The organism is Nocardia sp. NPDC004582, assembly GCF_053602115.1.
This window is the reverse complement of the sequence record NZ_JBSGCY010000031.1, coordinates 1-56,306: the sequence shown is the minus strand read 5'-3', so window position 1 is coordinate 56,306 and position 56,306 is coordinate 1. Positions and strand designations below refer to the sequence as shown.

The 56,306-nt window shown below is 69.4% G+C and carries 48 protein-coding genes and 1 pseudogene; 16 read left to right on the top strand and 33 right to left on the bottom strand.

The genetic code is table 11. The features are described from left to right. The first annotated feature begins 14 nt into the window (after positions 1-14). The 6 genes from ACWELJ_RS12140 (at position 15) to ACWELJ_RS12115 (ending at position 15,658) form a co-directional block, all read left to right on the top strand. Positions 15-11,831, top strand: a complete 11,817-nt coding sequence (locus ACWELJ_RS12140; RefSeq protein ID WP_452366200.1) for an amino acid adenylation domain-containing protein — start codon at positions 15-17, stop codon at positions 11,829-11,831. A 146-nt stretch (positions 11,832-11,977) separates the two neighbouring features. Beyond that, on the top strand, positions 11,978-13,003 hold the full coding sequence (locus tag ACWELJ_RS12135) for an ATP-binding cassette domain-containing protein (protein ID WP_452366199.1): 1,026 nt from the start codon (positions 11,978-11,980) through the stop codon (positions 13,001-13,003). Further along, positions 13,000-13,845, top strand: a complete 846-nt coding sequence (locus ACWELJ_RS12130) for an antibiotic transporter (RefSeq protein ID WP_452366190.1) — start codon at positions 13,000-13,002, stop codon at positions 13,843-13,845. Before ACWELJ_RS12135 ends, ACWELJ_RS12130 begins: the two co-directional genes overlap by 4 nt. Continuing rightward, a complete protein-coding gene (locus ACWELJ_RS12125) occupies positions 13,842-14,663 on the top strand; it encodes an ABC transporter permease (protein WP_452366189.1) in 822 nt (273 codons plus the stop codon). The genes ACWELJ_RS12130 and ACWELJ_RS12125 overlap by 4 nt, the downstream gene beginning before the upstream one ends. Before the next feature lie 73 nt (positions 14,664-14,736). Next, complete coding sequence (locus ACWELJ_RS12120) at positions 14,737-15,246, top strand: peroxynitrite isomerase (RefSeq protein ID WP_452366198.1); 510 nt, start codon at positions 14,737-14,739, stop codon at positions 15,244-15,246. A 211-nt stretch (positions 15,247-15,457) separates the two neighbouring features. Then, on the top strand, positions 15,458-15,658 hold the full coding sequence (locus ACWELJ_RS12115; RefSeq protein WP_357092784.1) for a hypothetical protein: 201 nt from the start codon (positions 15,458-15,460) through the stop codon (positions 15,656-15,658). A 59-nt stretch (positions 15,659-15,717) separates the two neighbouring features. Here the strand turns inward: ACWELJ_RS12115 and ACWELJ_RS12110 are convergent, their stop codons facing one another. From ACWELJ_RS12110 to ispG, 3 genes are all read right to left on the bottom strand, one after another. Further along, on the bottom strand, positions 15,718-17,505 hold the full coding sequence (locus tag ACWELJ_RS12110) for a penicillin-binding transpeptidase domain-containing protein (protein WP_452366188.1): 1,788 nt from the start codon (positions 17,503-17,505) through the stop codon (positions 15,718-15,720). Between the two features lie 89 nt (positions 17,506-17,594). Continuing rightward, positions 17,595-18,458, bottom strand: a complete 864-nt coding sequence (locus ACWELJ_RS12105; protein ID WP_452366187.1) for a GNAT family N-acetyltransferase — start codon at positions 18,456-18,458, stop codon at positions 17,595-17,597. 157 nt (positions 18,459-18,615) lie between these two features. Then, positions 18,616-19,749 (bottom strand): flavodoxin-dependent (E)-4-hydroxy-3-methylbut-2-enyl-diphosphate synthase, encoded by a 1,134-nt coding sequence (gene ispG / locus ACWELJ_RS12100; protein WP_452366197.1) that lies wholly within the window; start codon positions 19,747-19,749, stop codon positions 18,616-18,618. A 255-nt stretch (positions 19,750-20,004) separates the two neighbouring features. Between ispG and ACWELJ_RS12095 the strand changes: the two genes are divergently transcribed. Next, a complete protein-coding gene (locus tag ACWELJ_RS12095) occupies positions 20,005-20,640 on the top strand; it encodes an endonuclease V (RefSeq protein ID WP_452366186.1) in 636 nt (211 codons plus the stop codon). A gap of 168 nt (positions 20,641-20,808) precedes the next feature. Further along, positions 20,809-22,047: a S8 family peptidase gene (locus tag ACWELJ_RS12090; protein WP_452366185.1), complete on the top strand. Its 1,239-nt coding sequence runs from the start codon at positions 20,809-20,811 to the stop codon at positions 22,045-22,047. A gap of 189 nt (positions 22,048-22,236) precedes the next feature. Here the strand turns inward: ACWELJ_RS12090 and ACWELJ_RS12085 are convergent, their stop codons facing one another. Beyond that, positions 22,237-22,296 carry a hypothetical protein gene (locus ACWELJ_RS12085; RefSeq protein ID WP_452366196.1) on the bottom strand — a complete coding sequence of 20 codons (60 nt, stop codon included), beginning with the start codon at positions 22,294-22,296 and terminating at the stop codon, positions 22,237-22,239. On the opposite strand from ACWELJ_RS12085, the gene ACWELJ_RS12080 reads away from it, so the two are divergent. Next, the gene (locus ACWELJ_RS12080) at positions 22,295-22,837 is read left to right on the top strand and encodes an HNH endonuclease signature motif containing protein (protein WP_452366195.1); all 543 of its coding nucleotides are present in this window, start codon (positions 22,295-22,297) and stop codon (positions 22,835-22,837) included. The genes ACWELJ_RS12085 and ACWELJ_RS12080 overlap by 2 nt on opposite strands. 16 nt (positions 22,838-22,853) lie before the next feature. After that, positions 22,854-23,285: a YbhB/YbcL family Raf kinase inhibitor-like protein gene (locus ACWELJ_RS12075; protein ID WP_452366184.1), complete on the top strand. Its 432-nt coding sequence runs from the start codon at positions 22,854-22,856 to the stop codon at positions 23,283-23,285. A gap of 158 nt (positions 23,286-23,443) precedes the next feature. Here the strand turns inward: ACWELJ_RS12075 and ACWELJ_RS12070 are convergent, their stop codons facing one another. The 3 genes from ACWELJ_RS12070 to dxr form a co-directional block, all read right to left on the bottom strand. Continuing rightward, on the bottom strand, positions 23,444-23,854 hold the full coding sequence (locus ACWELJ_RS12070) for a hypothetical protein (RefSeq protein WP_452366183.1): 411 nt from the start codon (positions 23,852-23,854) through the stop codon (positions 23,444-23,446). Between the two features lie 118 nt (positions 23,855-23,972). Further along, positions 23,973-25,175: a M50 family metallopeptidase gene (locus tag ACWELJ_RS12065; protein WP_452366182.1), complete on the bottom strand. Its 1,203-nt coding sequence runs from the start codon at positions 25,173-25,175 to the stop codon at positions 23,973-23,975. Between the two features lie 24 nt (positions 25,176-25,199). Beyond that, entirely contained in the window at positions 25,200-26,339 is a 1,140-nt protein-coding gene (dxr, locus tag ACWELJ_RS12060; protein ID WP_452366181.1) for a 1-deoxy-D-xylulose-5-phosphate reductoisomerase, read from the bottom strand. 93 nt (positions 26,340-26,432) lie between these two features. Between dxr and ACWELJ_RS12055 the strand changes: the two genes are divergently transcribed. Next, a complete protein-coding gene (locus ACWELJ_RS12055) occupies positions 26,433-26,717 on the top strand; it encodes a DUF2631 domain-containing protein (protein WP_357092747.1) in 285 nt (94 codons plus the stop codon). A 105-nt stretch (positions 26,718-26,822) separates the two neighbouring features. Here the strand turns inward: ACWELJ_RS12055 and ACWELJ_RS12050 are convergent, their stop codons facing one another. The 7 genes from ACWELJ_RS12050 to ACWELJ_RS12020 all read right to left on the bottom strand — a co-directional run bounded on the left by ACWELJ_RS12050 (position 26,823) and on the right by ACWELJ_RS12020 (position 35,928). Then, positions 26,823-27,506: a hypothetical protein gene (locus ACWELJ_RS12050; protein WP_452366180.1), complete on the bottom strand. Its 684-nt coding sequence runs from the start codon at positions 27,504-27,506 to the stop codon at positions 26,823-26,825. A 262-nt stretch (positions 27,507-27,768) separates the two neighbouring features. Next, positions 27,769-28,470, bottom strand: a complete 702-nt coding sequence (locus tag ACWELJ_RS12045) for a hypothetical protein (protein WP_452366179.1) — start codon at positions 28,468-28,470, stop codon at positions 27,769-27,771. Between the two features lie 186 nt (positions 28,471-28,656). Continuing rightward, positions 28,657-29,586: a cytochrome c oxidase assembly protein gene (locus ACWELJ_RS12040; protein WP_452366178.1), complete on the bottom strand. Its 930-nt coding sequence runs from the start codon at positions 29,584-29,586 to the stop codon at positions 28,657-28,659. Positions 29,587-29,638: 52 nt separating this feature from the next. Beyond that, positions 29,639-30,301 carry a DedA family protein gene (locus ACWELJ_RS12035; protein WP_452366177.1) on the bottom strand — a complete coding sequence of 221 codons (663 nt, stop codon included), beginning with the start codon at positions 30,299-30,301 and terminating at the stop codon, positions 29,639-29,641. A 114-nt stretch (positions 30,302-30,415) separates the two neighbouring features. Then, entirely contained in the window at positions 30,416-31,579 is a 1,164-nt protein-coding gene (locus tag ACWELJ_RS12030; protein WP_452366176.1) for a low temperature requirement protein A, read from the bottom strand. A 567-nt stretch (positions 31,580-32,146) separates the two neighbouring features. Beyond that, a complete protein-coding gene (locus ACWELJ_RS12025) occupies positions 32,147-35,629 on the bottom strand; it encodes a protein kinase domain-containing protein (protein WP_452366175.1) in 3,483 nt (1,160 codons plus the stop codon). Positions 35,630-35,676: 47 nt separating this feature from the next. Beyond that, positions 35,677-35,928: a hypothetical protein gene (locus tag ACWELJ_RS12020; RefSeq protein ID WP_452366174.1), complete on the bottom strand. Its 252-nt coding sequence runs from the start codon at positions 35,926-35,928 to the stop codon at positions 35,677-35,679. Positions 35,929-36,235: 307 nt separating this feature from the next. Here ACWELJ_RS12020 and ACWELJ_RS12015 point away from each other — a divergent pair, with 307 nt between their 5' ends. Then, entirely contained in the window at positions 36,236-37,102 is an 867-nt protein-coding gene (locus ACWELJ_RS12015; protein ID WP_452366173.1) for an SGNH/GDSL hydrolase family protein, read from the top strand. Positions 37,103-37,145: 43 nt separating this feature from the next. Here the strand turns inward: ACWELJ_RS12015 and ACWELJ_RS12010 are convergent. The 6 genes and pseudogenes from ACWELJ_RS12010 to pyrH form a co-directional block, all read right to left on the bottom strand. Further along, positions 37,146-38,126, bottom strand: a pseudogene (locus tag ACWELJ_RS12010) (RNA polymerase sigma factor); the annotation flags it as partial. Positions 38,127-38,375: 249 nt separating this feature from the next. Further along, positions 38,376-38,804 carry a phage tail protein gene (locus ACWELJ_RS12005; protein WP_452366172.1) on the bottom strand — a complete coding sequence of 143 codons (429 nt, stop codon included), beginning with the start codon at positions 38,802-38,804 and terminating at the stop codon, positions 38,376-38,378. 174 nt (positions 38,805-38,978) lie between these two features. Continuing rightward, the gene (rlmN, locus tag ACWELJ_RS12000; protein WP_452366171.1) at positions 38,979-40,088 is read right to left on the bottom strand and encodes a 23S rRNA (adenine(2503)-C(2))-methyltransferase RlmN; all 1,110 of its coding nucleotides are present in this window, start codon (positions 40,086-40,088) and stop codon (positions 38,979-38,981) included. Between the two features lie 130 nt (positions 40,089-40,218). After that, positions 40,219-41,157, bottom strand: coding sequence for a phosphatidate cytidylyltransferase (locus ACWELJ_RS11995; RefSeq protein ID WP_452366194.1), 939 nt, complete (start codon positions 41,155-41,157; stop codon positions 40,219-40,221). An 87-nt stretch (positions 41,158-41,244) separates the two neighbouring features. Next, positions 41,245-41,802, bottom strand: coding sequence for a ribosome recycling factor (gene frr / locus ACWELJ_RS11990; protein ID WP_213556998.1), 558 nt, complete (start codon positions 41,800-41,802; stop codon positions 41,245-41,247). A gap of 37 nt (positions 41,803-41,839) precedes the next feature. Beyond that, a complete protein-coding gene (pyrH, locus tag ACWELJ_RS11985; RefSeq protein ID WP_357092686.1) occupies positions 41,840-42,574 on the bottom strand; it encodes a UMP kinase in 735 nt (244 codons plus the stop codon). A gap of 352 nt (positions 42,575-42,926) precedes the next feature. Here pyrH and ACWELJ_RS11980 point away from each other — a divergent pair, with 352 nt between their 5' ends. Continuing rightward, entirely contained in the window at positions 42,927-43,166 is a 240-nt protein-coding gene (locus ACWELJ_RS11980; protein WP_452366170.1) for a hypothetical protein, read from the top strand. Between the two features lie 79 nt (positions 43,167-43,245). On the opposite strand, the gene tsf is transcribed toward ACWELJ_RS11980, so the two are convergent. Both tsf and rpsB read right to left on the bottom strand, forming a co-directional pair. Continuing rightward, positions 43,246-44,061, bottom strand: coding sequence for a translation elongation factor Ts (gene tsf / locus ACWELJ_RS11975; RefSeq protein WP_452366169.1), 816 nt, complete (start codon positions 44,059-44,061; stop codon positions 43,246-43,248). A gap of 108 nt (positions 44,062-44,169) precedes the next feature. Continuing rightward, positions 44,170-45,036: a 30S ribosomal protein S2 gene (gene rpsB, locus ACWELJ_RS11970; protein WP_452366168.1), complete on the bottom strand. Its 867-nt coding sequence runs from the start codon at positions 45,034-45,036 to the stop codon at positions 44,170-44,172. A gap of 388 nt (positions 45,037-45,424) precedes the next feature. Here rpsB and ACWELJ_RS11965 point away from each other — a divergent pair, with 388 nt between their 5' ends. Further along, the gene (locus ACWELJ_RS11965) at positions 45,425-45,919 is read left to right on the top strand and encodes a M23 family metallopeptidase (protein ID WP_452366193.1); all 495 of its coding nucleotides are present in this window, start codon (positions 45,425-45,427) and stop codon (positions 45,917-45,919) included. Positions 45,920-45,926: 7 nt separating this feature from the next. Continuing rightward, positions 45,927-46,430: a DUF1990 family protein gene (locus ACWELJ_RS11960; RefSeq protein WP_452366167.1), complete on the top strand. Its 504-nt coding sequence runs from the start codon at positions 45,927-45,929 to the stop codon at positions 46,428-46,430. Between the two features lie 72 nt (positions 46,431-46,502). Here the strand turns inward: ACWELJ_RS11960 and ACWELJ_RS11955 are convergent, their stop codons facing one another. The 11 genes from ACWELJ_RS11955 to ACWELJ_RS11905 all read right to left on the bottom strand — a co-directional run bounded on the left by ACWELJ_RS11955 (position 46,503) and on the right by ACWELJ_RS11905 (position 55,596). Next, complete coding sequence (locus tag ACWELJ_RS11955) at positions 46,503-46,874, bottom strand: hypothetical protein (RefSeq protein WP_452366166.1); 372 nt, start codon at positions 46,872-46,874, stop codon at positions 46,503-46,505. 71 nt (positions 46,875-46,945) lie between these two features. Continuing rightward, entirely contained in the window at positions 46,946-47,710 is a 765-nt protein-coding gene (locus ACWELJ_RS11950; RefSeq protein ID WP_452366165.1) for a siderophore-interacting protein, read from the bottom strand. Between the two features lie 131 nt (positions 47,711-47,841). Continuing rightward, complete coding sequence (locus ACWELJ_RS11945) at positions 47,842-48,765, bottom strand: tyrosine recombinase XerC (protein WP_452366164.1); 924 nt, start codon at positions 48,763-48,765, stop codon at positions 47,842-47,844. A 78-nt stretch (positions 48,766-48,843) separates the two neighbouring features. Then, entirely contained in the window at positions 48,844-50,001 is a 1,158-nt protein-coding gene (dprA, locus tag ACWELJ_RS11940; protein WP_452366192.1) for a DNA-processing protein DprA, read from the bottom strand. A 158-nt stretch (positions 50,002-50,159) separates the two neighbouring features. Beyond that, complete coding sequence (locus ACWELJ_RS11935; protein ID WP_452366163.1) at positions 50,160-51,668, bottom strand: YifB family Mg chelatase-like AAA ATPase; 1,509 nt, start codon at positions 51,666-51,668, stop codon at positions 50,160-50,162. Then, the gene (locus ACWELJ_RS11930) at positions 51,668-52,024 is read right to left on the bottom strand and encodes a YraN family protein (RefSeq protein WP_452366162.1); all 357 of its coding nucleotides are present in this window, start codon (positions 52,022-52,024) and stop codon (positions 51,668-51,670) included. The genes ACWELJ_RS11935 and ACWELJ_RS11930 overlap by 1 nt, the downstream gene beginning before the upstream one ends. Positions 52,025-52,110: 86 nt before the next feature. Next, positions 52,111-52,416: a DUF2469 domain-containing protein gene (locus ACWELJ_RS11925; RefSeq protein WP_040859817.1), complete on the bottom strand. Its 306-nt coding sequence runs from the start codon at positions 52,414-52,416 to the stop codon at positions 52,111-52,113. A 43-nt stretch (positions 52,417-52,459) separates the two neighbouring features. Next, complete coding sequence (locus ACWELJ_RS11920; protein ID WP_452366191.1) at positions 52,460-53,203, bottom strand: ribonuclease HII; 744 nt, start codon at positions 53,201-53,203, stop codon at positions 52,460-52,462. 30 nt (positions 53,204-53,233) lie between these two features. After that, positions 53,234-54,052 (bottom strand): signal peptidase I, encoded by an 819-nt coding sequence (gene lepB / locus ACWELJ_RS11915; protein WP_452366161.1) that lies wholly within the window; start codon positions 54,050-54,052, stop codon positions 53,234-53,236. Positions 54,053-54,171: 119 nt separating this feature from the next. Continuing rightward, a complete protein-coding gene (gene rplS, locus ACWELJ_RS11910; protein ID WP_040859818.1) occupies positions 54,172-54,513 on the bottom strand; it encodes a 50S ribosomal protein L19 in 342 nt (113 codons plus the stop codon). A gap of 174 nt (positions 54,514-54,687) precedes the next feature. Continuing rightward, entirely contained in the window at positions 54,688-55,596 is a 909-nt protein-coding gene (locus ACWELJ_RS11905; protein WP_452366160.1) for a hypothetical protein, read from the bottom strand. 134 nt (positions 55,597-55,730) lie between these two features. Here ACWELJ_RS11905 and ACWELJ_RS11900 point away from each other — a divergent pair, with 134 nt between their 5' ends. Then, a complete protein-coding gene (locus ACWELJ_RS11900; RefSeq protein WP_357281576.1) occupies positions 55,731-55,940 on the top strand; it encodes a TOBE domain-containing protein in 210 nt (69 codons plus the stop codon). Positions 55,941-56,306 lie beyond the last annotated feature (366 nt).

Sequence of the window (56,306 nt, the reverse complement as noted above, 5' to 3'; positions counted from 1 at the left end):
CCCGGCCGCACACCCTGCCGGAGATCCTGGCGGCGGGCGCGGCGAAGTCCCCGTCGTCCATCGCGCTGCGGGTGGACGGCACCGCGTTCACCTATCGCGAACTCACCGAGTACGCCCACCGGCTGGCCCGGGTGCTGATCGCCGCGGGCGCGGGACCCGAACGCGCCGTGGCGATCTCGATTCCCCGCTCCGCCGAGTCGGTGCTGGCCATGTGGGCGGTGGCGGCGACCGGCGCGGCGTTCGTGCCCGTCGATCCCGGCTACCCGATCGACCGGATCGAGCACATGCTCACCGACAGCGGCGTGGTCGCGGGCGTCACGGTGGCGGGCTCGCGGGCCGCGCTGCCGGACCGGGTGCGATGGCTGGTCCTCGACGATCCCGAGACCGAGAAGACCGTCGCCGCAACCGATTCCGCGCCCATCACCGACGCCGACCGGTCCGCGCCCGTGCGCCTGGACCAGGTCGCGTACCTCATCTACACCTCCGGCTCGACCGGCCTGCCCAAGGGGGTCGCGGTCACCCATCGCGGCTTGACGAATCTGGTCACCGGGTCCGGGGCGGCGTTCGGGGTCGGCGCCGATGCCGTGGTGGCGCACGCGGTCTCCCCCAGCTTCGACATCTCGGTGGAGGAACTGCTGGTCGCGTTCGCGGTCGGCGCGACGGTGGGCGTGGTGCCCCCGGCCGCGTACGCGGGCGACGACCTGGCGCGGGTGCTGCGCCAGCTCGAGGTCACCCACCTGAATGTGACGCCGGCGGTGGCCAATTCGCTGGAGCCGCAGACCCTGCCGCGGCTGCGGACCGTGGTGGTCGGCGGCGACTCCTGCCCGCCCGAGCTGCCGGTGCGGTGGGCCGGGCGGTGTGTCATCAACGGGTACGGGCCGACCGAGGCGACCGTCACCGCCACCCTCAGCGCGCCGCTGACGCCGGGCGAGGCCATCACCATCGGCGCGCCGTCGCGCGGGGTGGGGGCGCTGGTCCTCGACCCGTGGCTGCGCCCGGTGCCGCCGGGTGTGATCGGCGAACTGTATTTGAGCGGTGCGGGTCTGGCGCGCGGCTACCACCAGCGCATCGGGCTGAGCGCCGGGCGGTTCGTGGCGAGCCCCGTCGATCCGGGCGCCCGGATCTACCGCACCGGCGACCTGGTGCGCTGGCGGCGGCGTTCCGGCCGCTGGGAGCTGGAGTATCTGGGCCGCGGCGACACCCAGGTGAAGGTGCGCGGCTTCCGCATCGAACTCGGCGAGGTCGACGCGGCCGTGGCCCGGCATCCGGGCGTCGAGATGGCGGTCACGATCGGCGCGACCACACCCGGCGGGGCGACCGCGCTGGTGTCCTACGTCCTGGCGGCCGATTCGGTGGTCGCGCCCGAAGCCGTGAAAGCCACGGTCGCCCAGCAGCTTCCGGCGCACATGGTGCCGTCGGTGGTGATGGTGCTGCACACGCTGCCGCTGACCCCCGCGGGCAAGGTGGACCGGCGCGCGCTGCCCGCACCCGACTTCGGCTCCGGCCCGCGGGCCGGTCGCGCACCCTCGACCGACGCCGAACGGGCGTTGGCCACGGTGTTCGAATCCGTGCTGGGCGTGGAATCGGTGTCGGCCGACGACAACTTCTTCGCCCTCGGCGGCGACAGCATCGTGGCCATCCAGCTGGTGGCCCGGGCCAAGGCCGCCGGGCTCGGGCTGCGCGCCCGAGATGTGTTCGAGCACAAGACCGTCGCCGCGCTGGCGGCCGTCGCGACCGCGGTCACCGCGCCGGTGATCGAGGAACTGCCCGGCGGGGCGGTGGGCCCGGTGACCCTCACCCCGATCGTGCACGACATGCTCGAGCACGGTGACACCTGGCCGAGATTCGCTCAGGCCGTATTGATTCCGCTGCCCCGCGACGTCGACCGGTCCCAGCTCACCGCGGCCGTACAGGCCCTGCTCGACCGTCACGACCTGCTGCGCAGCACCCTCACCCACGAACCCGGCGCCGGCGAGCACCCCTGGGTGTGGCGGGTCGGCGAACCCGGCGCGGTGGAGGCCGGGGCACTCATCGACACCGTCACCGCCGAACCCGGCAGCGACGGCGAGGACGAATTGCAGCGCGCCGCCGACCTGCTCGACCCCTCGGCCGGGGTGGTGGCCCGGTTCGTGTTCATCGACCGCGGCGAGGCGCTGCCGCTGCTGTGGGTGGTGCTGCACCACCTGGTCACCGACGGCGTCTCGTGGCGCATCCTGCTGCCGGACCTGGCCACCGCCTGGGCGGGCGGCGCCCTCGCGCCCGTCGGCACCTCCTTCCGGCGCTGGGCGCACGGGCAGTCGGAACAGGCCCCGGCCCGCGCCGCCGAACTCCCCTTCTGGCATGAGGTCCTCACCGCGCCGGACCCGCGCCTGGGCACCCGCGCCCTGGACCCCGAGCTCGACACCGTGGCCACCATGGGTCAGCTGCGCACCGTCATCGACCCCGATACCGCCACGGCCGCACAGGAACTCATTCCGGCGCGGTTCCACTGCGGACTCGAGGACGCGTTGCTGACCGCGCTCGCCCTGGCCTCGAGTCAGCTGCGGCGGACGCATCGGACGCTGCTCACCGTCGAAGGCCACGGCCGCGAGGAAGCGGTGCTGCCGGGCGCGGACATCTCCCGCACCATCGGCTGGTTCACCAGCGTGTTCCCCGTCGCGCTCGACCTCGGCGACCTCGATCTCGACGACGCCTTCCACGGCGGGCCCGCGGCGGGCGCGGCCCTCAAGGCGGTCAAGGAGCAGTTGCGGGCCATCCCCGACAAGGGCGTCGGCTACGGCATGCTGCGCCGGCTCGACCCCGCGACGGCCGCCGAACTCGAAGGCGCGCCCACCCCGCAGATCAGCTTCAACTACCTCGGGCGCACGGGCGCGGGCGTGGAACACCCCGGCGGCGCGGAAACCCCGTGGATCCCGGTCAGATTCGCCGCCACCCAGGACGACGCCGCGCCGCTGGCCGCCGTCATCGACATCAATGCCTTCCACACCGCCGCCGGCCTCGAAGTGACCTGGGCCTACGCGTCACGGGTGCTGTCCGCGGCACAGGTGGAGGAGCTGGCGCGACTGTGGGGGCTGGCGGTGACCGCGCTGGTCACCCACGCCCGCCACACCGGGGCGGGCGGGCACACGCCCTCGGACTTCCCGCTGGTGGCGGTCGAGCAGGCGCAGATCGACGCCTGGGAACGCGAATATCCGGACCTCACCGAGGTCTGGCCGCTGTCGCCGCTGCAGTACGGCCTGCTCTTCCACGCCCGCTACGACACCGACACCGCCGACGGCTACACCGTGCAGACCCAGCTGAATCTGGCCGGGCGCGTCGACTCCGGGCGGCTGCGCACCGCGGCGGCGGCCCTGCTGGAGCGGCACGAGGTGCTGCGCGTCGCCTATGTCGAGACCCCCGACGGGCCCCGGCAGCTGGTGCTCGGCCGAGCCGAGATCCCCTGGCAGGAAATCGATCTCACCACCATCGCCGAACCGGCCGAACGGCAGCGGGAACTGGCCCGCCTGATCGCCGTGGACGCGGGCACCCGCTTCGACCTGGCCCGGCCGCCGCTGCTGCGCTTCAGCCTCATCCGCACCGACGCCGAGGCGTACACGCTGCTGATGACCAATCACCATCTGGCCCTGGACGGCTGGTCCACGCCGCTGGTGGTGCGGGAACTGCTCGCCGGGTATCTGGCCGCGGTCACCGGGCACGAGATCCCGCAGCCGCCCGCGCACTCCTACCGCGAATTCCTGACCTGGCTCGGCGAGCAGGACGACGCCGCCTCCCTGGCCGCCTGGACCGAGGCGCTGGCCGGGGTCGACTCCCCCACCCGGGCGATCCCGACGCTGGCGGGCATCACCTCCACCGAATCCGGCATGGTCTCCGCCGATTTCGGCACCGCGAAACTGGCACAGCTCACCGACACCGTGCGCGCCGCCGGGGCGACGGTGAACACCGCGGTGCAGGCCGGGTGGGCGCTGCTGCTGGCCATGCTCACCGGGCGCACCGACGTGGTCTTCGGCGGCACCGTCTCGGGACGGCCGCCGCAGCTGGGCGGCGTCGAGGAGATGGTGGGGCTGTTCATCAACACCCTGCCGGTGCGGGTGCGGCTGGATCCCGGTGAGCGCGTGGGCGATCTGCTGGCGCGGGTGCAGGGCGAGCAGGCGCGGCTGCTGGACCATCAGCATGTCGGGCTGGCCGCCATCCATCGGGCGGTCGGGCTGCCGGAGCTGTTCGACACCCTCACCGTGTTCGAGTCCTACCCCATCGACCGCGAAACCCTCTCGCGGGCACTGGATATCGCGGGCATGCGAATCCTCGACGTGTCCGGCACCGACGCCACCCCGTACCCGCTGAACCTGATGGTGATCCCGCAGCGCGCCGCCGACGGCAGCGAAAGCCTGCGCATCACCATCAAATTCATGGCCGACGAACTGCCCGAGGCGGCCGCGCGGCGACTGCTCGACCGGTTCCTGCTGCTGCTCGACCAGATCGCCGAACATCCCGAACGCCGCACCGCGCAGCTGCAGCACTGCGATCCGCTGGAACGGGCGCAGCTGGTGCCGGTCCGCGGCGGCGCGCCCACCACGCTGCGCACCCTGCCCGACATCCTCGCCGCCGGCGCGCGCGCCAACCCCGACGGCGTCGCGATCAGCTCCGGCACCGTGTCCATGACCTACCGCGACCTCGACGCCTGGTCCAACCGGTTCGCGCGAGTCCTGTTGCGGCGCGGCGTCGGACGCGAGACCTTCGTGGTGCTGGCCCTGACCCGGTCAGTGGAATCGGTGGTCGCGGTGTGGGCGCTGGCCAAGACCGGGGCGGCGTTCCTGCCGCTGGACCCCAACTATCCGGTCGAACGCATCGAGCACATCCTCACCGACTCGCGCGCGCCCATCGGGGTCACCGTGTGCTCGGTCGGCGAAACCCTGCCCGGCAGCATCGACTGGCTGCTGCTCGACGACCTCAACACCATCCGGCGCGTCATGACCGTCTCCGACGCGCACATCACCGACGACGAACGCGGCGGGCCCATCAACCTCGCCCAGACCGCGTACCTCATCTACACCTCCGGCTCCACCGGCAAACCGAAGGCCGTCCTGCTCAGCCACCGCGGACTGGCCAATCTCGTGGCCTCCCAGCAGAGTCTGCTCGATCTCGACGAGACCTCCAGCGCACTGCAGGTGGCCTCGCCCAGCTTCGACGCCTCGGTGCACGAACTGCTCATGGCGCACGGCGCGGGCGGACGACTGGTCATCTCGCCCCCGGACGTGTACGGCGGCGACGCCCTGGAGGAACTGCTGCGCACCCAGGGGGTCACGCACGCGGTCATCACGCCGTCGGTGCTGGCCACCATGAACCCCGCCGGGCTCGACGACCTGACCTGCCTGTCGGTCGCCGGTGAAGCGGCCGGACCCGAACTGGTGGCGGCCTGGTCGGCCGGGCGACGCATGGTGAACCTGTACGGGCCCACCGAATTCAGCGTGTGGGCGACCGGACCCGGCGAACTGCGGCCCGGCGAGCAGATCACCATCGGCGCACCCGTGCGCGGCGCGGCCACCCTGGTGCTCGACAGCTGGCTGCGGCCGGTGCCGCTCGGCGTGACCGGCGAACTGTATCTGGCCGGGCCCGCACTGGCCCGCGGCTACTTCAACCGCTTCGGGCTCACCGCGGCCCGCTTCGTCGCCAACCCCTTCACCACGCCCGGCGCGCGCATGTACCGCACCGGCGACATGGTGCGCTGGGTGGAGGTCAAGACCGCCGACGGCACCCAGCTGGAACTGGAATACCTGGGGCGCAGCGACTTCCAGGTCAAGATCCGCGGCCTGCGCATCGAACTCGGCGAGATCGACGCCGTGCTCGCCGCCGACGAGCAGGTCGACTACGCCGCCACCCTCGGCTGCCCGGGACCCGGCGGGCAGACCGTGCTGGTGTCCTACGTGGTCGCCGCCCCCGGGCAGCGCCTCGACACCGAACTGCTGCGCACCCGCATCGCCGCGGCACTGCCCGGCTACATGGTGCCCAGCTACCTCATCGAACTCGACGACGTGCCGCTGACGCCCGTCGGCAAACTGGACCGGAACGCCCTGCCCGCACCGGATTTCGCGACCCTGGATCAGCGATACCTGGCACCGCGCAGCGCCATCGAGACCGCCGTGGCCCAGGTGTTCGCCGACGTCCTCGAGGCCGAAGAGGTCAGTATCGACCGGTCCTTCTTCGAGCTGGGCGGCAACTCCCTCACCGCCACCCGCGTGGTGGCCCGGGTCAACGCGGCCCTGGGCGCCACCATCGCGCTGCGCGACCTGTTCGACGCGCCGACCGTCGCGCAACTGTCGTCGCGCATCGTGCCCGGCGCGGAACTCCCCGGCCTGCCCACCCTGGCCCCGCGCATCCGGCCCGACCGGATCCCGTTGTCCCCCGCCCAGCAACGCATGTGGGTGCTCAACCGGCTCGACCCGAACTCGGCCGCCTACAACATCACCGCCGCCCTGCGCCTGACCGGCGACCTCGATGTCGACGCGCTGCGCCGGGCCGTCGCCGATGTGGTGACCCGGCACGAATCGCTGCGCACCATCTATCCCGCCGACGCCGAGGGCCCCCGCCAAGTCGTGCTCAGCGCCGACGCCGCGGCCCCCGACATCAGCTTCGCCGACACCGACGACGGCCCCGACCTGCACACCGCCATCGCCGAGAACACCGGGACCGGTTTCGATCTCACCCGTGAGGCCCCGCTGCGCGTGCACGTCCTGCGCCTCACCCCGCGCCCCGGGGAACCCGCCGAACACGTGGTGGTGCTGGTCGTGCACCACATCAGCGCCGACGGGGCCTCCATGGCGCCGCTCGCCACCGACCTCGTCACCGCCTACCTCGCCCGCACCCACGGCGCCGAGCCCGAACGGCCGCCGCTGCCGGTGCAGTACGCCGACTACTCGATCTGGCAGCGCGAACTACTCGGCGACGAGAACGATCCCGAATCCCGTGCCGCACAACAGGTCCGGTTCTGGAAGCAGCGCCTGGCCGCGACACCCGACGTGCTGGAACTGCCCACCGACCGGCCGCGGCCCGCAGTCCAGAGCCTGCACAGCCGCGACCTCGAATTCCGCATCGACGCCGGAACCCACGACGCGCTCACCGACTTGGCGGCGGCCACCGACACCAGCCTGTTCATGGTGTTGCACGCCTCCCTGGCGGTGCTGCTGTCGCGGCTTTCCGGAACCCCGGACGTGCTGATCGGCACCGCGGTGGCCGGACGCGGCGAGGCCGCTCTCGACGATCTGGTCGGCATGTTCGTCAACACCCTCGCGCTGCGCACCCCGGTCGACCCGGCACTGGGGTTCCGGGACTTCCTGGCGCAGGTCCGGACCGCCGACCTGGACGCGTTCGCGCACGGCGACGTGCCCTTCGAACGACTCGTGCAGGTCCTGGACCCGCCGCGATCCACGGCCCAGCACCCGCTGTTCCAGGTCTCGCTGTCGCTGCAGAACTTCGAACCGCCCACCGTGGAATTCCCGGGCCTGCGCGTCGAGGTCGAACCCATCGAACGCGACGCCTCCCAGTTCGACCTGACCTTCGACCTGCGCGCCCCGCTGCCCGGCTTCGACGAGTCCGGACTCGACGGCACCCTCACCTTCGCCACCGACCTGTTCGACGAGACCACCGCCGCGCGGCTGGTCACCCGCTGGCGGCGAGTCCTCACCGCCGTCACCGCCGACCCGGGCATCCGGCTCTCCGACATCGAACTGCTCGACCTGGCCGAACGCGCCGCCCTGGTCCCGGTACACGGACCCCGGAGCAGCGGAATCACCACCCTGGCCCAGGTGTTCCGGGCCGCCGCCACCGCGCACCGGCTGTGCCCGGCCATCATCGCCGACGGGCGCGCGGTGTCCTACCGCGAACTCGACACCGCCTCACAGCGGTTGGCCATGCAGCTCTCCGCCGCCGGAGCCGGATCGGAAACCGTGGTGGCGCTGGCCCTCTCGCGCGGCCCCGAACTACTCACCGCGATCTGGGCGTGCGCCAAGGCGGGCGCGGCGTTCCTGCCCATCGACCCACGCCATCCCCTCGACCGCATCGACCACATGCTCGCCGACTCGGGCGCGGTGCTCGGGCTCACCACCGGCGCGCACCTCGGGCTGCTGCCCGACCGGGTCGGCTGGCTGGTGCTCGACGATCCGGCCGCCTCCACCGTGCGAATCCCGCTCGGGGGCGGGCGGGTTCGCGCCATGCGCACCTATCCCGACCAGCCCGCGTGGCTGATCTACACCTCCGGGTCGACCGGTCCGCCCAAGGGCGTGTCGGTATCGCATCGCGGCATCGCCGATCTGGTGCGGGCCCAGCGGGAACTGCTGGCGCTGGGCGAGCACTGCCGGGTACTCCAGGTCGCCTCACCGAGTTTCGACGCCTCCGCGTTCGAAGCGCTCATGGCCTTCGGCTCCGGCGGCACCGCCATCGTGGCCCCGCCCGACGTGTTCGGCGGCGAACCGCTGACCGAACTCATCGCCACCCAAGGCGTCACGCACCTGGTCATCACGCCGTCGGCGCTGGCCACCCTCGACCCGGACGCCGTGTCCAGCGTGCGCGTGCTGGCCGTGGCGGGCGAGGCCATCGGACCCGACCTGGTGGCGCGCTGGGCCACCGGACGCACCCTGATCAACCTGTACGGCCCCACCGAATTCACCATCTGGGCAACGGCTTCCGAACCGCTCGTGGTCGGGCAGCCGGTCACCATCGGCGCGCCGATCCGGGGCGCGGACACCCTCGTCCTCGACGACCGGCTGCGACCGGTCCCCATGGGCGTCGCCGGAGAGCTGTACCTGGCCGGACCCGCCCTGGCCCGCGGCTACCACGATCGCCCCGGCCTCACCGCCGCCCGCTTCGTCGCCGACCCGTACGGGCGGCCCGGCGAACGCCTCTACCGCACCGGGGATCTCGTGCGCTGGACCGGCTACCTCGACGAACCCCGCCTGGAATACCTGGGGCGCACCGACTTCCAGGTGAAGGTGCGCGGACAGCGCATCGAACTCGGCGAGATCGACGCCGCGCTGTCCGCCGCCGACGGCGTCGAATTCGCCGTCACCCTCGGCGTTCCCGGCCCCGGCGGGGCCACCGCGCTGGCCGCCTACCTGCTGCCCGAACCCGGTCGCGAGATCGATCTCGCCGACCTGCGCGCCCACGCCGCCGACCGGCTGCCCGGCTACATGGTGCCCTCGGCCTTCGTGGTGCTCGGCGCCATCCCGCTCAACGCGGTCGGCAAACTCGATCGGCGCGCGCTGCCGGCGCCGGTGTTCGAGGCCGAGACCGAATACCGCGCCCCCAGCGGCGATCTGGAGACCGCGCTCGCCGAGATCATCGCCGAACTGCTGGGCCGCGACAAGGTCGGCGTGCACGACTCGTTCTTCGCCCTCGGCGGCGACAGCATCCTCGCCATCCAGCTGGTGTCGCGCGCCAAACTGCGCGGCATCGAACTCACCCCGCTGCAGATCTTCGAACACCGCACCGTCGCCGCGCTGGCCGCCCTCGCCGCGGCCGGCGGCGACACCGTCGTGCTCGAGGAACTGCCCGGCGGCGGCGTCGGCGACCTGCCGCTCACCCCGATCGTGCGATGGATGCTCGAACGCGGCGGCGACCACCGGCGATTCGCGCAGACCGCGGTCCTGGAACTGCCGCAGGGCATCAGCCGCGAACAACTCGTCGCCACCGTCACCGCCGTCGTCGACCACCACGACGCGCTGCGCGCCCGGCTCGCGCCCGAGAACGGCGACTGGCGCATGAGCATCGGCGAACCGGGCTCGGTCGACGTCGACGCCCTGCTGTACCGCATCGAATTCGACACCGCCGACGCGGTCGACCTGCGCGAATACGCCATCACCGAAACCGATTCCGCGCTCGGCCGCCTCGACCCCGCCACCGGCACCGTGCTGCAACTGGTCTGGCTCGACCCCGCGCCCGGCAGCCCCGCCGACCGGCGCGGCCGCCTCATCCTGGTCGCCCACCACCTGGTCACCGACGGCGTCTCCTGGCGCATCCTCATCCCCGACCTGATCGCGGCCTGGGCGCAGATCAGCGGCGACGCCACCCCGATCCTGCCCGAGACCGGCACCTCACTGCGCCGCTGGGCCCACGCCCTCGAAGACGCCGCGCGAAGCGAAACCCGCACGGCCGAACTGGATTACTGGCGCGAGGTGGCCGCCACCCCCGACCCGCCGATCGGGCCACGCGACCTGGACCCGGCCGTCGACCGGGTCCCCACCGTGCGCGCCGTCGAGATCGAACTCGACCCCGAGGTCACCGAGACCCTGCTCACCACCCTGCCCGGACTCTTCGACGGCACCGTCGAGGACACCCTGCTGGCCGCGCTCGCCCTGGCCGTCATGCGCTGGCGCATGGACACCTCCGAGGCGGTACTGGTCCGGCTCGAAGGACACGGCCGGCAGCAGGAGATCGTGCCCGGCGCGGACCTGTCGCGCACCCTCGGCTGGTTCACCACCGTCTACCCGGTGCGACTCGCCCTGTCCCACATCCCGATCCGCGACGCCTTCGCGGGCGGACCGGCCATGGGCGCGGCCATCCGGGCGGTCAAACACCAGCTGATGGCCGTGCCGGACAAGGGCATCGGCTACGGCCTGCTGCGCTACCTCAACCCCGAGACCGCCACCGCCCTGCCGCACCGGGTGCCCGGGCGCATCGGCTTCAACTACCTCGGCCGCTACGCCACCGCCGACATCCCGGCCGGACTCGAGGACCTCGGCTGGCTACCCACCGACGAATTCGGCGACCTGCGCACCACCGAACACGCCGACGTACCCGTCACCGCCGAGATCGAGATCAACGCGGTGGTGGCCGGCGACCGGCTGCAGGCGAGCTTCACCTTCCCGCAGACCCTGCTGCCCCGGCACGAGATCACCATGCTGGCCCACCTGTGGACCGACGCGCTCGCCGCCGCCGCGTACTTCGCCACCTCCCCCGCCGCCGAACTCGCGGCCGAGGCCGAACGCAAGCACATGGCCGAACTGCGCGAGCGGCAAGCGGCCGCCGCCCTGGCCGCCTCGCGCGCCGAGGCGAGTCCCGGACTCGGACTGGACGTGGTGCTGCCCATCCGGCCCGGCGGCGACGAACCCCCGCTGTTCTGCGTCCACCCCTCGTCCGGCATCGCCTGGACCTACCTCGGATTCGCCGAAGCCCTGGCTCCCGGACGGCCGATCTACGGCCTGCAAGCACCAGACCTTTCCGGCGAACCGCACGCCCGCAGCATCGGCGACTTCGCCGAACGCTACGTGGCCGAAATTCGCAGACTGCAACCGAACGGGCCTTATCATCTGCTCGGATGGTCATTCGGCGGCCTGATCGCGCACGCCGTCGCCGCCCAGCTCGAGGCAACCGGAGACGAGGTCGCCACCCTGGCCCTACTCGACGCGGACAGCACCGATATCGACGGTGACAGCATCGACAAGCTCACCGCCGGTTCCTTCGTCGCGACCTTCGGATCCGTCTTCGGCATCACCGACATCCCCGCCGACACCACCGCCGCGCAGGCCGCCGCCATGATCCGCGACCGCATGGGCGGGGTCGACCTGATCGACGCCACCACCCTGGAACGGATGGCCGCCTCCTACAACGCCTCCGCCGCCACCCGCACCGGCTACCAGCGGCCCGTCTTCCACGGCGACGCGCTGTATTTCAGCGCCACCGTGCACACCTCCGACATCTTCGGACCCGAGGGCTGGCGGCCCTGGATCACCGGCACCATCACCAACCACGACATCGACGTCAGCCACGAAGAACTGACCGCACCGCACGCGCTCGCGGCCATCGCCCGAATTCTCGACGCGCACCTGGGAGGGACGCCGTGAACACCGACAAGGGCAAACCCGATACCACCGATGTGAACACCACAGCGGCAACCCTCGGCACCACCGAACCGGCCACCCTCGGCACCACCGAACCGGCGACCCTCGGCACCGCCCGCACCGGCCCGGCGGACACCTCGGTCGACGGCGTGGTCGTCGAAGGCGTCGAGAAGTCCTTCGGCGCGGTCCAGGCCCTGCGCGGGGTCACCTTCAAGGCCGCGCCCGGCGAGGTGCTGGGCATCCTGGGACCCAATGGCGCGGGCAAGACCACCATGGTCAACATCCTGTCCACCCTCATCGCACCCGACGCCGGGCGCGCGCAGGTCGCCGGGCACGACGTCGTCGCCGACGCCGCCGCCGTCCGCCGCTCGATCATGCTGACCGGGCAGTTCGCCGCCCTCGACGACGCCCTGTCCGGGTACGAGAACCTCGTCATGTTCGGCCGCCTGATGGGCCTGCGCAAACGCGCCGCCCGCGCCCGCGCCGACGAACTCGTCGAGGAATTCGACCTCACCCAGGCCGCCGGACGCCGCGTCGGCACCTACTCCGGCGGCATGCGGCGGCGCATCGACATCGCCTGCGGACTGGTCGTACGACCCGAAGTGGTGTTCCTCGACGAACCCACCACCGGACTCGACCCGCGCAGCCGCCAAGGCGTCTGGGACCTGGTCGGCGGATTCCGCAAACACGGCATCACCACCCTGCTCACCACCCAATACCTCGAAGAAGCCGACGCGCTGTGTGACCGCATCATCGTCATCGACCACGGCCTGGTCATCGCCGCCGGCACCGCCGACGAACTCAAGGCCCGCACCGGCGGCAGCTACTGCGAGATCGTCCCGCTGCGCCTGGAAGACCTGCCCGCCCTGATGACCGCCCTCGGCGACCTGCTCCCGGCCACCGTTCGCGAAGCGCTGACCGAGGATTCGGACCGGCTCGCCATCCCCGCGCCCGGAGGCGCGAAAACCCTCGCCGAGGCGCTGCGGCGGCTCGACTCGGCCGGGCTGGAACTGGTCGACATCGCGCTGCGCCGCCCCTCGCTCGACGACGTCTTCCTCGAACTCACCGGCCACATCCCCAAAAACGAGGAACCCGAGGAGGATTCACCCTCGATCCGGCTGCGCGCCGACGGCGGCGGCCGCCACCGCGCCGCCGAGGATCGGACCCGGGCATGACCGCCACCGCCACCGCGCCCGCCGCGCGCACCGGCTGGCTCACCGACGTCCGCGCCACACCCGCCACCCTCGCCCAATGGTGGGTGCTCACCGTGCGGCTGATCGTGCCCTCGGTCAAGACCGGCGAGATCATCACCGCCATCGCCGCACCCGTCACCTTCACCGCGAGCTTCTACATCCCGCTCAACCGCGTGATGACCTTCGCCGGACTGGGATTCAGCAGCTACGCGCAATTCATGGCGCCCATCGTCATCCTGCAGGCCTGCGCGTTCACCGGCGTCTCCGCCGCCTTCCGGGCCGCCACCGACGCCGTCTCCGGACTCGACCGGCGCTTCGACGCCATGCCCATGCACCCGATCGTGCCCGCCGCGGCGCGCATGTCCTCCAACGTGTTCCGGCTGCTGATCGGACTCGTCGCCGCCGTGATCAGCATCCACGTGGTCGGGTTCCGGTTCGTCGGCGACTGGGCGCACACCCTCGGATTCCTGGCCCTGGGACTGGCCATCGGCATCGCGTTCTGTCTCGGCGCGGACGCCATCGGCACCTACACCCGCAGCCCCGAGGCCACCTCCCAGATGCTGGTGCTGCCACCGCTCATCCTCGGCATGCTCTCCACCGGTCTGGCCCCGGCCCACCAATTCCCGCACTGGGTCCAGGGTTTCGTCCGTAACCAGCCGGTCTCCCAATTCGCCGAGGGACTGCGCGCGCTCGGCGGCGACACCCTCGGCAAGGCCCACCCCGTCACCTGGTCGCTGATGACGCCGCCGCTGCTGTGGCTGGTGGGCACGATCATGGTGGCCTGCTATTTCATCGCCCGGCAGAACCTGAAGAGGTCGTCATGACCACTCTCGAACGTCCCGACACCGCCGACACCCTGCTGTTCGGCGAGACCTCCGCACCGGCCCTGCTGCGGCACACCTGGATTCAGACCCAGCGGTTGCTGGTCCGGTGGATGCGCGACCCGGTCACCCTGCTCGAGACCCTCGTCGTGCCGTGTCTGCTGCTGCTCATGCTCGACATCGTGGTGGGCTCGCAGATCGAGAAATTCTCCGGCCGCAGCGCCCTCTACGGATCCACGCCCATGGTGACGCTGGTCGGCGCGCTGTCGGGCACGGTGGCCAGCGGTGTCATGCTCGGGCGTGAACGCGAGGCGGGGATCCTGGCGCGCTTCTGGGTGCTGCCCGTGCACCGCGCCTCCGGATTGGCCGCGCGGATCATCGCCGAGGGCTGCCGGATCTTCGCGGGGACCGTGGTCATCATCTGCTTCGGCATGGCGCTGGGGTTCCGCTTCCGGCAGGGACCCTGGCACGCGTTCGCGTTCCTGTGGATCCCGGTGCTGTTCGGGCTGGCCTTCGCCACCATGGTCACCGCCATCGCCGTGTTCACCGCCAAGTCCACCCTGGTCGAGGCGGTGGCGCTGTTGTCGTCGCTGCTCATGTTCTTCAGCACCGGGTTCGTGCCGCTGGCGGCCTACCCGAAGTGGATTCAGCCGGTGGTGGAGCACCAGCCCATGTCGGTGGCCGTCGACACGATGCGGGCGCTGGCCGAGGGCGGTCCGGTCGCCGGACCGTTGCTGCGGACCGTGGCGTGGTCGGTGGGGTTGATCGTGGTGTTCGCCATCCCCGCGGCCTACGGCTACCGCCGCGCCAGCCGCCAATGATCAATACCCCTTGCCGGGAAAGTCGGCGCGCTGGGGTGCCGACCTCCCGCCGGGGCGCGGCGAGCGGATTAAGCTGGCCGCCGTGCTCGAACCCGAAACCGCCGTCGCGCCCCACCCCGACATCGCCCACCTGGCCCCGCTGCTGGGCACCTGGCGCGGCCGCGGCCGCGGCGAATACCCGACCATCGACTCGTTCGAGTACCTGGAGGAAGTGCATTTCGGCCACGTCGGCCGGCCCTTCCTGACCTACCGGCAGCGCACCCGCGCCGCCGACGGCAGCCGTCCCATGCACTCCGAGACCGGCTATCTGCGCGCGCTGCCCGACGATCGGATCGAGCTGATCCTGGCCCACCCCACCGGCATCACCGAGATCTGCGAGGGCCGGCTGGTCCGCGAGGACGGCGAGCTGCGCCTGGAACTCGACTCCACCTCGATCGGGATGAGCAGCAGCGCGAAGTCGGTGACCGCGCTGGGCCGAACCATCTCCGTCACAGGCGACACTCTCGATTACTCCTTGCGCATGGCCGCTGTCGAGCAACCGCTGACCCACCACCTCGCAGCAACCTTGCAGCGCACGAACTGAAAGTGAACTTTACGGTCGGATAGCGGCCGCGACCTGCCGTTCTCTTCCGCAAGCGGAGTGCGGCAGCACACTTGCGCCTTGCCTTCGGCCCAACTCAGCGGATACGGTTTCCTGCATCGGCAAACAGTCAGCCAACCCTCATTGAGGACCGGATCAACCCAATCCACACCGTTCGGGTCTCCTTACTCATCCCAAAACAAGGGAGCGGGATATGAAGCGCTCGGCCCTTTTGCTAGTCACCACCGCGGGCATGATTCTCGCGGGCGCCGGTGTCACCGAGATGCTCGGTGACGGATCCGTCGAGGGACCACCGGTCAGGACTCTCGCCGACCAGCGATTCGTGACCGACAACGTCGGTGAGATCCAGTCGGCCGCGTGCGTGAAGGTCGACGGCCGCTACACCGGGCGCTGACTCCACTCCCGAATACGCACAGACCCCGAGACCCTCCTCGATCGAGCCGCCAAGCGGCCTCAATACCCGGCAGGCAGGGCCGCGACCATATCGCGGGTCACCGCCACGGCGTTGTCGGAACTGCCGCCTCGCACCACCAGGGTGGCCCAGGCCAGATCACCGCGGTATCCGATGAACCACGCATGCGAACCGCCGTCCACCTCGGCCTCACCGGTCTTCCCGTACACCTCGCCCTGATCGACGATGCGCTCGGCCGTACCGCCGAGCACCACCTTGCGCATCATCAATCGCAGGCCGTCGATCACCTCCGGCTTCAACTGCGGCCGGTCCCCCGACACCTGGGTCTGATGACCCGCGATCAGGTACGGCGTCGGCGCCGAACCGTGCGCGACCGTCGCCGCCACCAGCGCCATCCCGAACGGACTGGCCAGCACCTTGCCCTGCCCGATGCCGTCCTCGGCGCGCTGCACCAGATCGTGGTCGGCGGGCACCGAGCCCGAGGCCGTCGGCAGGCCCGCGATCGTGTAGTCCAGGCCGAGGCCGAGGGCGGCCGCGGCCGTGCGCAGATCGTCGCCCTCGAGTTCGGAGGCCAATTTGGCGAAGGACGTGTTGCAGGAGCGCTCGTAGGCGGTCGCCATGGCCACGCTGCCGACACTGAACAGGTCGTAGTTCGGAATCGTGCGCTCCCCCACCACGATCTGGCTCGGGCACGGGACCACGGTGTCGGGGGTGGCGTGGCCGGCGGTCATGGCCGCGGCGGCGGTCACCGTCTTGAAGGTCGAGCCCGGCGGGTACAGACCGGTCGCGGCCACCGGGCCGTCCTTGTCGGCGGCCTCGTTCTGGGCGACCGCCAGGATCGCGCCCGTCGAGGGCTGCACCACGACCATCATGGCCTGTTCCTTGCGGACGTCCACCGCGCGCTGGGCGGCGTTCTGGACATAGCGGTCGACACTGAGCGAGAAGGACGGGGAGGTCTGCGGGTCCACCTCCTCGAGCACGTCGGTGTCGACGCCATTGGCGTTGACGGTCACCACGCTCCAGCCCGCCTTGCCGTCCACCTCGTCGATGACGGTCTTGCGGATCTGGGTCATGAGGTCCGGGGCGAAGTGGCGGTCGGTGGGGACCAGGTCGAATTCCTTGTTGAAGGTGACCCCGGACAAGCCCATCAGGACCGAATCGACCTCGCCGAACTCCCATTCCGAGAGCTGGGCGACCGTGTAGGGTCCGTCGGCGCGGCGCGCGGTCCGCAGCAGCGTGGCGGCGTCGATCTTCTCGTCGAAGCGGCGCAACGCATTCGCGAGCGCGATGCTGACGCCATTCGGATCGGACGAAGCGGACGGTTTGAACTGCACCCGATACAGCGCGCCCGGCACCAGCACGTCCCCGCCGGAGCGTTCGTTCACCCGGGCGCGCGGCGCCGGATTCGAACGCAGTTGCAGCGTCTGGGTATTGCCCAGCTGCGGGTGGATGTCGGCGGCCGACCAGCGCACCTGCCACTGGCCGCCGGCCCGGCCCATCTGCAGCTGCCCCTTGTAGGTCCAGACGCGGTCCTTGGGCAGATGCCATTCGTAGGTGTAGTCGACGATGGCGGTGTCGCCGGTGATCCGCGCCGCGCCGGTGCTGGCCACCAGCTTCTCCGCCTGCAGCTGGTCCCACGCCGAACCGAGTGCGGCGCGGGCCTTTTCGGGTTGGCTGGTGCGGTCGGCGGCCGCGTCCACATCGTGGTCGGCGAAATCGGAGACGAAGGCCTCGGCGGCCTGGACGGGCCCCTGGGGACCCGAGGAGCAGCCGACCGCGGCGAGCGCGACCGTGGCGGCGATCAGCGTGGAGAAGACCCGAGTTGACATCGGATCCGATGCTAGGAGCCAACTACTGGCAAACCGGCGCGACACACTGCACCGGAACGGATTTCACGCCGACATCACAATAAATTCGGTCAATCCAGCAGCACTGTCGCGAATGTGGCGATCTGCCGGAAGCCGACCTTCGCGTAGGCGCGGCGCGCAACCTCGTTGTAGCAGTTGACATACAGGCTGGCCGTGCGCCCGGAGGACACCACCACATTGGCCACGGCGGCGGTTCCGGAGGTCCCGAACCCTTCGCCCCGTTTGTCCGGATGGACCCATACGCCCTGAATCTGCCCGGTGCGTCGCGACAACGCGCCGACCTCCGCCTTGAAGACGACCTCACCGTCCTCGAAACGCGCCCAGGCCCGGCCGGATTCGATGAGTCCCGCCACCCGGCGGCGATAACTGCGCCCACCGTCCCCGGTGCGCGGGTCGACACCGATCTCCTCGGTGAACATGGCGATCGCCGCGACCAGGTACCGATCGATCTCCTCGGGCCGCACCCGGCGCACCCGCAAATCCGGGGCGATGCCCGCGGGCCGATCCAGCGCGAGCAGCGGCTGATCCGCGCGCAGCTCCCGCGGCGGCCCCCAGTGCCCGGCCAGCAACTCCCACAGCGGCAGCGTCAGCTCACGCCGCCCCACCACCGACGAGCAGATCCGCGGGTTCTTGACCGCCTTCTCCGCGAACGCCCGCAGATCCTCGCGGCCGCCGCGCAGCGGCACCAGATTCGCCCCGGAGAAGCACAGTGAGTCCTCCGGCCCACCCCTGCTCCACAACTCGCCGTAGACGCCGCGCTGATCCAGCCCGAACTCCTGCAGGCGCGCGGCCACCATGCAGGTCGCCACGGGATCGGTGTCGAGCACACGCAGAACCTGCGTCAGGTCGCGGTTCGCGAGCTGACGGGCCCCGGACGTCCGGCCCCGGCGAGTCGGCTCCAGCACACTCCGCACGCTCACAGCCTGCCAGAACTTCCCGCCACGCGCCGCAAGATTGCCACCAGCCGCCCGGCGACCAGCGAAAATATCGCTCGCCCAGCGGGATCGGAGACGGCGATGGCCCGGTCCTGCGCGAGTGCCGCGCGGGCCGGGCCGTGTCGATCGGAGTGGGTCAGCCCGCGGTGACCACCGGGGCGCCGGAACCCGCCTCGTCGCCCATCTCCTCGGCGATGCGCAAGGCCTCCTCGATGAGGGTCTCGACGATGAGGTGCTCGGGCACGGTCTTGATGACCTCGCCCTTGACGAAGATCTGCCCCTTGCCATTGCCGGAGGCGACACCCAGGTCGGCCTCGCGGGCCTCGCCGGGACCGTTCACGACGCAGCCCATGACGGCCACCCGCAGCGGGACCTCCATGCCCTCGAGGCCCGCGGAGACCGCGTTGGCGAGGGTGTAGACGTCGACCTGGGCGCGACCGCAGGACGGGCAGGAGACGATCTCCAGCTTGCGGGGGCGCAGGTTCAGCGACTGCAGGATCTGCGAGCCGACCTTGATCTCCTCGGCGGGCGGGGCCGAGAGCGAGACGCGGATGGTGTCGCCGATGCCCTCGCTGAGCAGCGCGCCGAAGGCGACGGCGGACTTGATGGTGCCCTGGAACGCCGGACCGGCCTCGGTCACGCCCAGGTGCAGCGGGTAGTCGCACTGGGCGGCGAGCTGGCGGTAGGCCTCGACCATCACGACCGGATCGTTGTGCTTGACCGAGATCTTGATGTCACCGAAGCCATGCTCCTCGAACAGGCTCGCCTCCCACAGCGCGGACTCGACCAGCGCCTCGGGAGTGGCCTTGCCGTACTTCTCGAGCAGGCGCTTGTCCAGCGAACCGGCGTTGACGCCGATGCGTAGCGGGATGCCCGCGTCACCGGCGGCCTTGGCGACCTCCTTGACGCGGCCGTCGAACTCCTTGATGTTGCCGGGGTTGACGCGCACCGCGGCGCACCCGGCGTCGATGGCGGCGAAGATGTAGCGCGGCTGGAAGTGGATGTCGGCGATCACGGGGATCTGCGACTTCTTGGCGATGGTCGCCAGCGCGTCCGCGTCCTCCTGACGCGGGCAGGCGACGCGCACGATGTCGCAGCCGGACGCGGTCAGCTCCGCGATCTGCTGCAGGGTGGCGTTGACGTCATGGGTTTTGGTGGTGGTCATCGACTGAACCGAGACGGGAAACTCGCTCCCCACTCCGACATTGCCCACCATCAGCTGGCGCGTCTTGCGCCGTGGTGCGAGGACGGCCGCCGGTGCGGCCGGCATCCCCAATGCGATGGCACTGCTCACGATCGGCTGCCTACTTTCCACTGATTCCTCACCCTTACCGGCTCCGAGCTTACCGAGGCTCGAATACCGGTCGCCCTGTGACGGCGGCGACAACGGTACCCGCGCCGGAAGCGGGACTCGGAAGCGGCCGGGACCTACAGTTCATATTCGTAGCAATCGACGCGAAGGTTTACGCTCCGAGAAGTGAAGGTAGCGAATCCCGGTGCGTGGCCGTCCACACCGGAACAGGCAGTGGCACTTCAAGATCGGCTACGCAGCGCGGTGATCCCCGCGAACCCCCGGCCACCGCGTTTCCGGACGATCGCCGGCCTCGATTCCGCCTACGACGACCACGGCAATGTGGCCGCCGCCATCGTGGTCCTCGACGCAACCACCCTGGACACCGTGGAAACCGCCACCGCCCGCGGCACCACCACTTTCCCGTACGTCCCGGGCCTGCTCGCCTTCCGCGAACTCCCCACCACCGTCGCCGCTCTCGAAACCCTCACCATCACACCGGATCTGATCATCTGCGACGCCCAGGGGCTGGCCCACCCCCGCCGCTTCGGCTTCGCCTGCCACCTGGGCCTGTTGACCGGCATCCCCACGGTGGGCGTCGCCAAGAACGCCTGGGGCGACTACGACGAACCGGGCCTCGAACGCGGCTCGTCATCGATCATCACCCTCGACGGCGACCCGGTCGGCCGCGCGCTCCGCACCCGAACCGGGGTCAAACCGGTCTTCGTCTCGGTCGGTCACCTCATCGACCTGGACACGGCATGCGCGCAGGTCCTCGCCCTGACCCCCGAGTTCCGCCAGCCCGAAACCACCCGCCGAGCCGACCACCTCTGCCGCCGGGTCCTCCGCGAATGTGTCGCCGGAAAATAGCCGAGCCGCCTCCGTAGCAGAAATCTCACACAGGCCGATTACCACATTTTGTCCGCGTGACCAAGATCATATTGAAGCGCAAACGTTTCATTTCTCCATTCGGAATCTGTACGTTCCCAGAGCGGTCGAGAATTTCCCTGGCCAATATCCGAAGAGAGATTCATTCACGTGAAGAAGATCTGGTTGGCGCTGCTGGTCGCGGCGCTTTCCGTACCATCCGTAGCGGCAATCCCCGCCGCTGCCGACCCTGTCGAGCACAAGCCGAAGGTTCCCGTAAACCAGGCAGAACCGGGCAAGAGAATCCCGGATGTCTATATCGTCTCCGTGAAAGATGGGGCGAACCTCGACGCGATTCTGTCGAATGCGAAGATCCACGATCCCGATGTGAAGTCGACCGCGCTGCGGTCCTTCAGCGCGAAACTCTCGAAGCATCAGCTCGAAGCGCTCCAGGATGATTCGGGCGTCGACATGATCCTCGAGGATCGGAAGATTCTGACGGCCTCGGCGGTCAACGGCTACACCCCGACCGACGAACCGGGCCCGGGGTGGGCACTGGATCGGATCAACCAGGCCGCGCTGCCGCTGGACGGAAGCTACAGCGCGACTGCGACCGGGGAGGGCGTCACGGCCTACGTCATCGACGGTGGCATCGACGTGAACCACCCTGACTTCGAAGGACGCGCCTCCGAGGGCATGTCGCGGGTCAGTACCCCGCCGACCCCCGATTGCGCGAACTACCAGCACGGCACCGGCGTCGCCGGCGTGCTGGGCGGCGCCAAGTTCGGCGTGGCCAAGAAGGTCAAGCTGGTGTCGGTCCGGATGGCGGCATGCGATGGGACCGCAGATCTTTCATCCCTGCTCGCCTCCTCCGACTGGGTGCAGGCGAATCACCACAAGCCCGCCGTGGTGAACATGTCATTCAATATCAATGGCAGCAACTCGTGGGCGGACCTCGCACTCAATGCCTATCTTCGTGGCGTATTCAATGCGCTCGCCGACTCCGGCCTGTTCATCGCGAATTCCACGAGTAATCGCAACACCGACGCATGCTTGGGCTCGCCCGCCGATGCGGCCGGAGTGGTGGCGGTCGCATATACGGATATCACCGACCGCGCTACCCCGAACTCGGATTGGGGACAGTGCGTTCAGCTGTACGCGCCCGGCCAAGACGTTCCCTTCCCGTCGATCAATGGCGGTTATGTGAAGGCCAGTGGTTCATCATTCGCCTCGCCGTTGGTCGCCGGCGTCGGGGCCCTGTACAAGGCTACTTACGGCGACGCCCCCTGGCAGACCGTCACCCAGTGGATCAAGGACAAATCCACCAAGGATGTGGTGCTGCCCAAGCTCAACCCCGCCCCTGGCACCACCCCCACGGTGAACCGACTCCTCAACACCGGCGGCCTGTAACCGCCACTTGCGCGACAGACGATGCGCCGTGCCCGAACTCGGGCACGGCGCCCTGCCATGCCGGTCACGGTTTGCGAGGGCGAGTCTCGATCAGCCGGGTACGAGCGCTGCAATTCCGCAAGGGGTCGAACGCGTGGGATTCCTCGCCAGCGGCATCTGGAAGCGCTGACCTCGCGGCCTCGGGCGCGATCACATTCGCGCGCCCTTGGCCAGGTTGCAGCCGCGACACAGGATCTGGAGGTTGTCGATGCTGGTCGCACCGCCTCGGCTCCATCCGGTGATCGCGGTCCTCGACGGAGACGGGATGCCGCTCTACCTGCAACGCTCACGGCGCACCGCCAGCGAAGCCCAACGCCTCGCCCTCCTGGCCCGCGACACAGGATGCACCCGACCAGGGTGTGAACAACCGGCCAATATGTGCGCCGCCCACCACATCACCGACTGGGCCAAGGGCGGCCCCACTGATATCGATAATCTGGCGTTCGCGTGTGATCACTGCCACGCGTTGATCAACGACGGCCCTGATGGCTGGAAAATCGTTGTGATGGGTGAAGATTCACCGTTCCCCGGACGTACGGGGTGGATTGCTCCGAAGAGCCTCGATCCCACCGGCACCCCGCGCGTGAACGAGCGTCATCACGTGGGTCAGGTGATCGCTGCTGCGGTCGATTCGAGCTGCCGCACGTGGCGTTCACGGGTTTCGTCGAAACCGCGCTGCTCGTCTCCTGCTGGCGTACGCAGAACAACGGGGAGTGTGGTCGCCTCGTCTGCCCTGCCGGACCTGGGCTGACGCCGGGCCGGGAGCCGTGTCCCGCCGATCCCGGCGCGCGGGCGACGTGGGACTGGCCTGGAATCGGCCAGGCCTGTTCGCCGCCACGGAAATCACGGCCACCAGCGCGGATTTCGTACACGAATCCACCCTGCCCGACGTCCACGCCGGGAATCGGATCGGCGGCAAGGACGAGTTTCCCGCGTCGACGTGGTCAACCCCGCCCGAGGGCAGCGCCCAACTGCTACTGGTGATCGAAGACCCGGGCGCCCCGGGCTCGACCCCCTTCGTGCATTGCGTCGCACTGCTCGAACCGGCAGTCACCGAATTGCGGCGCGGCGCACTGGGAAAGACCACGACACCCGTCGGAGTCCAACTGCTGCGTTCCGACTGGGGCCGCGGCTGCATGGGCCCCTCCCCCATCAAGGGCCACGGCCCACACCGCTACGCCTCGAGCTCTTCGCCCTGACCGACCCCCTCACCGACATCGAAGGCAAGCCCGTTGATTCGGCCAAGCCCAAGCTGGTCCTGGCCGCCGCCCACGCCCACGCCCGCGGCCGAATCGACGGCTTCTACGGGCGCTCATGACGGGATCCGGTTGCGACCGGTGAGATCTCGCGTCTCGGTTCAGTGAGCGCCGGGCCACTGCGCCGCAGCAGAATGAACCTGCTGCGCCGGAGCGACCGCGGCCATCACGGGAGCCGTCCGGCTCCCGGCCGCGAGTGAACCACCGGTCAAAACCAAACCACCCACGAACAGCGCGGCGCCGATCAACACGACATCGCCGTTGAGTTCACCGGAGCGCTCGTGGGTCGGCAGCGTGTCCTCACCGCGGGTGAATTCATGCCCATCCCACCAACCCCATGAGCAGTCCTGCATCGTGGGGTTGTTCCGATTCGCCTGGCAATTCCAACCCAGGGCCATCTTGTTTCCCGCGGAAGCGTCCCGCAGATCATGCTGTGCCATATAGCCGATACACATCATCACCGCCCCGGCGACAGCGATGAGCAATCCGAAAATCCCCGCCGTAACCCTCATGTCCAAGCCCCTCCCGGCTACCAGCCGCCAACGAGATCACGCGCCGCCCGTTGGATCACGACTCCTGGACCAACCGGGCCGGCGCCGACATCGTAACGGCCACAACCGGATCCCGCCGTCAGGGGAACAGCTTGACCGGATTCACGATGTCGGCGACCAGGGTGAGGATCATGTACGCGCCGCCGAGCACCACCACCACGTAGGTGGCGGGCAGCAGCTTCAGGTAGTCGACGGGTGCGCCGTCGGGGAGGCCCTTGCGGTTGCGGAACACGTTGCGGAGCTTCTCGTAGATGACTACCGCCATGTGGCCGCCGTCCAGCGGCAGCAGGGGCAGCAGGTTGAAGGCGCCGAGGAAGAAGTTCAGGGAGGCCAGGGTCAGGATGAACATGGACCAGAGGCCGTGTTCGGCGGTTTCGCCGCCGATCTTGGAGGCGCCGTAGACCGAGACGGGGGTTTCGGGGTCGCGGGTGCCGCCGGTGACGGCGTGCCAGAGGTCGACGACCTTGGCGGGCATCTGGGCCAGGGACTGCACGGTGCGGACCGCGATCTGGCCGGTGAAGGCGCCGGCGGCGGGGATCGCGGACAGCACGTTGTACTGGACGGGGCCGTAGAAGTCCTGGCCGACGCCGACCTTGGCGACCGTCTTGGGGGTGCCGTTCTTCTCCGGGTAGACGACCGCCATCTGGGGGGTGACCGGGGCGGTCATGGTCTTGCCGTCGCGTTCGAAGGTGTAGGTGAAGGGGCCGGTCTGCTTCTCGGTCTCGGCGCGGAATTCCTTCCACGTCTTGATCGGGACGTCGTTGACCTTGGTGACCTTGTCGCCCTGCCGGAGACCGGCCGACTGCGCGGGGCCGGTGCCGGTGCAGTCGAGCAGCTTCTGGTCGGCGGTCATGTCGGAGACGCAGCCGAGCTTGCCGAGCTGGGTTTCCGCGGGCTGGTCGAAGCGGGGCAGGCCCCAGCCGACGGCCAGGATCACGATCAGGATGTAGCCGATGAGGAAGTTCATCAGGATGCCGCCGGACATGACCAGCAGGCGCTTCCAGGTGGCCTGCCGGTACATGGCCCGGTCCAGGTCCTCGGGCTCGAGCTCGTCGAGGGCGGTCATGCCCGCGATATCGCAGAAGCCGCCCAGCGGCAGCGCCTTGAGACCGTATTCGGTCTCGCCGCGCCGCCACGAGAAGACCTTGGGCCCGAAACCGATGAAGTAGCGCCGCACCTTCATGCCGGTGGCTTGCGCGGTCCACATGTGACCGCATTCGTGCAGGGCGACCGAGGCCGTGATCCCGAGGGCGAACAGTGCGAAGCCGATCGCGTAGACCATCCGGTTACGAGCCCTCTCCTGCAGTCAGCCGCGCACGATCGTGCGAGCGGTGTCGCGCGCCCACGTATCGGCCGCGAGCACCTCGTCCAAGCTACCGGGTTCGGCGGCCCAGCGGTCGGCGGACTCCACGACGCGCGCGACGGTTCGCACGATGCCGGGGAATCGGATGAGTCCGTCCAGGAACGCCTGCACCGCGATCTCGTTGGCGGCGTTGTAGACAGCGGTCACGCAGCCACCCGCCTTGCCGGCGCTGCGGGCCAGCTCCACGGCCGGGAACACCTCGTTGTCGACCGGCTCGAAAGTCCAGGTCGAGGCGGTGGAGAAGTCGCAGGCGGCGGCCGCGCCCGGCACCCGGTCCGGCCAGCCCAGGGCCAGCGCGATGGGCAGCTTCATATCGGGCGGGCTGGCCTGCGCCAGCGTCGAGCCGTCTGTGAACGTGACCATGGAGTGCACGATCGACTGCGGGTGCACGGTGACGTCGATGTCGTCGTAGTCGATGCCGAACAGCAGGTGCGTCTCGATCAGCTCGAGGCCCTTGTTGACCAGCGACGCCGAATTGAGCGTGTTCATCGGACCCATCGACCAGGTCGGATGGGTCTTGGCCTCGGACGGATTCACCGACTCCAGCATCTCGGTGGTCCAGCCCCGGAACGGCCCGCCCGAGGCGGTGAGCACCAGTTTCGACACCTCGTCGGCGCGCCCGCCGCGCAGACACTGGGCCAGCGCCGAATGCTCGGAGTCGACCGGCACGATCTGCCCCGGCTTGGCCGCCCGCGTCACCAGCGAGCCGCCCGCCACCAGGGACTCCTTGTTGGCCAGGGCGAGTCGCCGCCCCGACTCCAGGGTGGCCAGGGTCGGTTCCAGCCCGAGCGAGCCGACCAGCGCGTTGAGCACCACGTCCGCGTCGGTGCGGCGCACCAGCTCGGTCGCGGCGTCCGGACCCGCCAGCGCCACACCGAGTTCCGCCGCCGCGGCCTCGTCGGCGACCGCCACATTGGTGGTGCCGGTGGCCGCGATCTGGCTCGCCAATAGTTCGGTGTTTCCCCCGCGCGCGGCCAAGCCCACCACTTCGAAGCGGTCGGGGTTGGCGGCGATCACCTCCAGTGCCTGCGTACCAATCGAACCGGTGCTGCCCAGCAGCAGAACTCTCACAACGTCGGACACGCGCCTATTGTCCCCCGCCCCCTGGTCGCTACGACGCTGGGTCGTATGTCACGATATTGGCCAGCAATCGATTCGAGCCGTAAAGGAGCCACAGTGGCCGCCACGGAACTGGAACCCGCGCACCCCTCTGAGGTCGTCACCAAGGTCGACACCGCCGAGGTTCCGTCCGCAGCGTGGGGCTGGAGCGGCGAGTCCCGCCGGACCTTCCGCATCGCCGGCTGGGTTGTCGTCGTGATCCTGCTGACCATGCTGTTCGAGAACCAGCAGGGCAGCTCGTCGGGTACCGGCAATGTCGGTTATATCGCGCTCGTGCTGTTCGCGGCGGGCCTGGCGGTCATCCTGATCCGCGACTCCATCCTGTCGCGTCGCCCGCGCTAGTCGCGTAGCCCCACAACGACATTCGGTCCGGATCGCCCTGCACGCGATCCGGACCGAATTTGTGTCGTCCGCCGGTCTGTGGTCGCGACCGGTGGAGCTACCGCCTCAGTTGGCGGGGGCGGAGTCCGGAGCGGTCATGCGGTTGTAGAGGCCGATGCCGACCGCGATGGCCGCGGGCACACCGGTCAGCACCAGACCCGACGCGGCGCCCAGCGGGATGCCGATGGCCGCGCCGGCGACACAGCCCGCGATGCCGGTCGGCACCGACATGATCACCACACCGGCGATGGCGCCACCCGCCGCGCCGAGGGCGCAACCGGCGACACCGCCGATGAGGGTGCCCAGCAGGGTGCCCATGGAGGTGGACAGACCGAACTGGTTGACCGCGGCCGACATGGCGGCGTCCTGGTCGGCCTGGCTCGCGACGTCGTGCAGCGCGGGAGCGGGCAGCGCCGGGGCGGGGAAGGCGGCGGCCGGGTCCAGGTTCGGGGTGAAGGTGGCGGTGTTGCCGTCGATCTGGGCGGCGACCGGGTGGGCGACATCGCCGGTCACGTAGCTCAGCGGGAACTGGGTGACGACCGCACCGTCGGCCGCGCGCACCTGGAACTGACCGTTCTCGGTGGTGAGCGAGCCCGCGTCGGTCTTCAGGACGACAGACGCGCCCTCGATCTTGGTGTCCCAGTGGATGCCCTCGGGGGCGGCGGCCGGAGCGGCGTAGGCGGTGCCGGCGGAGACGCCGACAGCGGCGATGGCGAGAGCCGAGGTGGCGGCAAACTTCTTGAAACGCATTACTTTTCGTCGCTTTCTTCACTGGGCGCTTCCCTCTTGGGAGCGAGGTCCTCATCGAGCACCCGAGACAAGATAAGTCAGCAAATGTTGCCTACTTGTTGCCAAATCGTGGCGAAAACGGTCCAGAACGTATGTTTTGCGTAAAGCGGGCGTTTGCCGACCATGTGTTCGGTGACCTGAGCAACTTCTCAGAATACGAAGCGACCCGCGTCACACCCCATTCGAGAGGCATGGCCGCGGGTCGCGGTACGCGAACTTCCGACTACTGCTCGGCCGGATTGTTGATGCGGTTGAAGAAGATGATGCCGACGATGATCGCGGCGGGCACGCCGACCAGCACGAGGCCGGCGGCCGCACCCAGGGTGATACCGGTCGCGGCACCGGCGAGCGCACCGGGGATGGACAGCACGCCGCCGCCGGCCAGGCCGCCGATCAGCAGGCCGAGGGTGCCGCCGATGACGGTGCCGACCAGGGTGCCGATGGCGGTGGCCAGGCCGAACTGGGTGGCCGCGGCCGACACCGCGTCGTCGAAGCTGGCCTGCCGGTCGCTGGTGACCTCGTGCAGCGGCAGGGTGGTCGGGCGCGCGGCGGACCGATCGGCATTCGGGGTCAGGGTGGCGCGCAGGCCCTCGACGGTGGCCTGGATCGGGTAGTCGAGATCCTCGACGGTGAACGACAGCGGGACCGCGGCGACCACGATGCCGTTGTCATCGCGGACCTGGAGCTGACCGTTGTCGGTGGTCATCGAACCCCGGTCGGTGTCGACGACGATGGCATCGCCCTCGATGCGGGCGTTCCAGTGGATGGCGGGGGCGACCTGGCCGATGCCCTGGTTCACGCCGTCGATCAGCGAGGGCAGGACCGGGACGGGGGCCGGGGTGGGCTCGGCGTAGGCGATACCGGCGGTGACGCCGAGGGCCGAGATGACCAGTGCGGAGGTAGCGGCAATTTTGCTGAACTGCATGACTTCTGGCTTTCTTACGGGCGGACTTCCACCGGGTTGGCCCGGAAGATCGGAAGGGACGCAGTTCGAGCAACCTGATCGAGCGTCCAATAAGAAAGTACTGAGAAATAGCTTGCGAATGGCCTTTTGATAGCGAACATCACTCAGTGAAGGAACCGGTGACGCGGGCCACCACAGCCCCCGCGATCAGCGGCGGAAGCGCTCCCGCAGCTGCGGATCGTTCTCCCACCACAGTCCCGTGGACAACGGCTCGTCGGCCTCGACGGCATCGAGTTCGGCGTCCATTTCGCCCGCCTGGCGCTTCTCGTCGTCGGCGAAACGCCGCATCACGACCAGGGAGTAGATCAGGCCGAGCAGATCCCCGAGCAGCCACAGGACGCCCGCGCCGATCGTCTGATCCAGGCGCGCATCCGGCCCCCAGGTGCGGCCGAGCGAACCGTAGTACCCGGCGGCGACCAGCGGACCCAGCCACAGCACGATGCCCAGAATGCCGTCCGCCAGCGACTCGCCGATCGTGATGAGCAGCGAGAGCCCCTGCGTGAAATGCCGCGGCACCGGGTCGATCTGCAGGCGGGAGTAGAAATACACGAACCCGATGGCCACCACCAGGATTCGCGTGACCGCGTCGACCATGCCGTGCCGCAACACCGCCTCGTACCAGGGCGAGAGGAACAGCGCCCACGGCAACAGCAGGATCAGCATCGACGCGGTGGCCGGGTGAGTGAGCAGCCGGGCCACCTCGCCGGAGAGCATGGCGTCCAGGCGTTTGCGTCCCGCCGGGCCCAGCGCCGCGCGCAACACGGTGAACGGCGCTCCGGCCGCGAGCGCGAACGGCACGACGTACAGCAGCAACAGCACCTGCAGCGCGCGCACCCAGAACAGGGTGTCGGAATACACCCCGGGCATCCCGAGACCGGAGTACAGCCACACCCCCAGCCCGGCGACGCCGAAGTACACGGCCCGGCTCACCGGAAGCGGTTCGCCGCGACGGCGGCCGAGCACGAAGCATGTCGCGTAGGCGAGGCCCAGCAACGCCGTGACCAGCGCCGTCGATGCGTCCCATCGCCAGGCGCTGACCAGTCCGCTCAGTCGCAGCGGTGTGTCGATCGCAACCACGGCCCCAGTATGCGCGGTGCGGTCGCGGCGCTCCCTGGGAGATCGCTGGGAATCAGTCGGTTTCGGGGGTCATCGGGCCGGCGTGGGACGCCTCGTACTCGGCTTCGAAGGAGCGTTCGCGGCGGCGTTCCCGCAGCTTCCACACGATCAGCGCGACCACCACGATCGCCGCCGCGCCCAGCGCCAGATCCCGGCCGACGGTCTTGGCCACCGCCTCGTAGGACTGTCCGGCGACGAAGCCGAGCACCACGAAGATTGCGCCCCACACGATTCCACCGATCGCGTTGAAGATCAGGAAGCGGCGGTACGGCATCCGGGAGGTGCCCGCCAGCGCGGGCATCATGGCGCGGAAGAAGGCGGTGAAGCGGCCCAGGAACACCGCCCAGCCGCCGCGGCGGGACAGGTAGTCCTGGGCGCTGTCGAGGCGGCCGCGGTGGCGGTCCAGGATCGAGGCCTGCAACAGTTTCGGGCCCACCTGCTTGCCGACCTCGTAGCCGACGCTGTCGCCGAGGATCGCTGCGGCGATCACGAGCACGATCATCAGCCACAGCTGCACGTGGCCCTGGCTGGCCGCCACGCCGCCGAGCACCGCGGCCGTCTCGCCGGGAATGACGAAACCGATGAAGATCGCGTCCTCGGCGAACACCAGCAGCGCGACGACGAGGTACACCCAGACCGGCGCGATATCCAGGATCCGGTGCAGCAGCGAATTCATGTCCGCCACGGTACCGACGGGGCCGGTCACCCGTCGGGCCGGTCGCACGATCGGGGCGGCCGCAACGATTTTCGGGTGGCGCCGGTCCGGCTCACGAGGTCGAGGGCCGAGGCGTCAGCTCGCCCGCTTGCGGGTCATCAGCAGCAGCGGCTGTCCGGTCGAAACCACCCAGTGCTCCCAGGCATTCAGGCCGACCAGGACCGCGGTCACCGCGGACAGCGTCGCGATCTCCGGCAGCAGCGTCGAGGCGAGGGTCAACGCCGCCAGCACCAGCGCGGCGAGGAACCTACCGAGGGTGGCCGCGCCGAACATGCGCCAGCGGGTGAACAGGAAGGTCGACACGTACAGGGTGGCGCCGATCGGCAGCAGGAAGGCGTTGACGCCGTGCGCGGTCCCGGTCGGATGCTCGACCATGCTGCGCGCGCCGACCGCCACCCCGACCAGGCCGATCACCAGCAGCAGGTGGCCGTAGCTGAGCACCTCCCGCACCACGGTGCCGCGAACCTGGTTGGTGCGCAACGAATGCTCGACCGCGGAGAACCCGTAGGCGAAGTACAGCCACCACAGGCCGCAGCCGAGCACGAAGATCAGCACCACCGCGACCCACGACATCGCACCCAGATGTGCTTCCGCCGCTTGCGAACCCACCGAGGCGACCGTCTCGCCGAGCGCGATGATGACGAAGGTGGCGAACCGCTCCGGCAGATGCGTCGCGCCGAACCGCACCGACTCCATCCGCCGCGCCAGCAGCGCCGGACCGCCGAAAGCCAAGAGCACCGCGACGATCCAGAGCGCGTTGCGCGCCGCGCCCGCCGGGACCAGCGCGGCGATCACCAGCAGCACCGCCGCGACCAGGGTGATCGTGAACGGATTGACCCAGCTGCCGAACACGCCCGCCTGCGAGAACGCGCGCTTGCGCCGCATCTCGACCCACAACAGCAGCCGCAGCACCAGGTGCGCCACCGCCAGGATCAGCGGGAGCGCCCGCCCGATGAACGCGTGCGGTGCGGCGATGGCGATCACGAACATGCACAGCCCGCAGGCGAACAGGAAGATCCGCTGCCGATTCGAATCCTCGACCCCGTGCACCGATAGCGTCGTCCCCACCCACGACCACCACATGATCGCCAGCAGCAGAACCGTCTGCCCGACCGCGCCCCAGCTCTCCCCCGCCACCGCCACATGCGCGGCCTGCGTCACCGCGAACACCAGCACCAGGTCGAAGAACAGCTCCGCCCAACTGGCCCGCTCATGCGCCTCACGTAGAGGTTCAGTCACACCCGTATTCCCTGCCTAGCACCATTTCCAGCGCGTTCACTCTAGTCACACCACATGACCGTTTTGCCCGACCTGCGCCGCGCCGGTCACACCCGGCGATCACACCGATCACACCGCGGACACCGACTGCCATGTCGAGCGAGCACGGCGGCCCATCCGTCGACCGGGCCGTGGCGCAGCTGGTCGCACAGGAATGTCCTGGCACCCCGGATCGCACTGCGGGATAGGTCAAGACGGCGAGCGACCGCTCCACGCCCACCGACGACCCGGCGAGGAAGCCGCGCGGTCTCGCGGTCGGCGACGCTGCCGAGCATCAACGTCTCGACGAGTTCCGTGTCTGCCGGATGCGATCCGTTCCCGTCGCGTGCACGGCGGCGCACCGATGGCACACGGCCCGCATCCGGCACGAACGTCGTCACGCCGGCCGGCAGCCGTACCTCACCGGGTGAACTCGCCATCACGGCGACAATCGAATCGACCCATCGGGGGGCGGCGATCGTCCCACCGGGTACTGATGGCCAGCAGCACGGATGGCGGGCATGCGGCCGACCGCTGGTCGCGCGGCGGCTAGATCGTCTGGGCCGCTTCGGCTTCGACGAGGGTGCGGAGGAAGGCGGGCGGGACTTCGGGCCAGGTGGGGTCCCAGTGGCCGGCGGACTGGTCGGCGGCCAGGGCGGACAGGGTGGCCACCACGTGGGGGCCGCCGTCGAGGAGGTAGCGGACCGAGCCGTGTTCGGCGCATTGGGCGGCGACCGTGGCGAGGAGGGTTTTGGCCTCGGTGGTGCGGCCGGTGGCGGCCAGGCAGGCGATGAGGAGGCGGCGGGCTTTGAGGAGTTCGCGAGGGCGGCGGACGGCTTCGAGTTCGTCGACCCACTCCTGGGCCCAGGTGCGGGCCAGTTCGCGGGATTCGGCGGCGGGTTCGGCGAGCAGTAGCCGGATGGCGGTGAATTCCTCGTAGAGAACCGTGAATTCGTCGATCGGGTCCGTCGGCGCACGGCGGTGGGCGTAGTCGACGACGGGGAGCGGGCCGTATTCGGGATGGGGTGGCAGGCCCAGGCGGATGCGCTCGTTCTCGACTTCGGCGCGCAGGCGCGGCAGCGACATCGATTCGGCCACGCGCGCACCCTCGTTGAGGCGGCGGATGGCGGCGGCGCGATCACCGCGCAGCGCCTTCACGCGGGCGCCGACCACGTAGCGGGCCAGCTTGAAATCGACCACGCCCGCGTCGGGTCCGAGCTTGTAGCCCTCGTCGAGCAGTCGTTCGGCTTCGGCCAATTCGCCACGCTCGTAGAGCAGTTCACCCAGCAGCGAACCGGCCAGGCGGGCGCCGTAGGAGTGGCTGCCGGAGGACTGTTTCGCGATCTTGAGGGCCTTGCGGAAGTACCGCTCGGCGCTGGGGATCTCCAATTGCAGGCTGGCGGCCAAGCCCAGGAAGCACAGTCCGTGAACGTTGTTGTAGAAGCCCCGATTCCGGCGCATGTACGGCTCGGACCATTCCTGCAGCCGGACCGCCTCCTCGAAGTCGTAGCGGTAGCCCGCGGCCAGACTGGCACAGTTGGCCGCGATGGCCACCACATACGGCGACAGCTCGTCGGCCATGCCGAAACACGGTGCGAGCCAGTCCTCCACGCCGTTGAGCACATCGGCGCGCACGGTCACCACCGCGTGCACCACGCCCGCCTCGGCGTGCAGGCGGGCCGAGGTCCGCGGGTCGATCTCACCGCTGTCCAGCGTGCATTCGGCCAGGAACAGCGCCCGTTCGGCCTGCGGGGCCCGGTGCAGCAGGATGTTCGCCCACGCCAGGTCCAGTTGCAGCCGCGGATGGGCTTCGATGACCGCGGGCGGCAGCTTGTTGACCAGTCCGATGAGGCTGGCCATCTGGCCGTACTCCAGCAGCGACATGCCGTCGCGCTCCACGATCTCGACGGCGCGCTGCTCGTCTCCGGCGAGCAAGGCGTGGTCGACGGCCTCGCTCACCCACTTGTGGTCGGCGAACCACCGCGACGCGGCCCGATGCAGGTCGTCGATCTGTTCGGGCCGGTCGTATTCGAGGCGCTGGCGCAGGAAGTCCTGGAACAGCTGGTGGTATTGGAACCAGTCGCCGCCGTCGACGCGGCGCAGGAACAGGTCCTGCTGTTCGATGTGTTCCAGCAGCGCCTGCCCGTCGGGCGCGCCGGTGAGCGCGGAAGCCAGGTCGCCGCAGGTGCGTTCGGTGATCGAGGTGGCGACCATGAAGTCGAGTACCCCGGGTTCCAGGGTTTCGAGGACGTTCTCGGCGAGGAATTCGCCGATGGCGTGGTGGCGGCCGGTGAGCCGTCCGATCAGCTGCCCGGGATCGTCGCTGCCGCGCAACGACAGCGCGGCCAGTTGCAGGGCCGCCGCCCAGCCGCCGGTGGATTCGGTGAGGTCCTCCACGTCACCGCGGTCCAGGTCCAGCCCGCCCAGTTCGACCAGGAGCCGATACGCCTCGTCCACGGTGAAACGCAAAGCGGCGGTGTCGATTTCCACCAGTTCGTCGCGGACCCGCATGGAGCTCATGGGCAGGCCGGTCTGACGGCGGCTGGTCACCACCATGCGCAGCACCGGGCTGCAGCTCTCGATCAGGAAGCGCAGCGCGGCCTGGGTCCTCGAGTCGGTGACCCGGTGCCAGTCGTCGATGACCACGGTCAATTGCTCACCGCGGCGGTCGATGTCGTTGATCAGCGAGGTGAGCACGAACCGCCCGGCCTCGTCCCCGTGTTCCTCGAGCAGCTCACCGAGCTCGCGGGCCAGTGCGGGACGCACCGCCCGCACCGCCTCGATCAGGTGGGACAGGAACCACACCACATTGTCGTCGTCGCTGTCGACGGTCAGCCACGCCACCGAGCCGCCGGACGCCGTGAGGCTCGCGCACCACTGGGCGGCGAGGGTGGTCTTGCCGAAACCGGTGGGGCCGTGGATCACCGCGAGCCGGCGGTCGCTGCCCGCCCGCAACGCGTCGATCAGGCGGGGCCGTTCCACCAGCGCACGCGTGATGGTGGGCGGCCGCAGGCGGGTCGCCGGAACCGGGGGCGTGGCCGTGGTGACGCGCCCGCGGCGGCGACCGCCCTGGGTCGGGGTGGCGGGACTCGGCGTGCGCGCCGGGTTCACCGTCGTCGATTCCTCGGCGGGCACCGGGACGGGCATCTCGTCGACCGGGAACCCGTGCCGCTCCTGCAATTCGCGCAGCGCCGCACCGAATTCGGCTGCCGAGGCGGGCCGCTGCGTACGTTCGCGCGCCATGGCGGACTCGATCATCGCGGTCAGGTCGGCGGGCAGGCCCTCCCCGGTGAGATCCGGCATCGGATGCTTGGTGATCCGCACGAACTGCGCGACCAACTGCTCACCGCTGCGCCGTTCGAACACCGCGTGCCCGGTCGCGGCGCAGAACAGGGTCGCGCCCAGCCCGTAGACATCGGCGGTGACGTCGGGGGCCTGGCCCTGCAGCACTTCCGGCGCGGTGTACGCGGGCGACCCGGTGACCATGCCCGCCGCGGTCTCGAATCCGCCCGTCACCCGCGCGATTCCGAAATCGGCGAGCTGCGGTTCCCCGTATTCGGTGAGCAGGATATTGCCCGGTTTCACATCCCGGTGCAGCAGTCCGCGCCGATGCGCGGTCTCGAGCGCTCCGGACAGCCGCACCCCGAAATGCAGCACCTCCGGCCAGTCCACCGGCCCGTGCTGCTGGATCCGCGCGTCCAGGGATCCGTGCGCGTGGAAGGGCATCACGATGTAGGGCCGCCCGGTATCGGTGGATCCGACCTCGAAGACCGGCACTATGTTGGGGTGCCCCGACAGTTTGCCCATGGCCAGCTGTTCACGCACGAATCGCTCCAGCCCGTCGGACTCCAGGTCCGCGGTGAGCACCTTGATCGCGACCGTGCGCGCCAGCGATGCCTGTAAACAGCGGTAGACCACCCCGAATCCCCCGCGGCCGACCTCGACCGCGTCCGTGAATCCGGCAGCCTCCAGTTCCGCCGCGTACCCGAGGGTCCCGTCGCGGCGCGTGGAAAACGGATCGACATGCGCCACGGCGACCTCGATACCCGAACGAGCCAGTCACCCCGAGCATAAGCCGATCACCGCCCGCCGGCGGGACCAATGCGATCCCCGCGCACCCGGGCCCGCCCGCGCGGCCCGTGCCCGGTGAAACGCCGCCGCGCGTCATCGAGCCAATCGGGGCGTTCCCGCCGCAGCCGCCGCACCTCCCCCACCGTCCAGCCACCACCCAGTTCCGGCAGATCGGCGACCGCGATCTCCAGCCGGGCCGCCGCGGCGGCCCGCTTCAACGGCCGTGTCGCCGAGTCCATTCGGCTTCGTTGTGCGTTCATGACATCCAGGCTGCGCCGTGCTCCGGCGACACCGCGGCAATACGAAAACTTCGCACCCCCGCGTTCGACCCATCCGCTCGAACCAGCAACCGCACGCGCCAATTCGGTTTCGAGTTGCCGTGCGCCGCAAGAGAATCCGGTTAGCGCTCGCACCGAGGAGGAGGTCGGACGATCCCTCGAGGCTCGTCGACCGCGCAGCGGTGGCGGGCCGGATTCGATAACGATTCAGCCAACCAACCTACTCGGTGGTAGGTCATCTTCTAGGGTCGGCGGCGATCCCCTCCCCACTCCGCACCAGGACCCTCTCGTGAAACTGAAACACTGCCTCTCCGCAATTGCGATGGTCGCCGCCGCCTCGCTGACCGGCATCACGCCCGCCGGCGCTGACAGCGGAAAGTATGTGGCGCTCGGAGATTCGTATGCGGCGGGGGTGGGTATCTCGAACATTCTCGACAAGACCTGTTCGCGGTCGGATCGCAATTACGCGCATCTGTTCGCGGCGCAGCGCGGGTATGCGCTCACCGATGTCACGTGTGGTGGCGCGACCATCGACTCGGTGACCAGCACGCAGCTCTCCGCCGTCACCTCGGACACCACCCTCGTCACCCTGGGCGTCGGCGGCAACGATGTCGGCTTCGGGCAGCTTGTCAAGGACTGCGTGCTCGCGGGCACCATCGGAACAGGCAGCGGCACAGGCAGTCTCGCGACGGGCAGCGCCAGCGGCAGTGCGGGAGCGGTCGCCGAACTGGTGGCGGGCTGCAAGAACAAGTACGGCCCGGAGATGCCGGGACGCCTCTCCACGACCGCCGCCAAACTCGCCCAGCTGCTCGCCGCCATCCGCGCCCAGGCCCCGCAGGCCCGCATAGTTCTGGTCGGCTACCCGAAGATCCTGCCCGACAACGCCTCCCTGTGCGCGGGCCGCCAGCCGGTTCTCGCCGCCGACGCCGACTGGATCCGCGACAGCGTGATCGGCGGCCTCAACACCATGCTGAGGTCCCAGCCCGGCACCACCTACTTCAGCACCTACGAGCTCTACGACGGCCACGACGTCTGCGAGGCCATCCCGGACCGCTGGGTCAACGGCACCTCCGTCGACAATGGCGAAGGCGCGCAATTCCATCCGAACCAGTACGGCCACGCCGCCACCGCGCAGCAGATGATCGCCACCCTCTGAAACCGGATCCGAGAACCGGGCGCGGCCCATCCGCCCGGCCCCACTATTCGAGATAGTCCTGCAACAACTGTGAACGTGACGGATGACGCAGCTTCGACATCGTCTTCGATTCGATCTGCCGGATCCGCTCACGCGTGACGCCGTAGATCTTCCCGATGTCGTCGAGGGTGCGGGGCTGCCCGTCGCCCAGTCCATAACGCAGGCGCACGATACCGGCTTCACGCTCGCTGAGCGTGCCGAGCACCGCCTGCAGCTGCTCCTGCAGCAGGGTGAACGCCACCGCTTCGACCGCGACGACGGCCTCGGAATCCTCGATGAAGTCGCCGAACTGGCTGCTGCCGTCGTCGCCGATCGTCTGATCCAGTGAGATCGGTTCCCGGGCCATCCGCTGAATCTCCAGCACCCGCGCGGCGGTGATGTTCAACTCCTGGCCGAGCTCCTCGGGCGTGGCCTCGCGACCCAGCTCCTGCAGCAACTCACGCTGCCGGCGTCCGAGCTTGTTGATGATCTCCACCATGTGCACGGGAATGCGAATGGTGCGGGACTGGTCGGCCATGGCCCGACTGATCGCCTGGCGAATCCACCACGTGGCATAGGTCGAGAATTTGAATCCCTTGCTGTAGTCGAATTTTTCGACCGCGCGCACGAGACCCAGATTGCCCTCCTGGATCAAATCCAGAAAGGCCATCCCCCGCCCGGTGTACCGCTTGGCGATCGACACCACCAGGCGCAGATTCGCCTCCAGCAGATGATCCCTGGCCTGGACGCCATCGCGCACGATCCAGGTCAGATCGCGGCGATGCGCGGCGGTGAGACCGGACGGCGCCTCGGATTCGATCCGCAGCTTCTCCGCCGCATACAGACCCACCTCGATCCGGACCGCCAGATCGACCTCCTCCTCCGCGGAGAGCAGGGGTACCCGGCCGATCTGCTTCAGATACGCCCGCGTCGAATCCCCACTCGCGGTGAGCCCAGCGTCCTTTCGCGCCCGGCGCAGGTCCGGGGACGCGTCGTCGTCCCAGATCCCGGCGTCGCTGTCGGCGCGCTCCGCGCGGCCGGCCGGGAAATCCTGATCATTCGCTTCGCCTGCGGTCGTTGCCACATGTGCCTCTCCGAGAAATTCGGGCGGCATCGCGATTCGAGAACAGGACCGCAGAGAGGCCTCGAGCGGCCCGGCAATCGCCGTGGCCTGTCATCAGACTACTGGTCCGCAGCCGTAATTTCGCGGCTCCCACCCCCGGCGAAACGGAGTGCGCCCGCCGAGTTCCCCGGATCAGGCGGCCATGTGCTGGAGGTTCTCGCAGACCAATGTGACGCTGTTGTACAGCATTTCGCCCGGGCCGTCCCGCCGGGCCGAGACCTCGATCTTCGCCGGCCACGCGTGCTCGAGCAGGTAGCCCGGGACCGGCGCGCCCTCGTCGCCGTACATCGCCAGGGTGCAGTCACGGCGGGCCACGGCCATCTGACCCATGCGCGCCGACTGGTGCCAGGCCCACAGATCAGCGGTACCCGTGCGCCCTCGGCACAGGGTGACCTGGGGCGGCTTGACCTTTCCGGGCAGTTGGATCGGACCGCCGCCACCACCTTCGAGGTAGGACACCGGTTCGATCTCCGACACGATGCCACCCAGCTCCGCGAAGGACGCGATCTGGAGGCCGTCGATAACGATGACGAAGGAAGAAATGGTCGTGAGCTGCGACATGGGCATCATGCGCTCCTCGGCCGATCGGACGCCCGGCAAGCATCCGCCTTCAAACCAGTGTAGAAAGCTCCCGGCGCCGGGCGACGGGAAATCGCCCGCATAGCTACCTTTGGGCAACAACCCCGCCGGTGGTACCGCCCTTCGAGAATTCCGGCCGGACGGGCGATGTCCGATTTATCCCTCTGCGGCGAGCTGACCGCACGCGGCGGCGATCTCCTGGCCGCGGGTGTCGCGGACCGTGCAGGTGACGCCCTGGGCCTGGACGCGGCGGACGAACTCGTCCTGTACCGACTTCGGGGACGCGTCCCACTTGCTGCCCGGGGTCGGGTTGAGCGGGATCAGGTTGACGTGGACCAGGGGACCCAGGGCCTTGTGGAGTTTCTTGCCGAGCATGTCGGCCCGCCAGCCCTGATCGTTGATGTCGCGGATCAGCGCGTACTCGATGGAGACGCGGCGGCCGGACTTGTCGGCGTAATAGCGTGCGGCGTCGAGGACTTCGGCGACCGGCCAGCGATTGTTGACCGGCACCAACGTGTCTCGCAACTCGTCATCGGGGGTATGCAGGGAGACCGCCAGCCGCACCGACATGTCCTCGTCGGCGAGCTTGCGGATCGCGGGCGCCAGACCGACCGTGGAGACCGTCACCGAACGCTGCGAGATGCCGAAGCCCTCCGGCGACGGCGAGGTGATGCGGCGGACCGCGTTCACCACGCGCTTGTAGTTGGCCAGCGGCTCACCCATGCCCATGAACACGATGTTGGACAGGCGGCCCGGTCCACCCGCGACCTCACCGTCGCGCAGGGCGGCCGCGGCGGCCCGGACCTGATCGACGATCTCGGCGGTGGACAGATTGCGGTTCAGGCCGCCCTGACCGGTGGCGCAGAACGGGCACGCCATGCCGCAACCCGCCTGCGACGAGATGCACAGGGTGTTGCGGTCGGGGTAGCGCATGAGCACCGACTCGAGCAGGGTGCCGTCATTGGCGCGCCACAGCGACTTGCGGGTGGTGCCGTCATCGCATTCGATGTGCCGGATCTCGGTGAGCAGCCGCGGGAACAACGCCTCGGCGACCTTGGACCGCATCGCCTCGGGCAGATCGGTCATCTGATCCGGGTCGGCGACCAGGCGGCCGTAGTACTGACGCGCGATCTGGTCGGCGCGGAACTTGGGCAGCCCGAGCTCCTCGACCACCGCCTTGCGCTCCCCCGAATCGAGGTCGGCGAGATGCCGCGGCGGCATGCCGCGACGAGGGGCGTCGAAAACGAGGGGCAACGGGGTAGTCATAACCCTTCCAGTGTTCCATCCGAAACCCGCGTTCGGCGCCGCGGGGTGCGATGCGCTCGTCACACACCCGGAACACGTCAGCCGCGGCACGCGGCGCGGAAGGCCGGGTGACCGCGGCCGGCGCGATCGGTCAGAGCAGGGCGGTCAGCACCAGCCACGCCACGAACGCCGACGGCAGCATGGAGTCGAGCCGGTCCATGATGCCGCCGTGCCCCGGCAGCAGCGTGCCCATGTCCTTGATGCCCAGCTCCCGCTTCACCTGCGACTCGATCAGGTCGCCGCTGGTGGCCACCAGCACCAGGCCGACGCCCAGCAGCACGCCGATCATCGAATTCGCCTGCAGCAGCAGCGTCACCGTCAGCAGACCGCCGATCACGCAGAACACCAGCGAACCGCCGAAGCCCTCCCAGGACTTCTTCGGGCTGATGTGCGGCACCATCGGGTGCTTGCCGAACAGCACACCCGCCACATAGCCGCCCACATCGGAGCAGACCACCAGGATCATGAAGGACAGCACCCGCAGGTTGCCCTTGTCCTGCGACAGCATGAGCACCGCGAACGCGGCCAGCAGCGGAATCCAGGTGAGCGTGAACACCGAGATCGCGGTGTCGCGCAAGTAGTTTCGCGGGGTGGCGGTCAGGCCGTGGTCGAACAGCCGCCACACCATGAGGGTGAGCGCCGTCGCGCCGAACGCGCCCAGCACGCCCTGCGGCCCGACCGGCCAGGCCAGCCACACCACCGCCTGCCCGCCGAGCAGCAGCGGGATCCGCGGCACCAGCACATCGGCCTCGCGCAGCCGCTTGGTCACCTCCCAGGTGGCCACCGCGACCGCGACCGCGATCACGCCGACGAGCACCTTGGGGGCCCACAGCAGGATCGCGATCAGGGACAGCCCCAGCCCGAACCCGACCCCCAGCGCCGCGGGCAGGTTGCGGCCCGCCTTCGACGCGGGCGCGCTCGGCTGCCCGTTCGCCGCAGCGCCGCCGCTACCGGATCCGGCCGCCGCCGTCTCCGGCACTGCCGAATCCGCGCCCGTCGCCCCTGCCGGTCCGGTGGCTTCCTCCGGCATCTCTCCGGTGGCGGCAATCTCTTCGGCCACGATTGTCCCGTCGCTCACTTGTCGTCCGTTCCTACCCCCGGCCGAAGCTCGGCCGTCCTAGACCTCGAGCAGTTCGCCTTCTTTGTGCTTCACCAGCTCGTCGATCTGCGCGACGTACTTCTGGGTGGTCTTGTCGAGTTCCTTCTCGGCGCGACCGACCTCGTCCTCGCCCGCCTCGCCGTCCTTCTGGATGCGGCCCAGCTCTTCCATGGCCTTGCGGCGGACGTTGCGGATCGAGATCTTCGCGTCCTCGCCCTTGGACTTGGCCAGCTTGACCATTTCCCGGCGCCGTTCCTCGGTGAGCTGCGGGATCGAGACCCGAATGATGTCACCGTTGTTGGTGGGGTTCACCCCCAGGTCCGAATTGCGGATCGCGGTCTCGATGGGCTGCATCTGCGCCTGCTCGTACGGCTTGATCACGACCATGCGCGGCTCGGGCACGGTGATCGAGGAGATCTGGGTGATCGGCGTCATCGAGCCGTAGTACTCGACCACGATCCGCGCGAACATGCCAGGATTCGCGCGACCGGTACGGATCGAGGCCAGATCGTCCTTCACCACCGAGACGGCCTTCTCGAACTTTTCCTCGGCGTCGAAGAGCGCTTCTTCAATCACGGCGTTTCCTCCACTGCGTCATGGTTCTTGTCGTCGGTCACGACCGGACCAGGGTGCCGATCTTCTCACCGGCGACGGCGCGGGCGATATTTCCCTTGGTCAACAAATTGAACACCAGCATCGGCATCTGGTTGTCCATACACAGGCTGAAAGCGGTGGCATCGGCGACCTTGAGGCCCCGCTCCAGCGCTTCCTTGTGGGTGATCTGGGTGAACATGGTGGCGTCGGGGTCCTCCCGCGGGTCCGCGGTGAAGACGCCGTCCACGGCCTTGGCCATCAGCACCACTTCGGCGCCGATCTCCAGGGCGCGCTGCGCGGCGGTGGTGTCGGTGGAGAAGTAGGGCATGCCCATGCCGGCGCCGAAGATCACGACGCGGCCCTTCTCCAGGTGCCGCTTGGCGCGCAGCGGCAGATACGGTTCGGCGACCTGGCCCATGGTGATGGCGGTCTGCACCCGGGTGTCGATGCCCTGCTTCTGCAGGAAGTCCTGCAGCGCAAGGGAATTCATGACGGTGCCGAGCATGCCCATGTAGTCCGAGCGGGCCCGCTCCATGCCGCGCTCCTCGAGCTCGGCGCCACGGAAGAAGTTGCCGCCGCCGATCACCACGGCCACCTGGACGCCGTCCTCGACGACCTCGGCGATCTGCTCCGCGACCGCCTGCACCACATCCGGGTCGAGACCGACACGGCCACCGCCGAACATCTCGCCACCCAGCTTGAGGAGCACTCGGCGATAGCCCTTGCGATCGGGGGCGGTATCCGGGTCCGTCATCGGTCTCCTTGTCCAGACGTTCGAGCGTGCGCAGGCACATGAAAAGACCATCCCGGCCGACGAATTGCACGGGACGGCAACAAAGCTCTGTCTATCCTGCCTCACGACCGGCGGGGACCGTGAGGCGACCCTCGTATCGGCCTACCGATTCGTGACATTCCGGGCATCGGTCGGCAGTGCGGGCAACGCGCGCGGCAATCTCGGGGCTATACCCCCGAGAAGTCCCGCCCCGAAAACCCGGGGCGCCCGATTCGATTCGAACTGAACGCATTTCACATATCGTCGCGCGCGTGAAGGCCCTCAGCCGGATTGCCCGAACAGGACCGGCAATTTCCCTCATCAAGGAGTACCTGTGAACACGAAGTCTCATACCGTCCGGACCGGACTGGCCACCCTCGCCCTCGCGGCGGGACTGGCGGCGGTCGCGGCACCCGCCTCGGCCGAGGTTCCGCTCACCCCGGTGACCGACAACGGCGCGGCGCCGATCGCCACCGGCCTCGACTCCGGGAGCAGCGCCTTGATCTCCGGCAGCGCCGCCATCTCCAACATGCTCTTCCCGCCCAAGCCGTCGGGCTGCTCGCTCTGCGGCTGAGCCCTCGAGCCGGATACGAGAAAGGCCCTTCGCTCATCGAATCACGATGAGCGAAGGGCCTTTTCGAGCTGTCAGGCGATTACGCCTGGCCGACCTCGAAGCGGGCGAAGCGGGTGATGGTGACACCGGCCTCGTCCAGCTGGGCCTTGACGGTCTTCTTGGAGTCGGTGACCGAAGCCTGGTCGAGCAGCACGACGTCCTTGTAGAAGCCGTTGACGCGGCCTTCGACGATCTTCGGCAGCGCGGCCTCCGGCTTGCCCTCTTCCTTGGCGGTCGCCTCGGCGATCTCGCGCTCCTTGGCGACGAGCTCGGCCGGGACGTCCTCGCGGGTGAGGTACTTGGCCTTGAGGGCGGCGACCTGCATGCCGGCGGCACGGGCCGCGTCGGCGTCGGTGCCGGTGTACTCGATCAGCACGCCCACGGCGGGCGGCAGGTCGGTGGCACGCTTGTGCAGGTAGACGGTGGTCTGGCCGTCGAACACGGCGACGCGGCGCAGCTCGAGCTTCTCACCGATCTTGGCGGCGAGCTCCTGCAGCAGCTGGTCGGCGGGCTTGCCGTCGACGTCGACCGCCTTCAGGGCGTCCAGGTCGGCCGGGCGGGCCTTCGCGGCGGCGGCCACGATGGCGGCCGCGACGTCCTGGAACTCCTGGTTCTTGGCCACGAAGTCGGTCTCGGAGTTGATCTCGATCAGGACGCCGTCCTGCGCGACGACCAGGCCCTCGGCGGTGGCGCGCTCAGCACGCTTGCCGACATCCTTGGCGCCCTTGATACGCAGGAACTCGACGGCCTTGTCGAAGTCGCCCGCGTTCTCCTCGAGCGCCTTCTTGCAGTCCATCATGCCGGAGCCGGTGAGCTCGCGGAGCCGCTTCACATCGGCGGCGGTGTAGTTCGCCATCTCGGGCGAGCCTCCCTGTGTGAGTGAAAGTCTGTGGTGGTCACACCTTGCCGACCGTCATCGAACGACAGCGGTCGGCAAGGTGAACAGATGCCTGGCGGCGGTGGATCAGAAGTCGGCCGGGGTCTTGGTGGCCGGGTCTTCCTTCAGCTCCGCCTCGGCAGCGGTCTCCACGGCGGGGGCCTCGGCGTCGGCGGCCGGGGCGGCCTGCGCGAGCAGCTCCTGCTCCCACTCGGCGAGGGGCTCGCCCGCGCCGGCCTCCGGCTTCGAGTCGCCACCGGCGCGCGAGGCGCGAGCCTGCACACCCTCGGCGACGGCGGAGGCGACGACCTTGGTCAGCAGCGCGGCCGAACGGATCGCGTCGTCGTTACCCGGGATCGGGTAGTCGACCAGGTCCGGATCGCAGTTGGTGTCCAGGATCGCGATGACCGGGATGTTCAGCTTGCGAGCCTCGCCGACGGCGATGTGCTCCTTGTTGGTGTCGACAACCCAGATGGCCGAGGGAACCTTGGCCATGTCCCGGATGCCGCCCAGGGTGCGCTCCAGCTTGTTCTTCTCACGCGTCAGCATGAGGATTTCCTTCTTGGTGCGACCCTCGAAACCGCCGGTCTGCTCCATCGACTCCAGCTCCTTCAGGCGCTGCAGCCGCTTGTGCACGGTCTGGAAGTTGGTGAGCATGCCGCCCAGCCAGCGCTGGTTCACGTAGGGCATGCCGACGCGGGTCGCCTCAGCGGCGATCGACTCCTGGGCCTGCTTCTTGGTGCCGACGAAGAGGACGGTGCCGCCGTGGGCAACGGTCTCCTTGACGAACTCGTAGGCCTTGTCGATGTAGGTCAGCGTCTGCTGCAGATCGATGATGTAGATGCCGTTGCGGTCGGTGAAGATGAACCGCTTCATCTTCGGGTTCCACCGGCGAGTCTGGTGACCGAAGTGCGCGCCGCTGTCGAGCAGCTGCTTCATTGTTACGACAGCCATGGCTCCGTAACTTCCTCTCGTTGCTGGTTGACACAGGAATCGGCGATCCCTGCCCTGGCGCCCACGGCCACCGGAACCCTCCGAGAACGAATCAGGGGGACCAGCCGGCGACACTCACTGTGGGCGCGCGAAGTCGGTCCGCGTTGACGCAAACCGCTGAATCAGTTTACGCAGCGGTTCCGTCAGATCGAAATCGGGCCCGGAGCAGGGCGTGATCCGGACCAGTCGACGCTGGTCAGAAGGCTGCGCGTGTTCTATTCACAATACTGAATTTCATCCACACTCGCGGGGCGGGAGGGGCTGGATGACGGTTGCGGGGCGCACGCTGATTCGCATGTCCGCGAACTACTTCGAGCCCGAATTCCGCCGGGTATTTCCCGTCGTGGCGATGGTGGCAATGGTCGTGATGACGGTCGCGTCGGCCGCGCCCGGGTCGGCCGCGCCCGGCGGAGAGTTCGGCTGGCCGCTCGCGTCGCGGCCCGCTGTCGTGCGGGCCTTCGACAAACCCGAGCACGACTGGTTGCCCGGGCATCGCGGCGTCGATCTGGCGGGCAGCCGTGGTCAGGCGGTGCTGGCGGCGGGTGACGGCATCGTGGTGTTCGCCGGAATCGTGGCCGGGAAACCGGTGGTCTCCATCGACCACCCGGGCGGACTGCGCACCACCTATGAGCCGGTCACGGCGTCGATCGCGGTGGGCCGCAGGCTGACCCGCGGCACCCCGATCGGCGTGCTCGACGACGGGCACCCGCCCTGCTCCCCCTGCCTGCACTGGGGCGCGCGGCGCGACGGTGAATACGTCGATCCGCTCGGCCTGATCCATCGCACGCCGATCCGGTTGAAACCGCTCACAGATCCATCCGCCGGGTCACCGGGCGGGCCATGATGGATCGATGTCGCAGCAGCCCTTCTCCTACCCCGACGTCGGCGCGACCGCGGGCGAGTTCCCGGCGGGGTATCACCACTTCCGGCTGCGGCGCCGAATCGGTTCCGGCCGTGAGTTTTTCGACCAGGCCGCCGAACAGGTCCGCACATACCGCATGCAACGCGGCAGCGGCGTCTTCCAGCAGGCGACCACGCCCGAGGCCCGGCCCGGCACCGACATCACCGTCCGCATCGGACTGGGCCCGATCGGCGTCACCGCCCCGTGCCGGGTCGTCTACGTCCTCGACGAATCGAACCGCCGCGGATTCGCCTACGGCACCCTTCCCGGCCATCCATTGCGCGGCGAGGAGCTCTTCGCCGTCGAATACGACCCCGCCGACGACACCGTGTACGGAGTCATCGCCTCGTTCTCCACCCCCGGGCCCTGGTACGCCCGCCTCGGCGCACCCGTCGTCCGTCTCGTCCAGCGCTGGTTCTCCGGCCGCTACATCGCCGCGCTCGAGCCCCGCTGAGCGGCGCGGACCACCCCGCGCTCGACCCGGTCCGGTCGGCCGGCGCGCCGTTCGGCATCGCCGCGGCCGGGGTCAGCCGTGGAGGTGAGCGGCGAGGGTGGCGGCCTCGGCGCGGAGACCGGCGACACGGTCCGCTCCGCTCTCCGACTCCGCGTATTCCTTTGCGGCGGTGAGACGTTCGTCGATCTCGGCGCGAACGATGGCGGCGATCTCGGCTTCGCTCAATTCGCGGCGGGCGCGTTCGGACGCGCCGACGCCGACGGCGCTGCTCTCGATCGCTCCGGCCCGCACATCGGAACCGTCGACGGCTTCGGCATTGTCGATCGCCGCCAGCGCCGAGCGCAGAGCCGCGGTGGCGTGCCGGTCGCGGACCTTCATGGCGGCGCGGAGCGCGGTGCGGAGGCGCTCGCGTAGGGCGGGGGTCTCGGCGGGCGGCGTCGTCATGACAATCGACGCTACCCGCCGAAATGCCCCGAACCGGATCTCAGCGACCGGGTGTCGCCAGCGGGAATCGGTCAAACGGCTGCGGGCGTGGCCTTTTCGCGTTCGGCCAGTTCGGATTTCCAGGCGCGGAAACCTTCTTCGGTGCGGCCGCGTCGCCAGTAGCCGGAGATGGAGGCCGCCCATTCGGCCGGGACGGCACGCTCCTTGCGGATATACGGGCGCAGATCGTGCATGACGGCGCGGGCCTCGCCGTGGATGAAGACCTGGACCTGGCCGTCTCGCCACGGCGCGGAGCGGACGGTGGCGGCCAGCCGTTCGCCGGGTTCGGCGTCGCCGCGGTGGATCCAGGTGAGCTCCACGCCCTCCGGGTGCGGGAAGGCGAGTTCGTCCGACGGGCCGCCGACCTCGACGAATACCTGGCCCACGGCGTCGGCGGGCAGCGCCGCGCAGGCGGCGGCGATGGCGGGGAGGGCGGATTCGTCTCCGGCCAGCAGGTGCCAGTCGGCGTCGGGACGTGGGGCGTAGCCGCCGCCGGGGCCGAACAGGTCGATGGTGTCGCCGGGTTGGGCGGCGGCCGCCCAGGGGCCGGCGATGCCCTCATCACCGTGATGGACGAAGTCGATGGCGATCTCCTGGGCGGCCCGGTCGACTTCGCGCACGGTGTAGGTGCGCATGACATCGCCGTCGGGGCCCGGGAAGATCAGTTTCACGTAGGCGTCGGTGCTGTCGTTGGGCTGGAAGGACGTGAAGCCCGGGCCGCCCAAGCGGACCCGGATCAGGTGATCGGTCAGGTGAACCGTGTTCTGGACCACCAGCGTCAAGCGTGTGCGTGCCAAAGGACACCTCCATCGTCGTGCATAATTAGGGTTACCTAACTGACGCTAGCACGGGTGTCGATAGGTCGTCGATAGCTTTCCGATAGGCCGTGGATCACCCAGTCTTCCGGGACGCCTGACGAACGGGCTGTTCAGGCGCGTGGGTGAGCCTGGTCGTGGACCTTCTTGAGCCGGTCGATCGAGACATGGGTGTAGAGCTGGGTGGTGGCCATGCTGGCGTGACCCAGGATCTCCTGCACCACCCGCAGGTCGGCTCCGCCCTCCAGCAGGTGGGTGGCGGCGGTGTGACGGAATCCGTGCGGACCCATGTCGGGTGCGCCGGGAATCGCCGAAACCACCTCGTGCACCACGGTTCTCGCCTGCCGGGGGTCGATGCGGCGGCCACGGCGGCCCAGCAGCAGCGCCCGGCCCGATTCCGGCGTCGCGAGGGCCGAGCGGCCGAACCGGAGCCAGGCCTCGAGGGCCTGCTCGGCCGGGCCGCCGAACGGCACCGATCGTTCCTTGTTGCCCTTGCCCAGAACCCGCACCAGCCGCCGTTCCCGATCCACGTCCTCGATGTCGAGTCCGCACAATTCGCTCACCCGAATCCCGGTGGCGTACAGCATCTCCACGATCAGCCGATCCCGCAGCGCCATCGGATCCTGCTGCGCCGCACCCGATTCGGCCGCGTCCATGGCCGCCCGGGCCTGCTCCTTGCCCAGCACCGACGGCAGCACCCGATGTGCCCGCGCCGATCCCAGCCGCGGCCCCGGATCGACCGCCAGCCGACCCGTGTGCGTCAGCCACGCGGTGAACGTCCGCGCCGAGGACGCGCGGCGCGCCATCGTGGTCCGAGCCGCTCCCCCCGCCGCCTGCGCCGCCAGCCACGACCGCAGCAAAGCCAGATCCACCTCCCCCACACCGGAATCCACCGCCCGCTCCAGCAAATGCTCCAGCAATCCGCGAGCATCCCCCAGATAGGCCCGCACCGTATGCGCCGATCGATTCCGCCCCAGCCGCAAATGCCGGCCGTACTCGGCCAGCAAGGCCTCCAAATCCTCGGGCAACCCACTCATCCCCCCACGCTGACCGCATTCCGCCCCCATTTCAAGCACCCCCGCCGCGCGATCGCACCACACCCGCCCTGGACACGATCACCGATGCCGTTCATGGGTGCTCGCGATCGCCCCGGCCCCGGCGTCCCCCGACGACCGCATCCGGTACCACCCGTCGCCATCACACCCGACCAGCCCCGCGATCTCCAACGCCGACAACGTGGCTCGCACCGTGGGCAATGCCAGCCCGGTGTCGGTGACCACCGCGCGCGGCAGCCGGGACCCGGCGGTGGGCAGCGCCGCCAGCACCAGCGCCTCGTCCCCCGAGAGGTTGTCCTCCGGATTCGGCGGAACAGCTCCCGGCAGCGACAACCGCAACGGCCCGGCCTCGTCGAGAATGTCCTCGGCCCGAGTCACGATGAACGCCTCCCCCTCCCGAATCATCCGGTGACACCCGACCGACGCCGCCGAGGTGATCGGCCCCGGCACCGCCATAGCCGGCCGCCCCAACCGCCGGCACCACTTCACGGTATTGCGGGAGCCACTACGAATTCCGGCCTCCACCACGACCACACCGTCGGCGAGGGCGGCGATCAAGCGATTACGAGCGAGGAAGTGGTGTTTGCGCGCGGAGGTTCCGGGCGGGTACTCGGTGACGACCAGGCCACGGTCGGCGATCTCGGCGAGCAGATGATCGTGTTGCACCGGATACGGGCGATCGGGACCGCACGCGAGTACCGCGATCGTCATGCCGCCGACCCCGAGCGCGGCTCGATGGGCCATTCCATCGATCCCGAACGCGGCCCCGGACACGATGGTCCATCCCCGCGCGGCCAACTCGCCCGCGATCTCTCCGGTCGCGTGATCGCCGTACCCGGTACTGCACCGGGCCCCGACCACCGCGATCGCCCGCTCGGTCGTCTCGAGCAGCGACCTGCTCCCGCGCACCCACAACACCAGCGGCACAGCCGCATCCGCGTCACGCGCCGGATCCAATTGCCGCAACCCGAGCATCCGCCACGCGGGCCACTCCGCGTCCTCCGGCGTCACCACCCGCCCACCCAGCCGCTCGATATGCGCCAGATCCGCTTCCGCCCGCTCGATCCCGCGCCGCGACTCGGTGGGCCCGCGCAACACCTCGGGCAGCGCCCGCTCCCGCACCGCCCGCGCCGCGTCCACCACCCCCACCGACTCGATCAACGCCGACAAGGCCGCGCACGGCCCCTCCACCACCCGCGACAGATACACCCACGCCAACCGCCGCGCATCCGCATCACCACCCGCGACCGAGCCGCCGTCGTGGATCGGCGTCCCGTGGAACACGCCGGTCCAACCGGAGCCGCGGCCATGTTCAGCGTTGCCGGGCTCCCGGGTCCCGCCCTCACCGACACCAGCGGACCCATCGCCGTTCTCGCTCATGCCGCACCTCGCTGCCGGAAGCTCAAGGCCTGCAGGACATCCTGGGCGCTCGGAATATCGCCGCCGCGAAGATCGCAGACGGTCCAGGCGACCCGGATCGCGCGATCGGCGCCGCGGGCGGACATGCGGCCGTGCTGGAGAGCGTTCTCGACCGGGGCGAGCGCCTCGCGAGGCAGGCGGAAGCGTTGGCGGAGAACGTGGCCGGGGACTTCGGCATTGGTGGACATGCCGAGTTCGACCCACCGCTCGGCGGCCGCCGCACGGGCCGCGGTCACGCGGGCGCGGACGACCTCGCTGGTCTCGACCTCGTCGCCGGTGAACGCGCCCGCGGCCTGGGCGTGCATCTGCACCGCGATGTCGATGCGATCCATCAGCGGGCCCGAGAGTTTGCCGAGGTAGCGGCGGCGGGCCAGGGGCGCGCAGATGCAGTCGATATCCCGGGCGGGGGCGCATGGGCAGGGGTTCGCGGCCAGGACGAGCTGGAAGCGGGCCGGGAAACGGGACACGCCATCCCTGCGCGCGATGCGAACCTCCCCCTCCTCCAACGGGGTTCTCAGTGCCTCGAGGACCTTGGTGCCCAGCTCGGCGCATTCGTCGAGGAACAGGACACCGCGGTGCGCACAGCTCACCGCACCCGGCCGGGCGGAACCCGACCCGCCGCCGATCATCGCCGTCACCGACGACGAGTGGTGGGGCGCGACGAACGGCGGCGCGGTGATCAGCGGGGCATCGCCGGACAGCGTGCCCGCCACCGAGTGAATCGCGGTCACCTCCAGCGAGTCCCGTTCCCGCAGCGGCGGCAGTAGTCCCGGAAGGCGTTGCGCCAGCATGGTTTTCCCGATCCCGGGCGGACCGGTCAGCAACAGGTGATGAGCCCCGGCCGCCGCCACCTCGAGCGCCCAGCGCGCCTCGTCCTGCCCGACGACCTCGCTCAGGTCGCCGATCGACGCCTCCGCCACCGGCTGGACCGGGTCGGGCTGGGTGAGTTCGCCGCCGCCCCGCAGCCATTCGAGCAATTCGAGCAGGGTCGACGCGCCGAGCACCCGAATGCCGTCGACCAGACCGGCCTCGGGCAAGGCCCCGGTCGGGACGATGACCGTGCGGCGGCCGGCATTGCGGGCGGCCAGGACGGCCGGGAGGATGCCACGAACCCGGCGGACCCGGCCGTCGAGGGCCAATTCGCCCAGCAGCACCGATTCCGCGAGGCGGTTCGAGGGGATCGCGCCCGCCGCGTCGAGTACGGCCCCGGCCAGGGCCAGGTCGTAGACGCTGCCCACCTTCGGGAGGGTGGCCGGGGACAGGGCCAGGATGACGCGGCCGTCGGGCCATTTCTCGCCGGTGTTGGAGACCGCTGCCCGGACGCGGTCGCGGGACTCCTGGAGGGTGGTGTCGGGGCGGCCGACCAGGTGAACCGACGGGAGGCCCTGGCCTATGTCGGCTTCGATTTCCACGAGTTGGCCTTCGACGCCGTTGACGGCTACCGAGTAGGCCCTGCCCAGCGGCATCAGAACGCCGCCTTCAGGTGGAGGATTTCCGGTGGGCGGGCGGGGCGCAGGAGGACGGAGACGACGTCGAAGCGGATGCGCTGGAAGGGGCCCGGGTGGTCGTGCAGCCAGTGGCGGGCCAGGTGGCGGATGCGTTGCTGTTTGAGGAGGGTGACGGCCTCCTCGGGGCGGCCGCAGGTCAGGTTGCGGCGGGTTTTGACTTCGATGAAGGCGGTGATGTCGCCCTCGCGGGCGATGAGGTCGAGTTCGCCGTAGCGGCATCGCCAATTGCGGGCGACGATCGACATGCCGGCCGTGCGGAGGTAGTCCGCGGCCAGGTCTTCCCCCTGCGCTCCCAGCGCCAGATGCTGTGCCATTCAGCCAGCATGGCCGTGGCCCTACCGGACCCGGCCATGCCGAACTGGGAAAACAGCGAGGCTGTGGATAACCTCCGGCCTGTGGATCAGTCGGGAAGCCGCAGGTCGGTCTTCTCCAGCTCTTCGATATTCACGTCTTTGAAGGTGATCACGCGAACGTGCTTCACGAAGCGCGCGGGCCGGTACATGTCCCACACCCATGCATCCGACATCCGAACCTCGAAGTACACCTCGCCATCGGCGTTCTGCGGACGCAGTTCGACGGAATTGGCGAGGTAGAAGCGACGCTCGGTCTCCACCACGTACGAGAATTGCCCGACGATGTCCTTGTACTCGCGGTACAGGGATAGCTCCATCTCGGTTTCGTACTTCTCGAGGTCCTCGGCGCTCATCGGGTGGAACGTCCTCCTTGTCGCCCAACTGGGTGTAGAGACATCATCCCGCATACGCCGTGTCGGTAGCCACTCGGCCGGTCTCCCGGACGTTTCGCCACGATCGACGGTGCTCTGGTGTGATGCCGAGGCGGGTCAGCGCCTCATTGTGCTCGGGGGTGTTGTAGCCCTTGTGGGCCGCGAAACCGTAGCCGGGATACTCCCGGTCCATCTCGACCATCATGCGGTCCCGGGTCACCTTGGCCAGCACACTGGCCGCCGCGATACAGGCCGCCGACGCGTCGCCGCCGATCACCGGCAGCGAGGGCACCGGGATGCCCGGCACCCGGAAGCCGTCGGTCAGCACATAGCCGGGCACCGGATCGAGTCCGGCCACCGCGCGCCGCATGCCCTCGATATTGGCCACGTGGATGCCGATGGCGTCGATCTCCCAGGCCGGGACCACCACCACCGACCAGGCCAGCGCCAGCCGCTTGATGATCGGGAACAGCTGCTCACGGGTGTTCTCGGTGAGCTTCTTGGAATCGTCGAGACCGGCCAGCGAGGTGTAGGCCTTGGGCGGTAGCAGGCAGGAAGCCACGACCAGCGGACCGGCCGAGCAGCCGCGCCCGGCCTCGTCCACGCCCGCGACCGGACCCAGCCCGCTACGGATCAGCGCGGCCTCGAGCGTGCGCAGCCCGCCCGCGGGCCGCATGACCACGCGCGGCGGCCAGTCACCGCGGTCGATCCGCTGAATCTTCTTGCCGCCGCGCTCCTTCCGGCGCACGCCGGCCGCTCCGCCTGCCATCTTCCCCACCGGTCGATTATCTCGCGATTATCAGTTCGTCTGCGGGTTCTCGGCCCGGACCGGACCGATGCGGCTGGGCGGCCAGATCTTGAACACGGCCTTGCCGCGCACATCCTTGACCGGGACGGTGCCGTTCAGCTCATCGCGCATGTGATAGCGGGAGTCGGCGGATTCGGCGCGGTTGTCGCCCATCACCCACAGGTTGCCCTCGGGCACCTTGACCTCGGGGAACGCGCGGCCGCCGACATTGAACTGGATATCGGGGTTCTGCGCGTTGAACGGGTTGTTGTGCAGCACGTACGGCTCGTCGAGCGGCTTCCACTCCGAACCGGGGGCGCTGTCCTTGACCAGGATCCGGCCCTGCGCGTCACAGCATTTCACCGACTGGCCGCCCGTCGCGATGACGCGCTTGACCAGGTCGTTCTCGTCCGGCGGCACCAGGCCGAAGAAGGACAGGAAGTTCTGCACGCCGCGCACCGCGGTGTTCGAGGAACGGATCGACTTGTAGTGCCGGTTCCAGTCGTCGGTCGGGCCGACGAAGACCACCACGTCGCCCGGCTTCGGGTCGCCGAAGTAGTAGCTCAGCTTCTGCACGTAGATGCGGTCACCGGTGCAGCCCGCGCACCCGTGCAGGGTGGGTTCCATCGACTGCGACGGGATCACGTACGGCCGCCCGATGAAAGTCACCAGCAGCGCCACGATCAACGCCGCGAAACCGACCAGGATGGGCAGCTCTTGCCAGAACGGGCGCTGCTTCTTCTTCGGCTTCGGCTGCAGGGGTTCGGGCGTCTGGGACCCATTGTCATCGCCCGACCCGGACATCGTCACCGACTCGCTCTCGTCTGCCACCGGAACAGAGTAGCCCGGCACCGCGAAGAACCATGCGGTGCCGGGCTACTCGGCGTCGGGCGAGCCGACCGTGATGCTCTGTGAGAACCGATCCCCGACGAGTCGGGGCGGTCGCTACCTCAGCGCTTCTCCTTGATCTTGGCGGCCTTGCCGCGCAGATCGCGCAGGTAGTACAGCTTGGCGCGACGCACGTCACCGCGGGTCACGACCTCGATCTTGTCGAGGTTGGGGCTGTGCACCGGGAAGGTGCGCTCCACGCCGACACCGAACGACACCTTGCGCACGGTGAAGGTCTCGCGGATGCCACCGTTCTGGCGGCGGATGACGACGCCCTTGAAGACCTGGATGCGCTCCTTGTTGCCTTCAATAACCTTCACGTGCACGTTGACGGTGTCACCCGGGCGGAAGTCCGGGATGTCGTTGCGCAGCGAGCTAGCGTCGACGAAGTCGAGGGTGTTCATGTCCGTCCTTATTGGTTTTCGCGCGAACAGAGGAACCTGGCGGCTACCCGGGGAGGGTGCTCTACCGGTTCGTGCTCCGGATAATTGGGCGGTGCCCGAGCGAAGAGCGCCCAAGGCAACCTGAGCATTGTGCCAGACGACGCGGCCCGGACGGGAATCGGGGTCGGGCCGCGGCTACTGGCTGTCGACGTGCTCCGGGGGACGCTCCTCGTGCTTGCGGACCGGGAGCAGGTGGATGTGGGTCGGCGGCGGGGCGGGCGGGGCCGGGACGATGGTACGGGTCAGCTCTTCCTCGGTGGCGCGCAGGACGTGCGCGGCGTCGGGTTTTCCGGCGAGCAGGTCCTGGACGAAGATCTTGGCGCGGATCATCGGGCGGCGGTACCGGCGTTCGCGGCGCATGGCGCGGCGCATCAGGCCCGAGCGGGAGCCGTAGCGCCAGCGGGCCCAGGGCGCGCCGGGGCGGCTCAGGCGTAGCGCGCCGATGAACAGCAGCGGCGGGAAGAACATGCCGAACAGACCGGTCCAGATCTTGCCCTTGGCGATGACGATCGCGGCGAGCAGCAGGTTCATCAGCGCGAAGGCAACGGTCAGCAAACGCTCGGGCACATTCGGTTCGGACCGCAGGTCCCGCACATCACCGATATCGAGCAGCCACAGCGGATGGAACCCGAGCAGCAGCAGTCCGGTCACCGCGAGCGCCACGAACACCGCGTCCACCGAGGTCCGGCCCTGCTCCTCCCAGTACACGTCGCGCAGGTAGTAGATGAGCGCGAACTCGTCGAGCACCAGGGCCGCGCCGAGCCCGAAAACCGCTGCCAGCGCACTGATCACGCCGTCCGAGCTCTGATACAGGGTCACCAGTCCCATGCCGGAACCGAGCACCAGGATCACGCCGAACACCATGTGATGGATGTGCACGTCCCCGGCCCGCACATTGCCGGGCCACCACCGCACCTGTTTGCGGATGAGCCGCACGCTGATCCGGATCAACAGGAATCCGACGATGAACCCCAGCAGCAGGCATGCCAGCGGCAATCGGCCGTGCGCCACCACGACATCTTCCCACCACTGCCGCACATGCATGCCCGTGTCGCCTCCGGAATCCTCGCGCGAACCGCAACCCCCGCCACGCTACCCGTGTCCGAGATCGGCACGCCGAGATCACAATCACCCGACGAGAGGATGTAGCAACCGGTCAGCCAACTACGCTGGCGACCATGCGACTGAGTACACGAAATCAACTCGATGGAACGGTCACCCAGGTCACCCGCGGCGAGGCCATGGCCGTCGTCCGCATCCGCCTCACCGGTGGCGACGAGATCACCTCCTCCATCACCCGCGACGCCGCCGACGACCTCGGCCTGGCCGACGGCACGCCCGTCAAGGTCCTGATCAAATCGACCGAAGTCTCGCTCGGCGTCGAATAGCCGGCCCGCAGCGGCCGAGCCGGACTCGATCCCCCTCGGCCGCTCCACTTTTCGCCGCCTCGCTCGACCTGCGACGAAGGCCGGGCCGGCGGCCCTTCCCGGTCCGAGAGCATCCAGGGGCGAAGGCCGGCCGGTCATCTCCGACCTCGCCGGACGTCCGGACTTCCGCGCGCCCGGCGAGCGATGGGCCGCCTCGACTCGGCGGGCCTGCGGATTCTCGACCGGATCGGCACCCGGCGTTGCTGTCCGGAAAGCCGTGCGGGCCCCGGGGATTCCGGGGCCCGCCCGGCGGGGGGGGGGTAATTTGCGGATCCGGCGCGGCGCCGCGCGGCGGCCCTGGTGCCGCGTGTTCGGGATATCACCCGG

What these genes read in the sequence shown, in the direction of transcription:
- ACWELJ_RS11955 (WP_452366166.1), bottom strand. Translation starts at nt 46,874, where the DNA reads ATGACGACGCCGCCCGCCGAGACCCCCGCCCTACGCGAGCGCCTCCGC.
- tsf (WP_452366169.1), bottom strand. Translation starts at nt 44,061, where the DNA reads ATGGCGAACTACACCGCCGCCGATGTGAAGCGGCTCCGCGAGCTCACC.
- ACWELJ_RS11965 (WP_452366193.1), top strand. Translation starts at nt 45,425, where the DNA reads ATGGTGGCAATGGTCGTGATGACGGTCGCGTCGGCCGCGCCCGGGTCG.
- ACWELJ_RS11920 (WP_452366191.1), bottom strand. Translation starts at nt 53,203, where the DNA reads ATGGCAGGCGGAGCGGCCGGCGTGCGCCGGAAGGAGCGCGGCGGCAAG.
- ACWELJ_RS11905 (WP_452366160.1), bottom strand. Translation starts at nt 55,596, where the DNA reads ATGCATGTGCGGCAGTGGTGGGAAGATGTCGTGGTGGCGCACGGCCGA.
- ACWELJ_RS12110 (WP_452366188.1), bottom strand. Translation starts at nt 17,505, where the DNA reads ATGTCAACTCGGGTCTTCTCCACGCTGATCGCCGCCACGGTCGCGCTC.
- ACWELJ_RS12050 (WP_452366180.1), bottom strand. Translation starts at nt 27,506, where the DNA reads ATGCGTTTCAAGAAGTTTGCCGCCACCTCGGCTCTCGCCATCGCCGCT.
- rplS (WP_040859818.1), bottom strand. Translation starts at nt 54,513, where the DNA reads ATGAACACCCTCGACTTCGTCGACGCTAGCTCGCTGCGCAACGACATC.
- ACWELJ_RS11995 (WP_452366194.1), bottom strand. Translation starts at nt 41,157, where the DNA reads ATGCCGGAGGAAGCCACCGGACCGGCAGGGGCGACGGGCGCGGATTCG.
- ACWELJ_RS11925 (WP_040859817.1), bottom strand. Translation starts at nt 52,416, where the DNA reads ATGAGCGCCGAGGACCTCGAGAAGTACGAAACCGAGATGGAGCTATCC.
- ACWELJ_RS12035 (WP_452366177.1), bottom strand. Translation starts at nt 30,301, where the DNA reads ATGAATTCGCTGCTGCACCGGATCCTGGATATCGCGCCGGTCTGGGTG.
- rlmN (WP_452366171.1), bottom strand. Translation starts at nt 40,088, where the DNA reads ATGACTACCCCGTTGCCCCTCGTTTTCGACGCCCCTCGTCGCGGCATG.
- ACWELJ_RS12045 (WP_452366179.1), bottom strand. Translation starts at nt 28,470, where the DNA reads ATGCAGTTCAGCAAAATTGCCGCTACCTCCGCACTGGTCATCTCGGCC.
- ACWELJ_RS11960 (WP_452366167.1), top strand. Translation starts at nt 45,927, where the DNA reads ATGTCGCAGCAGCCCTTCTCCTACCCCGACGTCGGCGCGACCGCGGGC.
- ACWELJ_RS12125 (WP_452366189.1), top strand. Translation starts at nt 13,842, where the DNA reads ATGACCACTCTCGAACGTCCCGACACCGCCGACACCCTGCTGTTCGGC.
- ACWELJ_RS12065 (WP_452366182.1), bottom strand. Translation starts at nt 25,175, where the DNA reads ATGGTCTACGCGATCGGCTTCGCACTGTTCGCCCTCGGGATCACGGCC.
- ACWELJ_RS11945 (WP_452366164.1), bottom strand. Translation starts at nt 48,765, where the DNA reads ATGAGTGGGTTGCCCGAGGATTTGGAGGCCTTGCTGGCCGAGTACGGC.
- ACWELJ_RS12020 (WP_452366174.1), bottom strand. Translation starts at nt 35,928, where the DNA reads ATGAACGCACAACGAAGCCGAATGGACTCGGCGACACGGCCGTTGAAG.
- ACWELJ_RS12115 (WP_357092784.1), top strand. Translation starts at nt 15,458, where the DNA reads ATGAAGCGCTCGGCCCTTTTGCTAGTCACCACCGCGGGCATGATTCTC.
- ACWELJ_RS12130 (WP_452366190.1), top strand. Translation starts at nt 13,000, where the DNA reads ATGACCGCCACCGCCACCGCGCCCGCCGCGCGCACCGGCTGGCTCACC.
- ACWELJ_RS12005 (WP_452366172.1), bottom strand. Translation starts at nt 38,804, where the DNA reads ATGTCGCAGCTCACGACCATTTCTTCCTTCGTCATCGTTATCGACGGC.
- pyrH (WP_357092686.1), bottom strand. Translation starts at nt 42,574, where the DNA reads ATGACGGACCCGGATACCGCCCCCGATCGCAAGGGCTATCGCCGAGTG.
- ACWELJ_RS11935 (WP_452366163.1), bottom strand. Translation starts at nt 51,668, where the DNA reads ATGCCGCTGGGCAGGGCCTACTCGGTAGCCGTCAACGGCGTCGAAGGC.
- ACWELJ_RS12070 (WP_452366183.1), bottom strand. Translation starts at nt 23,854, where the DNA reads ATGAGGGTTACGGCGGGGATTTTCGGATTGCTCATCGCTGTCGCCGGG.
- ACWELJ_RS12080 (WP_452366195.1), top strand. Translation starts at nt 22,295, where the DNA reads ATGCTGGTCGCACCGCCTCGGCTCCATCCGGTGATCGCGGTCCTCGAC.
- ACWELJ_RS11900 (WP_357281576.1), top strand. Translation starts at nt 55,731, where the DNA reads ATGCGACTGAGTACACGAAATCAACTCGATGGAACGGTCACCCAGGTC.
- ACWELJ_RS11930 (WP_452366162.1), bottom strand. Translation starts at nt 52,024, where the DNA reads ATGGCACAGCATCTGGCGCTGGGAGCGCAGGGGGAAGACCTGGCCGCG.
- rpsB (WP_452366168.1), bottom strand. Translation starts at nt 45,036, where the DNA reads ATGGCTGTCGTAACAATGAAGCAGCTGCTCGACAGCGGCGCGCACTTC.
- ispG (WP_452366197.1), bottom strand. Translation starts at nt 19,749, where the DNA reads ATGCCGGCCGCACCGGCGGCCGTCCTCGCACCACGGCGCAAGACGCGC.